Here is a 46,830-nt window from a genome sequence, read left to right as displayed (position 1 = left end):
GAGCGGGCGGGCGGCGAACGGCACCTTCACGACGCTGCGACCCGTCCCCGTGGCGAGGGCGGCGTAGACGACGCCCGTGCCGCCGTGGTCGGCGGCGAACCCGACGGCGACGTCGGCGGAGCGGTGGCGAGTGGGGCTGTGGGTCATGGCTCGTGCGTTCATCCTATATCGAACATATGTTCGAGTCAAGCGACTCTCGCGGCGAGCACCTCCCGGTAGATCTCGAGGACACGCCGCGTCTGCATCTCCACCGTAAATCGCGAGAATGCCAAATGTACGGCACTCTGATCGCGGCCCGCGCCGATTGCCGCCTCGAGCGCCCGGGCCAGCGCGGCCGGGTCGGCCGGCGCCAGCCGCCCGTGCTCGGCCAGCACCTCGCGCGCGACCTCGCCGTCGACGGCGACGATCGGGAGGCCGGCGGCCAGCGCCTCGGCCAGCACCAGTCCCTGCGTGTCGGTCGTCGAGGGGAAGACGAACGCGTCGGCCGCCGCGTACAGGTCGGGCAACGCCGCCGGCGGCAGCGCGCCCAGGAAGCGCACCCGCTCGGCGATCCCCAGCCGCGCCGCCCGCTCCGCCAGCGCGCCGCGCTGCGGCCCCTCGCCGACCAGCGCCAAACGCAGGTCCGGCGCGGCGGCCAGCGCGTCGAGCGCCAGCTCGAGGTTCTTCTCGGCGCCCAGCCGGCCGACGCTGAGCACGACCGGCTCGTCCGCGCGCGCGCCCAGCACGGCGCGCGCCTCGCCGCTGCGGCGCCCGGCGGCGAAACGCGCGACGTCGATGCCGCTGGGCACGACGTGCACCGGCGCGCGCACGCCGCTCGCGCGCAGCACGCGTTCGATCGCGCGCGTCGGCACCACCACCGCGTCGGCGGCGTTGGCGTAGCGACGCGTCAGCTCGACCAGCGCGCGCTGCGTGGCGTGCGGTTCGAACGGCGCGTAGTGCGCGTACGCGTCCAAGCGCGTGTGATAGGTGAAGACGAGCGGCAACCCGCGCCGGCGCGCGAACACGTTCGCCATCCAGCCGGTGACGAACGCGGAGTGCGCGTGCACCAGCTCGACGCCGCGCAAGCGCTCGCGGTCGGCCGCGTTCAAGTACGGCACGCACAACCGGTACGCGGTCGGCGTCGGCAGCGGCAGCGAGGGGATGCGTACGACGTCGTCGGGATCGTCGTGCCGGCGCGGAAAATTCGGCGCGATCGTGGTGACGTCGACGCCGTGTTCGCGCAAGCCGTCGCGCAGCGAATCGACGCTCGCGACGACGCCGTTGCGAATCGGATGATAGCACTCGGTGAAGAGCGCGACGTGCATCGTGGGTGCACATTCGCCGCGCGGCGCGCGCATCATCGCGCTGGGCGTGCGCACGCTTGCGGGCACGCGCGTAACGGAAGGACGACCCTCTTTCCTATGACCGTCGTATTTGACGCCGTCCTGGGGTTCGTGCTACCTTGTCGGCGTTCGCCGGGGCCCGACCGGGTCACGGCGGCATTCGTCCGAGCTCGTCCTGCACAGAAGGCCAGGAAAGCTCGGCGTCGTGCCTGAGTAGGGACGCCACCGATCCGTCGGGCTTCCTCTCGCCGACCACCAACTACGACGTCGAGTGCGTAGGCACGTACACGGACCGCTTCGGTCTGCGTCCGCTCCGACGCACCCCCGCACGAGAAAGGAGTCGGACGATCTCCAAAGATCTTCCCTCGCCGCTAACCGCGACGGGCCTGCTTTCGCTCGGTCTGCTCCTCCCCTTGGGTGCCGGAACGGCTCCCGCCCGCGTCGCCCACACGGTCGCCGCGTTCGTCGAACAGATCCCCGCCAAGCACGTCACGTTCGTCCGCGACGGTACCACCGAAGCCATCGAAACCCACGCCGCCACCGCCGGGGAACTCCTGGCCGAACGCGGTGTGAACCCCGCCCCCGACGACGTCGTCAGCGTTCCGCTCGACAGCGCGTTGGTGGACGGCGAGACGGTCGTCTTCCGAACGGCCGTGCCCGTCAGTCTCAATATCGACGGTTCGGTACAAAATCTTCACTCGGCGGCTGCAACCGTCGGTGACCTGCTGCTCAAGGTCAAGGTCCCCTACGACCGCCACGACGACGTCTCGCCGCCGGCCGGCACCGCGCTGGCCAACGACCTGACCATCGTCGTCCGTCACGTCGACCATTGGACCGAGATCGTACAGCGGCCCCTTCCGGCCACGGTCGTCAAGCGCTTCGCGCTCGATCTGCCGACCGGCAAGTCGCGGGTCGTCGACCCCGGCGCGCCGGGCCGCGTCGAGGTCACCTACCGGGTCGTGCGGACGGCCGACCGCCGCGGCGTGCGCCGCACCCAGCTGGCGACCCGCGTGCTGCGGCCCGCGCACGACCGTATCGTCGCCGAAGGGATCGCCGAGTACACGGTCCTCTCCGAGCTGGCCCGCCGCGAGCTGGTCGGCACCTTGAAGCTCGCGAACTCCGCGCTGCGGATGATCGCGACCGCCTACACCGCCCACTGCGGCGGCGGCTGCAGCGGCACGACGGCCGCGGGTTTCGCGGCCGGCCACGGCATCGTGGCGGTCGATCCGGCGGTCATCCCGCTGGGCACGCGGCTGTTCATCCCCGGCTACGGCAAGGCCATCGCCGGCGACACGGGCGGTGCCATTCGCGGCAACCGCATCGACTTGGGCTTCAACTCGCGTTCGCAGGCGAACGAGTTCGGCCGACGCCCCGTCGTCGTGTACGTCTACAAATAGAGCGCCCACCGACGCCGCGCGCGTTGCTCGACGCGCGCGGCCTGCGACCCAAGAAGCGGCTCGGCCAGCACTTCCTGATGGACGGGGGGACGAGCGCGCGCATCGCGCGCCTGACCGTCGACGCCCCGGGTGAGCGCGTCCTCGAGATCGGTGCCGGCACCGGCGCGCTGACCGCCGCGCTGGCCAAGCTCGGCGCCGAAGTGACGGCGTTCGACGTCGACCCGGACATGATCGCGGTGCTGCGCGCGCGCGAGGATCTGGCCGGCGTCGACCTGCGCCAAGGCGACGCGCTCACGTTCGACTACGCGACCTGGGCCGGCGATGCGCCCTGGCGGGTCGCGGGCAATCTCCCCTACAACGTCGGCACGCCGCTGCTCATCCAGCTGGCCGCGCTGGCGCACGCGCCCGAGCTGATCGTCGCGATGATCCAAAAGGACGTCGCCGACCGGCTGCTGGCGAAACCCGGCACCGCGCAATACGGCAGCTTGACCGTCGCGATCGCGCTGACGATGGACGTCGAGCGCGCGCTGACCGTCCCGCCCAGCGCGTTCTATCCGCGCCCCGGCGTCGACTCGACCGTCGTCGTGCTGCGCCGGCTGCCCGCGCCGCGGGTTCCGCTCGCCGACCGCGCGCGGTTCGAACAGGTCGTGCGCGGCGCGTTCGCGTACCGCCGCAAGACGCTCGCGAACTCGCTGGCGCTCGCGCTGGACCTGCCGCGCGAGCAGATCAGCGCCGCGATCGCATCGCTCGATCTCGCCCCTGACGTCCGTGGTGAAACGCTCGACCTCCGCACCTTCGCAGCTCTCGCCGATCGGCTGGCCACCTGACGGATTCGTCTGGTGGCGCTCGCTCTCGTGCGCCGTCTACGTCGCTCTGGGCCTGTTGGTCGCGGGCTTGCTGCAGCTGCTGTGGATCGCGATCACCGGCGTGCAGCCGAACCCCAAGCACCTGCAGCTGGATTGGAACGTCATCGTCCTGCAGCTGCTCACCTACGTTCCGATCGTGCCGATCCTGCTGGCCGCGCTGCCGTGGGCCGCGCGCGCGCCGCTGGCGGCGATCGGACTGCGGGCGCTCGGTGCCGGCGGGGTGTCGGCCGGCGTCGCGGGCGGGATCGCGATGTTCGCCGTCACGCTCGCGCTGGGCTCGCTGCAGAGCGTCGTCGTGCACGTGCAACCCGAGCAGATGGTGGTCGGCGCGCTGGCCGGCGCGCACGATCCGCTGCTGATCTTCGTCTTCGCGCTGCTGGCTTGCGTGCTGGCGCCGTTCGTCGAGGAGCTGGCGTTTCGCGGCCTGCTGCTCAACGCGCTGCGCCGCTACCTGCCGTTCTGGCCGGCCGCGACGCTGTGCGGGCTGGGTTTCGCCGCCGCGCACTTCACGCCCAGCGCACTGGTCCCCCTGTGGGGCGGCGGGATCGTGCTGGCCTACGTCTACGCGCGCACCGGCCTGCTCGGCGCGTCGATGATCTCGCACGGCGTCTTCAACCTGATCAACGTCGTGCTGATCGTCGTGTTCCACCAAACGTCGTGAGCGCGACCGGAACCCCGCCGCAGAGCGTGGTCCCGGACGGCCAGCGGCCGATCCCGACCGAGGCGAAGAACGCGCGCGCGTCGGTGTCGTACGCCGGGCAGTAGGCCGCCCGCGCGCCGGGGTCGTAGCGGTCGAGCCACAGGTGCGGATCCGTCGCCGCGACGGCGTACACGCCTTCGTCGGTGCGCGCGACGTGAACCGTTCGCTGCGTCCCGCGCAGCGCCGCCGCCGACGCGTACGCCGGCCGGTCGACGACGAACGGCCAGCGGCCCGGCTTGAGGACGGTGTCGTTGATGGTCAGCGCGCTGACGATCGCGCAGCCCAGCACCCACGGCGCGGCGCGCGGCGTGCGCCCGACGACGTAGGCGGTCGCGAGCGCGCAGGCGATCACGACCGACGCGGTCCAGTGGGTGCCGATGCGCGTGATCGTGTACGCCCACGGGCCGTTGAAGAGCAGCTCCGCCACCAGCGGCGCCCCCAGCAGCAGCCGCCAGCCCAGCCGCAGCGGCATGAACGCGAACGGGAAGAGCACGGCCGCGAAGAACGCCAGCTTGTCGAGCGGGCCGATGACGTGCAAGCCGTACCCCGGGATCGACGGGCTCGCGCCGTGCAGGTGCTCGGCGAGGACGAAGCCCAGCCCGTTCACGACGGCCAGCGCGACGATCGAGAGGCCGATGCGGCGGTCCCACCACAGCGCGCACGCCGCGCCGAACCACACCAAGAACAGCGCCTGATCTTCCTTGAGGCCCAGCAGCAGCTGCGCGCACAGCAGGCTGAGCGGAAGCGAACGCCGCGCGACGGCCAGCACGCCGCCGGCCGCGAACAGCGGGACGAACACGTTCTCGAGGAAGTTGCCGTACGCCAGTCCCTGCGCCGAGGGCGAGAGCAGGTAGGCGATTCCGACCGCGCTCGCCGCGCCGGCGCTCGCGCCGCAGCGCCGCGCGAAGGCCGCGATCGGCAGCGCGGCGGCGGCGACCGCCAGCACCTGCACGATCAACAGCGTCTGCGCGTAGGGAAACAGCGCGACCAGCGGCACCAGCGCCAGCAGCACCCACGAGTCGTGGACCTGCAAGTGGGCGCGGTTCTCGGCGGTGTTGAACGAGCCCAGCCCGTGCGCCTCGCCGCTGAGGAACTGCAAGAACGTGCCGGTGTCGGCGCCGTAGCGCAGCGCCCACAGCTTGTTGAGGTCGAGCAGCACGTACACCAGCGCGAACACGCAGGCGCCCACGACGACCGCGCGCGGCGGCTTCACCCCGCGCGCCGGGCCTGGGTGTCGGCGACGATGGCGCGCAAACGGGCGACGAAGCGTGCCGGCGCGTACGTCTCGGCGTGCGCGCGCAACACGGCCGGCGCGTAGCGGCCGGGCTCGAACGCGCGGAGCGCCGCCGCCAGCGCGGCCGGCTCGGCCGCCTCGAAGAACGCGCCCGTCTCGCCGGCACGAATCGTTTCGAGCGCGCCGCCGCCGGCGTACGCGATCGTCGGGCGGCCGGCCGCGGCCGCTTCCAGCGGCACCAAGCCGAAGTCTTCTTCGCCGGGCAGCAGCGCCGCGATCGCGTCGCCCACGATCGCGTTGCGGGTCGCGTCGTCGACGGCGCCGGTGAAAGTCGTCGCCGTGCCCCGCGCGAGCCGGCGCAGGCGCGCGGCGTCGGGACCCTCGCCGAGGACGCGCAGCGGCACGCCGGCCAGCGCGCAGGCGGCGATCGCGAGATCGATCCGCTTGTACGGCAGCAAGCGCGAGACGACGACGTAATAGTCGCCGCGCCCCGCGCCCAGCGTGAAGCGGTCGACGTCGACCGGGCACGGCAGCACGTCGGCCTCGCGGCCGTACCAGCGCCGCACCCGCTCGGCGACGTTGCGCGAGTTGGCCACCAGCCGCGTCGGCCGCTGCGCCGCCCGCACGTCCCAGGCCGCCAGCGATCGCACCAGCGGTCCCGCCAGCGCGCCCAACCCGAAGCCGCCGACGTAGCGTTGCGCGTCGAAGACGAAGCGCGAGACGGTGTTGACGTAGCAGACGTGCACGGCGCCCGGCGGCACCAGCACGCCCTTCGCCCATGCGGTCGTCGACGAGACGATCGTGTCGTAGCCGGTCAGATCGAACGCCTCGAACGCGCGCGGGTAGAACGGCGCGTAGAGCCGGAACGCGCGCCCGCGCAGCGGAAAGTGCTGCAAGAACGACGTGTGCACCCGCTCCGGCGCCACCAGATCGCCGACCGCCGCTTCGTCGTAGAGCGCTGCATAGACGGGCGCGTCGGGCCACGCCGCGGCGAAATGCGCGAAGACGCGCTCCGCGCCGCCGCGCTGGTTCAGATAGTCGTGGACGAGCGCCGTGCGCGCCGCCCCGCCGTTCGTGCGCACCACCGGTGCGCGGGGCCGATCAGCCGCCGTCGCCACGCGGTAGGACGAGTGCGACGTCGAACCGCTGGAACCATTTCTTGGCGACGCGCTCGACGTCGGCGGCGGTGACCTCGTCGATCGCGGCACCGACCTGCGCCGACGCGTCGGCGTTCAAACCGTGCGCGACCGCGTTGCCGATCGACCACGCACGCTCGTCGAGCGAGAGCGACTCGAGCGCCCACTCGCCGCGCGCGCGTTGGCGATAGCGCGCCAGCACGGCCGCCTCGAGCGGTTTCTCGGCGGCCGCCTTGACCAGCGCGTCGAGCGCGGCCAGGCCGACCTGCGGCTCGACCTCGCTGCCGTTGAGCCACAGCGCCAACTGCGCGGGATCGGCGTCGTAGCCGTAGATGCTGCCGATCGGGCGGAAGACGAACGGACGCACCGTCGCCTGATCTTGCTTGAACAGATCGGAGAGGATCGCGCGGATGACCAGCGCCGCCGGAAAGTCGCGGTCGCCGAGCGCCGGCGCCTCGAAGCCGATCACGACGTAGGGTGAGTAGACGTCGTCGCGGTGCGTCACCAGTCGTTTGGGTTGCGCGGTGAGCGGACGGATCGCGAGCGCGCCGTCCGGCGCGTTGCCCGGCGCGAGCGCGTCGACCAGCGCGCGGCTGCCGCTCTCGTCGGCCGGCCCGGTGCGGCCGACGGCCGTCACGAACGCGTCGCCGCGCACGTACCAGTGCGCGTAAAACGCCGCCGCGTCGGCGGTTCCCAGCGCGAGCAGGGTCTGCGGCGTGCCCAGCGCCGGTGCACCCGCGCCGTCGCGATAGTAGGACCCGCGCAGCATGTCCAAGCCGACCAGCCGCGGATCGCTCTGCGCGTCGGCGATGCGATCGCCGAGCTCGCGCCGCGCCGCGGCCAGCGTCGCCGGATCGAAGCTGGGCGCGTGCAGCGCGCGCGCGACCAGGTCGGCCAGCGGGCCGATCTGCTCCGGCCGCGCTTCGAGGTAGAAGCGCGCGTACTGCGCGGCGACGGCGAAGGTCACCGAGCCGCCGCGCGCCTCGACCGCGTCGGCCAACGGCACGCCGTCGACCGGCGTGCGCAGCACGCTCTGCGCGACCAGCGCGGCGAGCCCGTTCTGGCGGTCCTCCTGGCGGTCCAGGCCGGCGCGCACGAACAGCTCGAGCCCGGTCAGCGCGACCGTCGCATCGGGCTCCACGTAGGCGCGCGCGTCGCCCAGGTCGACGACGGTCGCGCCGCCCGGCGCGGGCAGCGCGGCCGTCGCCGTCACCGGCGCGACCAGGACGAGCGCCGCGGCCAGCACGGCGAAGGGACGGATCACGTGGGACTCGCTTTCGTCTGCGCCTTGATCAGCGTCACGGTGGCGGGCGCGCCGCCGAGATAGCGCGCCGCTACGCGCGCCACGCTCTGCGGCGTGAGGGCGTCCGCCAGCGCGAAGTAGCGTCCCGCCGTCCCGCCTTCGGCCGGTGCGTACGCGGCGTCGCCTTCGACCGCGTACCAGCCGTACGTGTCGGCGATCTCACCGGGCGTCTCCATGTCGCCCAGCAGCCGGTAGACGAAGCCGGCCTTGGCGGCCGCGAAGGCGGCCGGCGCGAGCGGCTTCACCGCGCGCGCGATCGTCTGCTCGACGATCGGCACGGCGGCCGGAACGTCGTCGCCGGAGAGGGTGACCAAAAAGACGCCGGCGCTGTGGTAGGTGACGAACTTGCCGCTGACGCTGACCTTGCGGTCGGCCACCGCCCGGGTCACCAGACCCGTGTGGGGCGCGAACAGCGCGTCGGCCAGGAAGTCGAGCGCGGTCGCGGACTCTTCGTCGGCGATCGGCGGACCAACCCAGCCTAGGCCCACGCCGGTCGCGTTGGCGACGATCGGCGCGGCCGACGGGCGCGGCGAGGGTTGGGCCGTCTGCGGTGCCGGTGGCTCGCTGCCGGCGGTGGAGACCTCGGGCCGGTTGGCGACGCCGCTGAGCACGCCGGCGTCGACGGCTCCGGTCAGGACCAGGATCGCGTTGGACGGGCGGAACGCGCGCTCGGCGAAGGTGCGCACCTGGGCCGCGTCGATCCCCTTGAAGGCGCCCGCGGCCGGGATCGTCCCGTCGTGGAGCGGCCCGGTGGCGAAGAGCGAGGCGCCCAAGGCGTTCTCGATCGCGTCGGAGGGGTCGAACGAGCGCACCAGCGCGTCCTGACCCGTCTCACGCAGCCCGACCTGGAAGCCGTCGTCGGTCACCACCGGGGCGAAGTAGGCGCCCGTCATGGCCCGCACGACCGCGCTGGCGCGCTCGGGCGGCACGACCGCCGTCACCGAGACGCTGTCGGGGTAGACCGCCACGCTCAGCACGCCGCCGAAGCCGTCGACCAGCTCGCCCAGCGAGGTGCCGGTCAGGCCGGCCGACGCCGCGACCGTGTCGGCCGCCAGCGCCGAGAAGCCGGGAATCGCCGGCTCGCCGAAGCCGCCGGCCGGAGCGCGGTACCACAGCGCGATGGCGGTCGCGCTCTGGGTTGCATCGGGGCGCAGCTCGTAGCTGACGCCGCCGGGCAGCGTGCCGGTGGGCATCGCGGCCGGAGCGGCCTGGGCGCGGGCGGCGCCGGGAAGCCCGGAGACGAGAAGGGCCGCGACGAGCGCGGCCCTGGGTGCGAATCCGGCGAGGGTCACGCCGGCTCCGGAGAGATCGAGGGCGGCATGCGCCGCGGCCGTTCGCCGCGGGGCTCCGACTCGGGCGGCTGCGAGGCCGCGACCGGCATGTCGTCGACGGGCGGCGGCGGCTCGACCCGCGTCGGCGGCCACGGCTTGTCGCCCAAGATCGCCAGCACTTCTTCGGTCTCGACCGTCTCGTGCTCGAGCAGCGAGTTCGCCATCCGTTCGACCTTGTCCCAATTCGTCTCCAAGATCGAGCGCGCGTCCTGGTAGCAGCGGTCGATGATCCCGCGCACCTCGGCGTCGATCTTGCCGGCGATCTCCTCGGAGTAGTTGCGGTCGTCGCCGAAGTCGCGGCCCAGGAAGACCTGGTGGTTGCCCTTGCCGTACTGAATCGGTCCGAGCGCGTCGGACATGCCGTACTGCGTCACCATCCGGCGCGCAAGCTCGGTCGCCTTCTCGAAGTCGTTCGACGCACCGGTGGTCACGTCGCCGAACTTGATCTCTTCCGCGATGCGGCCCGCCAGCGCTTTCTTGATGACGGCCAGGATCTCGTTCTTGGTCTGCGAGTGACGGTCTTCGTCGGGCAGCGACCACGTGATGCCCAGCGCCATGCCGCGCGGGATGATGGTGACCTTGTGAACCGGGTCGGAGTTGGGCGTCAGGCCGCCGACGATCGCGTGGCCCGACTCGTGAAAGGCCGTGTTCTCCTTCTCGCGCTGCGACATCACGACCGACTTGCGCTCGGGACCGACCATCACGCGGTCGATCGCCTCGTCGCAATCGTTCATCTCGATGATCGACTTGTTGCGCCGCGCGGCCAGCAACGCCGCTTCGTTGAGGAGATTCTCGAGGTCCGCGCCGGAGAAGCCGGGCGTGCGCCGCGCCAGCGTCTCGAGCGAGACTTCCTTGGAGAGCGGTTTGTTCTTCGAGTGCACCGCGAGGATCGCCTGACGGCCGCGCACGTCGGCGCGGTCGACGACGATCTGGCGGTCGAAGCGGCCGGGGCGCAGCAGCGCCGGGTCGAGCACGTCGGGGCGGTTCGTCGCGGCGATCAGGATGACGCCGGTGTTCTGATCGAAGCCGTCCATCTCGACCAGCAGCTGGTTGAGGGTCTGCTCGCGCTCGTCGTGACCGCCGCCCAGGCCCGCGCCGCGCTGGCGGCCGACCGCGTCGATCTCGTCGATGAAGATGATGCACGGCGCCGACTTCTTCGCCTGCTCGAACAGATCGCGCACGCGCGAGGCACCGACGCCGACGAACATCTCGACGAAGTCCGAGCCGGAGATCGAGAAGAACGGCACGCCCGCCTCGCCCGCGATGGCGCGCGCGAGCAGCGTCTTGCCGGAGCCCGGCGGCCCCAGCAGCAACACGCCCTTGGGGATGCGCGCGCCCAGCGCCTGGAACTTCTTCGGATACTTGAGGAACTCGACGACCTCGCCCAGCTCTTCTTTCGCCTCGTCGACGCCGGCCACGTCGGCGAACGTGACCTTGGGCCGGTTCTCGCTGAGCAGCTTGGCGCGCGAGCGCCCGAACGAGAGCGCCTGACTCCCCCCGCTCTGCGCCTGCCGCACGATGAACACCAGCAGCAGCGCCATCAGCAGCAGCGGCACGAAGTTGATGATGTAGCCCAGGAACGGCGTGGCCTGCGCGTTCACGACCGTGATGTCGACCTTGGCGGCCCGCAGCGCCGGCAGCAGACCCTGATCGTCCGGCGCGGTGGTGGTGAACTTCTCACCCGAGGCCAGGTCGCCGCTGATGTCCTTGCCCGAGATCGTGACCTTCTTGACCTGGTGGCTCTGGACGTCCGCGAAGAATTGAGAGTAGGAGAGCGGTTGGCTGGTCGGCGGGTTCAGCACCAAACGGTCCACGATGAAAATCACCAGGACGAAGATGATGAGGACCAGGACGATGCTCTTGAGGTGCTTGCCCATGCGTTGCGAGACCCTTTTACCGTTCGTTCCTTAGAACGTTACTCGGTACGACACGTCGGGAGAGAGAATGGTGGCCCCGCTCATGCCGGGAGGACCTCCGGCCGGAGCTTTGCGATGTAGGGCAGAGTCCGATACCGTTCCTGATAGTCCAATCCGTACCCTACGACGAACTCGTCGGGGCAGGTCAGGCCCACGTATTCGACCGGGACGTCGACCGCCCGGCGATACGGTTTGTCCAACAGGACGGCGGCCCGCAGCGAGGCCGGCTGGCGATTGCCCAGCATGGCGCGCAGGTAGTGCAGGGTGTGGCCGTTGTCGACGATGTCCTCGACGATCAGGACGTGCCGACCCTCGATCGCATGCGTCGTGTCCTGGACCAACCGGACCTCGCCGCTCGAACGGTGCGCGTTCCCGTACGAGGAGACGGCGATGAAGTCGAGCTGGACGTCGACCGGCCCGTCGGGAACGTCGGCGATCGCGCGCGCCAGATCCGCGGTCACGAAGACCGCGCCTTTGAGCACGCCCACCAGCACCAGCGAGCCGCCAGCATAGTCGCGCGCGACTTCGGCGGCGATGCGCCGGATCGCCGCCGCGATGTCGTCAGGCGTGATCAGGACCCGTTCGATGCCGGTCGGGAGCGTCTGCTGCATCCTCCGATGGTTCGCTGCGCGAGGATGCCGCCCCCGGCTCGCGCGGCTCACGCCCGGCCGCGGCGTCGATGTCGGCAAAGGTCGCATCGCGCAACGCGCCTCGCGCGCGCAGCCGCGCACGCACGGCCCGGCGCCGCGCCGCACGATCCGTCTCCTCGAGATCGTCGCGCACGATCGCCGCGCAGCGCGCGACGGCGCGGTCGAGCTGTGGAAACGCGGAGCGCAGCGCCTCGAGCTGCGCGCGCAGCGCGTTGCGCCGGTAGCGCAGCTCGGCGTTGGTCGGATCGAGGACGTAGGGCAACCCGCTGCGGCGCAGCTCCGTCCACAGCTCGGCGTGCGTCGCGCGCAGCACCGGCCGCACCAGATCGACGCCGGGCGCGAGCGGCCTGCGCGCCGGCATGCCGGCCAGCCCCGCGAGGCCGGTGCCGCGAAAGAGCGCCAGCAGCACCGTCTCGGTCTGGTCTTCGGCAGTGTGCGCCGTGGCCACGCTGGCGGCGCCGTGCGCCCGCGCGAGCGCGATCAGCGCCGCGTAGCGCGCGCCGCGCAGCGCGGCCTCGTCGGCTGCGTCCGGCCGCGGTCGCGCGATCGCGACCGGGAGGCCCAGCCGCGCGCCGACCGCCAGCACGACGCACTCGTCCTGCGCGGCGCTCGCGCGCACGCCGTGGTTGACGTGTCCCACTACGATCGCGACCCCGTCTTCGCGCCCGAGGCGGTCGAGCAGCGAAGCCAGCGCGACCGAGTCCGGTCCGCCGGAGCACGCCACCAGAACGCGTTCGCCGGGCTGCCATGCGGCAACCCGGCGAACGAGGGGATCGAGGGCGCGTTCCGGGCGTGCGCCGCGCATCGAGGAATGATGCGCGCCGCGGGGTCCGGTGCCCTACTCGTGCCGGTTCTTCCCGGTCAGCCCGATGCTGGCGGACGTGTTGCTGTACCAGAACGTCGAGCCCGCCAGCTCGTCACCGATGACGATGACCTCGCAGATTCCGGTCTGCGACGTCGACGTCGCGGTGACCGTGGCCGGCTCGCCGCTGGCCGTGGCCGATGCGGTAGCGACCGGGGTCGTGACGCAATCGGACTGCGGCGAGAGGTTCCCGATCGGCAGCGGGACGACCAGGAAGTTCGAGACGCCGGTCTCGCTGATGCCGAAGTTCGCGGACTGCGAGGGCGCATCGAAGAACAGCGCCTGCTGCATATAGTCGACTTGGCCCGACGCACAACCCGCGGTCGAATCGCAGGTGGTCGTGCCGGTGATGTTGACCGGTTGGGCCGTCGTCGGCGTCGGTCCGGTGTTTCCACTGGGCACGTACAGCAGCGCGAAGTCGAAACGCTGCGCCGCCGGGAAGAAGAACGGCGCCGAGCCGGCCGGGGTGAACGTCACCGTATCGCCCGACGCCGAGACGGGCCCGACATAGGCCTCGTTCCACGCCGAGGTCACCGGGTCGTAGAACGCGAGGTAGTACTGCGCGCCCGAGGTGACGACGTTGGCCGGCATGGTCACCGTGAACGCCGGCGGCTGGCTGGCGAAGATGATCTCATTCGCGGGGGTGATCTCGAAGTACGCGAGCACCTCGAACGAACCGCCGCCCTCGGTGTGGCGCACCGACACCGGGTTCTTGCGCAGCTTGGCCGACGGTGCGCCTTCACCCGGCGCCGCGGCCGTCGTCACCGTCGTGATGCTCCCCGACACGCTCGAGGTCGGCGTGCCGACGTCCATCGTCGCGCTGAAGCCGCCGGCGGCCGGGAACCCGATCGTCGAGCCACCGCTGTACGTCCCGCTCTGCGACTGGCTGAACGCCGTCAGCGTTGCGGTCACGTTCGACACGCTCACCGGGGGCGTCGAGCTGAACGTCGAGCTGATGGTGAAGCTCGGGTCCGACGAGGGCGCACCGCTGTAGTTCAGGTAGATGACGTCGTTGGCGCCCGAGGTGACGGTCACGGAGCTGGTGCCGACGCCGCTGGTCGCGGGCGCACTCAAGGTGAGACCGGTGGTCCCGCTGGTATCGTTGTCGGTGACGACGAGCGAACCGTTGGCGTAGGTGGCGCTGCCGGTGATCGCGTTGCCGTCGGCGTCTTCGGGGACGATCGAGAGCGGCGTGCTGCCGGGCGCGTCGACCGTCAGCGAAGCCGAGTTGCTGACGGCGACCTGCGTGACGATGCCGCTGAGCGACACGGTCGTGGGCGGCGTCGTGACGCCGACGGTGTTGGTGATCGTCTGCGTCCCGGTGGCGAGGTGGTTGCCGCCCGCGTTCGGCGCATCATAGAGGTCGAAGGTGTACGTGGTAGCGCCGGTCGGGGCCGCGATCGTGACGGTGCAGCTCTCGACGCCGGCGCTGACCGTGCACGGCTGACCGGCGCCCACCGTCAGGTTGGTGACCTGCGGGTTGGGGACCGTCGACGGGATCGTCGAGGTGATCGTCACCTTGATCGAGGCGCTGCTCGGCGAGACGTAGCTCGGCCCCTTCGCCGCGGACGACGTGCTCACGCCGTGCGGGATCACGAACCGGATCGTCGCCGTCGGCGCGCCGGTGGTCGGCGGCGTCGTGGGCGCGACGACGTGTGCGGGGCTCGACCCGCCTCCCCCGCCGCCGCATCCGGCGAGGAGCAACAGCGAGACCACGACGATGGCGCGCTTGATCATGGGTCGGGTTGCCTCCACAGACTGGGGACGGGACGTCGACATGTCAGTGCTTCCGCGCAGCCGCGCCGTGCCGCGACTTCGCGTTGACGCTGAAGCTCGTGTTCGTGACGGAGAACCAGATTTGGCTCACCGAGCTCGAGGAGTGCGGCGGAAAGACGCCGCCGTACCCGGACGGGAGATTCTCGGTGAGCGTCGCTTCGCAGTAACCGGTGTTCTGCGGCGACACGGACCAGCCGTTGGAGCCGACGGAGTTGACGGTAACGACCGGGGAGCCGGCCCCGCCGCAATAACCGGAATCGGTCGCGTTCTCGTCCAGCGTCAGCGTGATCGTCTCGTCGTACGGATTGTCGGTCCAGCCGGGCTCCGACACGCTGAACAGCTGCGAGCCGGCGGTCGTCGAGTCGAAGAACAGCGACCACTGGTCGTAGTCCGGATCCGTCGCCAAGCAGCTGACGCTCGCGTCGCAATACGTCGTCCCCGACGAGGTGATGTCGCTGATCGTCGTGTCGATGATGCCGTTACCACCGCCGTTCGCCGTGTCGAACGATGCGGCCGTCCCGTTCAGCGTCAGGCCGAGAGCGATCTGGTTCGTCGCCGATCCCGTCGCGAGTCCGGTGTAGCAGAGCGTGAACGAGTTCCCGCTCCCGCTGTCGCCGCTGAACGTCAGCGAGGTGCTCGGCGTGACGGTTCCGACGTTCGGAGGGCACCCGCCGGATCCGGCGAGCAACTCGGTCGCACCGGTCGCATCGCCGTCGCTGATCGTGAACGGATTGTAGAACGTGACCGCGTTGCCGGTGGTGAGCGAGTTGCCGTCGGCATCGAGCGCCGTGACGGACGAGACCTGCGAGCTCGGCGTGTCGGCGGCGAGGGTCGAGAACGTGCCGATCTCGACGTTGGCGACGACGGCCTCGAGGTTGACCGGCGGGAGTACGTTGCTCTGGCCTTGCACGATGGTCTCGCTCACGCCGCCGGCGGGCGTCTCGCTCAGCACCTTGGCGGGGCTCGAACCATCCAGGACCTCGAACCCGTAGACGACGGTGCCCGGCGGAGCCGGAACGGTGATGGCACAGGTCTCGATGTTGCTGCTCACGCTGCAGTTGCTGCCCACGGTCAGCGCGACCGTCGACGGGTTGGGCGTCACCCACGACGGCGGCGTGCCGTTGTTGACGCTCAGAACCTGCGTCGTCACCTCCGCCGACGACGCGGAGACGTATTGCGGCTTGCGCGCCTTCACGGAACTCTGGGTCGCGGGCAGCTTCCAGCTGAGCTTGACCGTGGCGGTCTGCTTCCACGCCGTCGGCGTGCTGGTCGGAGCGTTCGACGGCGCCGTGGTCGGCGTAGCGATCGCAGGCGTGGTCCCGCCGCCGCCTCCGCCGCCGCACCCGGCGAGGAACGCGATGGCCGCGACCACGAGGTACCGAGTGTTCTTCACGGACGGTGTTCTCCCGAGGACAGTGGGCAGGCCCGGCCCGACAAAGCCGGGCCGGGGTGGCGAGCTACCAGGACCTTCGTATGTGCTTCGGTCGCGGGCCTCGCGTGTACGTTCGGCATTTACAGAATCGTTACGAAGGTCGTGGTATTATCGGCGGCTGTGCCCGGTGATGACCACCGAGCCGGAGTTGACGGTGGCCGTCACGGTGCCGACATCGGCCGCGCCGGCGTCCTGGACGCTGGCGGTGCAGGTGCCGACGGCCTGCGGGGTCACGACGTCGCTCCAGCTGGTCCCTCCGCCGGTCGCGGCCGCGAACGTCACGATGGCCGTTCCACCGCTCATGCAGCTTCCGAACGTGATGCCGGTCGTCGAGGCGGGATCGGTGATCGTGACGGTCTGCTCGTAGGTCGCGCCCGTGCCGGCGAAGGTCACCGGGTTGGGTTCGATCAGCAGCGTGCCCGGCGGCGGCGGCGTTGGGGTCGGCGTCGGCACCGGCGTGGCCGTCGGGGTCGGCGACGCGGTGGGCGTCGGGCTCGGCGTCTGGCCCGGGGGCAGCGACGCCGTTGCGGTCGGCGTCGGGCTCGGGGTCTGACCCGGGGGCAGCGACGGCGTCGGGGTCGGGGTCGGCGTCACCGAGCCGCGCGGCGTCGGCGTACGATTTTCGGGCGGCGGCGTGTTGGGGCCGCCGGTTCCGCAACCGACGAGAAAGGCGATCGTGGCCACAGCATAACCGACGCGGCGGGTATTGAGCAGTCGAAACATCGTCTCTTTCCTCGGCTCCGAATAGAAAAACCGCCTCGGTTTCACCGGGCAACCGCGTCAGGATCGTACCACGCGATGAGCGAGCGCCCCTCTCGGTCAACGAGCGGTTGCGCGCGCAATCTCGCGCTGTACGTCGCGCGCCTGTTCCTCACGCCGACGATCCCACAACTTCTTGCCTTTTGCCAGTGCAAGCTCGATCTTCACCCGGCCGTTCTTGAAGTAGAGTCGCCACGGGATCAGCGTCAAGCCCTTCTCGGCGGCGCGCCCGGTGAGACGCTCGATCTGCTCGCGGTGGAGCAGCAGCTTGCGCGGCCGATTGGGCTCGTGGTTGAAGTATGAACCTTCCTTATACGGAGGAATGGTGAAATTGAGCAGCCACAACTCGCCGTCGCGCAGCCGCGCGTAGGCCTCGTTGATTGAAAGTTGTCCCTGACGGATCGATTTGATCTCGGTTCCGGTCAGCGCGATGCCCACCTCGAGCGACTCGAGCTTCTCGTACTCGTACCGCGCCCGCCGATTGTCGAGCGACGTCTCCCGCGAAGCCGGCGCGGCCGCCGCTTTGGCCGCCGTCCGCTCTTGCCGCTTTTTCATTTTGAAGGCGCTCCGCCCTGGGCTGCGCGCCCCCCACGCTTTGCGTGGGGCCCCCGGGGTTGACCTCGCAACGAGGTTGCGGTATGGGCTCGGTGGGTCGGCGCTCGGTCTGCCGACGGTGTCGCTGTCGGCGCTCGGTCTGCCGACGGTGTCGCTGTCGGCGCTCGGTCTGCCGACGGTGTCGCGGTCGGCGCTCGGTCTGCCGACGGTGTCGCGGTCGGCGCTCGGTCTGCGGGGGTTGTCGCTGTCGCTGTCGTCATACGGGCGTTGCGTCGGGGATGCCGTAGGATTCTTTGCCGAGCGGGCCGCGAGAGACGAAGCTGCCCTCGCCCGACGCGAGGACGGTGCCGTCGGGGCGTTCGACGCGGCCTTCCAGTGCGATGACGTTGCGGCGCTGCCACTTGACCAGGCCGCGGACCACGATCGGGACGCCGAGCGGGACCGGTTCGCGAAAGCGCAGCTGCATCGAGGCGGTGACGCTGCGCAAGCCGATCGCGCCGCAAGCGTGGGCCATCGCCTCGTCGAGCAGCGTCATGACGATACCGCCGTGCGCGACCCCCCGCCAGCCCTGAAAGCGCGGCGGGAGCACGATCTCGGCGCGCACCGCGCCCTCACCCTCGCGCGCGAAGCGCAGGTGCATGCCCTCCGCGTTGAAGGGGCCGCAGGCGAAGCAGCGGCCGTCGTCGATCGGGGAAGTGTCGCTCACGAGGTCTTCTTCGGCGCGGGGGACGCCGATGGCTTCGGGGGCGTGCCGTAGTCGCCGCGGTCGAGCTTGGCCAGCAGCGTGCCGGCGTAGGCCGCGTCCGCGCCGGCGGCGATCGACGCACGCAGCACCCGCCGGGCATCGGTCAGCCGGTGCTGGTCGAGATAGATGCGCGCCAGCAGGGTGTAGCCGTGCTGGCCGGACTCACCCACGTGGCCGACGTCGGCCTCGAGCCCGCGCGTGGCGTACGTCGCGGCGGCGTCGTCCTGGCCGAGCGCGTGCAATGCGGAGGCGAGGTGGAAGTACGCGTCGGCGTAGTCGGGAACCAAGTTGGGGAGATCGGCCAGCTCGCTCAGCGCGCGCTGCGGATCGCGCAGGTCGACTTGCTCGATGCGCGCCAGATACTCGCGCGCGAGCACGTCGTCGGGATCGCTCGCGAGCGCCGTCAGGAATTCGTTCTTGGCCCGGTTCGTGCTGCGCTCGCCCTCGCGCAGGATGCCCAGACCCGTGTGCGCGGCGGAGCTCGCCGGCGCCAGCTGCAACGCCGCTTCCAGCTCTTCGCGCGCGTCGCCGGCACGGTCTTCGCCGCGCTGCATCGCAAACAGGTAGGAGAAGCCCAACCGCACGTGCGCGAGCGGATCGCGCGGGTGTGCGACCAGCGCGTCCTCCTGCGCCGCGATCAGCGCGTCGAGGTCACCGGTCTGGGCCGCGGTCGCGTCGGCGAACGCCAGCGCGAGCGTGTTGTCGGGGATGACGGCCGACGCCGCGGCGAACGCGCGCCGCGCGGTCGCGAAGTCGCGCGTGTAGAACGCGCGCAGCCCGACGCTCAACGGCGCGGTAAAGGCGGCGTTCGCGTAGTCGTGGCGCGCCGGCGCGGCCGGCGCCGGGCTCGCGCCGCACAGCACGAGCACCGCCGCGGCGAGCGCCCGGGTCAACGGCCGACGACGAGCCGGCGGGCCAGCGCTTCGGGCAAGTGCGCCGACGCGATCTTCTCCTGCACCCGCGTGATCGGGTACTCGACCCGCACGATCTCCACCCGGCGCGCACCCGCGTCGTAGAACGCGAACGAGGCGCGCGGGTTCAGGTCGCGCGGCTGCCCGACGCTGCCGACGTTGACCAGGTAGCGCACGCCATCGCGCAGGTCGACCGCACCGCCCTGCTGCAAGTGCTGGTGCTCGATGCTGCCGTCGGGCAGCAGCCCGTAGACTTCGGCGATGTGCGTGTGACCGACGAAGATCAGCGGCGCGTCGGTGGCCGCGAACGCGCGCGCGGCGGCCTTCTTGTCCAAGATGTACTCGAAGTAGTTCAACGGCGCGCCGTGGACGAGCAAGAACTCCGGCATGCGGAACTCGTAGCCGAGCGAGTCGAGCCAAGCGCGGTTCTCCGGCGTGAGGACGCCCTGCGTCCACTTCATCGCCTCGCGCGCGGCCGGGTTGAAATACGCCAGGCCGAAGTCGTCGATCGCGGCGACGTCGTGATTGCCCAGCACGGTCGCGGTCGCGCGCGTGCGGATGCGCTCGACGCACTCGTTCGGTTCCGGCCCGTAGCCGACGATGTCGCCCAGGCAGAGGACCGCGTCGTCCTCGCGAATCTGGGCGAAGGCGGCGTCGAGTGCGTCGAGGTTCGAGTGGACGTCCGAGAGGACGGCGTACCTCACCTCACCGCCTTCTCCCGCACGCGGTCCAGCGCCTCGGCAAAACGCTCCGCCAGGGCCGTACGCTCGGGAGGCGTGCCCACCGTCACGCGAACGAAGCCGTCGATCGGCGGCGCCCACGGCTTGCGGACGAACACGCCCAGCTCGAGCAAGGTGTCGACCATCGCCTCGGCCTGCGCGCGCGTCCCGATCTCCAGGCACACGAAGTTCGTCCGCGAGGGAAGCGAGCGAATCCCGAGGTCGCCCGCCAGGGCGTGGTACTCGGCACGCCCGCGCTCGACCTCGGCCACGACGCCGCGCAAGAACGCCCCGTCCGCGAGGGCCGCCAGCGCGCCGATCTGCCCGGTGCGGTTGACGCCGAAATGCAGCCGCAGCTTCTGGAAGACGGCGATCGTCTCGACGGACGCGAGCGCGTAGCCGACGCGTGCGCCGGCCAAGCCGTATGCCTTCGAGAACGTCCGCGTGCGAATCGTGCGCGGATCGATCGCGTCGGCCGGCAGCTCGTCGCGCTCGACGAAATCGGCGTACGCCTCGTCGAGGAACAGCAGCACGTCGTCGGGGAGCGCTTCGCGCAGCTGCGCGAGCGTCGCGCGGTCGACGAACGAGCCCGACGGGTTGTCGGGGTTCGCGACGTACACCAGCTTCGCGTTCGAGCGCTGCACCGCGGCGACGATCGCGTCCGGCTGCAAGCCGCCGTCGGCGTCGGGCTCGGCGAACTCGGCGCGCGCACCGTAGCCGTTGAGATGGTAGAACAGCGTCGGGTAGGTGCCGCGCGTCGCGACGCAGGCATCACCCGGCGCGCAATACGCGCGCACGATCAGCCCCATCAGATCGTCGATGCCGCTGGCGACGACGATCTCGTCGGTCGTGCAGCGATGGCGCTGCGCGAGCGCCGCGCGCAACTCGAGCGACTCGGGGTCGCCGTACCACGAGGTGTGGGCAACCGCGTCGCGCATCGCCGCGATGGCCCGCGGCGACGGCCCGAAGGCGCTCTCGTTCGCGCCCAGCCGAAGCAGCTCGGTCCGCCCGACCCGCCGCGCCAGCTCTTCCGGCGCGACGAACGGGGTCATGGGCGGAATCGCCGCCACGTGGGCGGCGGGCTGCGGTAAGGCTGGGCGCGAGGTCACGTCCCTCCGACCCGGAGCTGGTCGACGACGTTGCGCACGCCGTCGGTCCCGCGCGCGGCGGCAACGACCCGGTCGCGCGTCTTGGCGTCGTTGACCGAACCCGTCAGCGTGGCCACGCCGTGATCGACGCGCACGCCGACCTTGACCAAGCCGGTCGCCGACTGGATCGCCAGCTCGACCCGCGCCGCCAGCGCGAAGTCGGCCACTTGTTCCTTCGGACGCGGCCCGTGCGGGTTGACACCCAGGTCGTCGACGACGCGCTTGACGCCGCGCACGCCGCGCGCATCGGCCACCGCGCGCGCGCGTTCGGCCGCGCTGAGCACGCTGCCGCGCAAGGTGACGACGCCGCTGTCGACCCCGACGCCCAGCGTCGTCGTCGAGTTGGGCTCGTCGGCGGTCAGCTTGGCCTTCACCGCCGCCAGGATCAGCCCGTCCTCGATGACCGTTTGCGCCGAGCGCGCCCCGAACGGCTGCGGCTCGTCGGCGCCGCCGCCGCCGTTGCAGCCGCTCAGCGCAAGGATCGCGAACGCGGCGAGCGCCGCCGGAGCGCGCTTCACGACGCCCCCAGGAAGCGCACGACCCGTACCGGCGCGCCGGCCTCGACGTGGCCGGGATGCGGTCCCACCACGACGTAGCCGCTGGCCCGTGCCAGCAGGCTGGTGTGCGAGGAGCGCAGCACGAGCGGACGGGCGCCGGCGGCGTCGACGACGGCCGGAACGTACCACGTCCAGCCCTCGCGGCCGGGGAACGGTGCCGCCGCCCGGGTGGCGATGGCGGCGCGCTCGCCGGCGCGTTCGCCGGTCAGGGCACGGAAGATCGGCGCCGCCACCGCGTCGAGAATCGTCAGCGCCGAGGTCGGGTTGCCGGGCAGCCCGATCACCGGACGCGCTCCGATCGCCGCCAGCACGGCCGGCTTGCCCGGCTTGACCCGCAGGCCGTGAACGATGACGCCGGGCGCGCCCAACTGGTCGATGGCGGCCGGGACGTGGTCGCGCACGCCGACCGACGAGCCGCCGGTGAGAACGACGGCGTCGGCGCGCTCGAGGCCGGCGACGATCTGGGCGACGGTCGCGGCGACCTCGTCGGCCGCCCGCGGAAGGTGGAGGACGTCGCAGCCGAGGGCCGCCAGGCCACCGGCGATCGCCCAGCGGTTGGAGTCGCGGACCTGCCCGGTCCCGGGTCGTATGCTCGCATCGACGAGTTCGTCCCCGGTCGAGACGATCGCCACGCGCGGGCGGCGGTAGACCGGAACGACGACCCGCCCCACGGTCGCCAGCACCGAGAGCTCGGCCGCTCCGATCCGCCGGCCGGCGGTCAGGATCAGGGCGCCGGGCGCCATGTCCTCGCCGCGCCGGGTCAGGTAGCCCCCGGCTTGGGGCGCCTCGGTCGGGATGATCTCCTCGTCGCGCTCCAGCGCGTCCTCGACCGGCACGATCGTGTCGGCGCCGAGCGGGACGACGCCGCCGGTCGGAATTCGCATCGCCTCGCCGGGATGGACCGGCCCCGGCGGGGCGTGCCCCATGCGGACCGTACCGGTGATGCGGCGCGCCGCCAACCCGTCGGCGGAGCGGACCGCGAAGCCGTCCATGGTCGAGCGGTCGTCGGCCGGGACGAACGTCTGGGCATGCACGTCTTCGGCCAGGATGCGGGCGAAGGCCGCTTCGAGCGGGACGTGCTCGACGCCGAGCGGGTGCGGCGCCGCCGCCGCCAGGTACGCGGCCACCGCCGCGCTGGGCTCCATCAGCCGATCGGTTTCGAACGTCTCACCGGTCCGCATCGCTCGCATCGTCACCCGCTTCGACACGGAGGGTGTCCGGCCCGTAGCGAACGGTGCGGGCCGTGCTGAACTTGGAATTGCTGCGGCGCGAGCCCGATCACGTCCGCGTCGCGGCGCGCCGGCGCGGACTCGGCGCCGAGTTCGTCGACCGCGTGCTCGAGCTGGACCGCGAACGGCGCGCCGCGCTGACCGCCGCCGAGACGCTCAAGGCCGAAAAGAACGCGTTGACCGCCTCGATCGCCAAAGCGGCCGACAAGAAAGGCGCCGCCGCCGAGCTGCGGCCGCGAATCGCCGAGCTCGACGCGCGCATCGCGGCCGCCGGCGCCAGCGTGCCGGCGCTCGAAGACCACATCGACGCGGAGCTGGCCGACGTTCCGAACCTGCTCGACGGTTCGGTCCCCGACGGCTCCGACGAGCACGCCAACGTCGTGGCGCGCAGCTGGGGCACGCCGCCCTCGTTCGACTTCGCGCCCAAGCCGCACTGGGAGCTGCTCGAAGCGGCCGGACTGCTCGACGTCGAGCGCGCGGCGAAGCTGTCGGGCTCGCGCTTCTCGGTGCTGCGCGGCGCGGGCGCGCGGCTCTCGCGCGCGATCGTGCAGTTCTTCCTCGACCGCGCGGCGCGCAACGAGTACACCGAGATCAACCCGCCGCTGCTGGTCTCGCGCGAGACGATGTGGTCGACCGGCCAGCTCTCGAAGTTCGCCGATCAGATGTACGCGGTCGACGGCGACGAAGGCAGCGAGCTCTACCTGATCCCGACCGCGGAGGTGCCGCTGACCGCGATGCACCGCGACGAGATCATCGAGGGGCCCGCGCTGCCGATACGCTACGCGGCCTATACGCCGTGCTTCCGCAAGGAAGCCGGCGCGGCCGGCCGCGACACGCGCGGCCTGGTGCGGCAGCATCAATTCGAAAAGGTCGAGCTGGTGTGGCTGACGACGCCCGACCGTTCGTTCGACGACCTCGAGACGTTGGCCGCGAACGCCGCCGGGCTGCTCGAAGAGCTCGGGCTCGCGCACCGCGTCATGCTGCTGTGCGCCGGCGACACCGGCTTCAACAGCGCGAAGACGTACGACGTCGAAGTCTGGCTGCCGGGCGCCGACGCGTACCGCGAGATCTCGTCGTGCTCGAACTGCACCGATTTCCAGGCGCGGCGCACCAACATCCGCTTCCGCCGCGAAGCCGGCGCGAAGCCGGAGCTGGTGCACACGCTCAACGGCTCGGGTCTTGCGGTCGGGCGCACGCTGCTGGCGCTGGTCGAGAACTACCAGCGCGCCGACGGCGGCATCACGATTCCGCCGGTACTGCAACCGTTCGCGGGCTTCGCTTCGATCGAACCCGACGGCAGGGCGCGCTGACGCGATGATCGACGGCGCCGTCGTCGAGCGCGCGGTGGCGGTGCTGCGCGCCGGCGGCGTCGTCGCGCTCCCGACCGAGACGGTCTACGGTCTGGCCGCCGACGTCGCGAACCCCGCGGCGATCGCCCGCGTCTATGCCGTCAAGGGGCGGCCGGCCGACCATCCGCTGATCGTCCACGCGCACGATCTGGCGGCGCTCGACGGGTACGTGGCCGAGACGACGCCGGCGCTGCGCGCGCTCGCGGCGCGCTTCTGGCCGGGACCGTTGACGGCCGTCGTACGGCGCGGACCGCGCACGCCGCTGACCGTCACCGGCGGCCAGGAGACGGTCGCGGTGCGCATCCCCGCGCATCCGGTCACGCGCGCGATCCTGCAGCGCTTCGGCGGCGCGGTCGGCGCGCCGTCCGCCAACCGCTTCGGTCACGTCTCGCCCACCACCGCCGCGCACGTGCGCGCCGACCTGGGCGACGCGGTCGATCTGATCGTCGACGGCGGCTCGGCCGCGGTCGGCGTCGAGTCGACCATCGTCGACCTCACGGCGGACGTACCGGCCGTGCTGCGCGCGGGCGCGATCACGCCCACGCAGCTGGGAAGCGCGCTCGGCAGGCCCGTCGTCACTCGCGTGGGCGGCTCGGTGCGCACGCCGGGAAACTTGCCCTCCCACTACGCCCCGCGCGCTCGACTCGTGCTGGTCGCGCCGGACGCGCGCGTGGCGGAAGCGGCGGCGCGCGCCGCCGCAGGCGAGCGCGTCGCCGTACTCGAGCTTCCCGGCGACGCGGCGGCGGCGGCCCGCACGCTCTACGCGACCCTGCGCGCGCTCGACGTGGACGGCTACGACACCATCGTCGCGACGCTTCCGCCCGACGTCGAGGAAAACGCCGCCGTGCGCGATCGGCTGGTGCGCGCGGCCGCCCCGCGCTGACCGAAAGCGAGGAGCATCCCAACGAATCTGTAAGATTTGATTCAGATTCTTATGGCTTCTTTGTCTGGAATGAGACACTTCCAGCCCAGCGAGCGGGTGCTCTTGGCGGCACTGCTGGGGCTCGGTCTGCTGGTCACGGCCGTCGAGCTCGCGCACACCCCGTTCGCGCATCCGCTCACCCAATTCGACGATTTGCGGGGGACGTGGTGCGCGGGTCACGCGCTCGCCAGCGGTGCCGACCCGTACCACGTCCAGCCGGATCTGAGCTGCCAGCACGGACTGGGGATGCACGTCGTCCGCGACTCGCCGAACATGGTGTTGCCGTTCGTGCTGCCGGGCTGGGACACGGTCGCGTTCAGCTTGCTGGCGCGACTGCCGTTCCCGGTCGCGATCGTCGTCCACGCTCTCCTTTCCCTGGCCGCGCTCGTCGCCGCGATCGTGCTGCTGGTGCGCGTGCTGCGCGTTCCGCTCGCGCTCGCCGCGGCCGGATTGACGTTCGCCGTCGCGTTCCAGTCCCTGACGCTCGGTCAAATCGGCGCCTACGAAGTGCTCGCCGTGGTCGCGACCGGCGCGGCACTGCATCTGCGCGCCGACCGCTGGGCCGGCGTGTTCGCGGCCGCGGCGCTGATCGAGCCGCACATCGGCGTGGCCGTCGGCCTCGCGACGCTGGCGTTCGTGCCGCGCGCTCGCCTCCCGTACCTCGCCGCCGTGGCCGGCCTGATCGCGATCGCGCTCTGGGCGATCGGCGTTCCGGCGGAGCTCGACTACGTGCTGCGCAACATTCCGCAACAAGCGCGCGGCGAAGCGGGCGGCCTGCAGCAATTCAGCGTGACTTTCTTGGCGCGCTGGTTCGGCGCGCCGACGTCGGTCGCGATCGCCCTGGGCTCGCTCTCGACGATCCTCATGCTCGGCGTCGGGCTCGTCTTGGCCGTTCGCCTCGCGCCGCGCGAGCGCTCCGCGCTGGCGCTGATCCCCGCTTCGTGCGTCGTGTTGGGCGGTACGTACGTCCACCTCACGCACATCGCGGCCGCGATCCCCGGTGCGTTGCTGCTGGTCGGGCTGGCCCGCACGCCGCGCGAGCGCGTCGCGGCCGGCCTGAGCGTGATCTTGCTCGCGGTGCCGTGGTACGACGTCGCGCTGGTGAAGCAGTTGCTGCCGCCGACGCTGACGACGATCGCCGTCCTGACCTGGGCGTTGACGACGTCGTGGCGCGCGACGGTCGCGGCGGTCGCGTTGTGTTGGCTGGCCCTGCTGCCGGTTCAGAACCGTCCCCCGGCCGCACCGGCGCCGATGCTCGTGACGCGGCAACCCGACGACGCGCCCGGGACGCAGCCGTGGCTCGACGGACACCGCGCGGTGCCAGTCACCGACCCGTGGTACGTGCTCGTCAAGATCCCGACGTGGGCCGGCCTGCTGCTGCTGGTCGGAGCCGCGTTCAGCGCGTCGACTTCGTCGGCCGGCCGAACTCGGCGCGCAGCTCGTCCTTCGCTTGTTCGAGGATCCGTTTCCGGCGCGCCGGCAGCTTCGCGCCCGCTCGGTTGATGAAGAACGTCAACATCGACATCGCCGACCGGTAGGGCGAAGACTTGCGCCGGTGCGAGCGTTCGGCGTCGCGTTTGAGCTCCCGCGCGATCGCTTTCGGATCGTCCTTGGCGAAGGTGCCGGTCTCGATGTCGAGCGCGTCGCTCGTCTCGGTCACGTACTGCGACCACCGTTTCGCTGCCATGAAGCGATCGTACCCACGCGGAAGAGTGGCGGGTGCGTCGTCCGCTCTCTCTCCTGCTCGCCGCCGCGCTGCTGACGCTCGGCCGCTCCGCCTCCGCGGCGTCGCCGCCCTCGCTCTCCGCGCTCGACGTCATCGCGCTCGAGATCGGTTATACGACCGTGATCGCACGGTACTACCGGCCGGTCGATCCGGTCGTGCTGCTGGGCGGCGCGCGCACCGGCATCGTCGCCTACCTGCGCGGACGCGGCGTCACCGACCCGCGCGTCCCGCTGGCACCCGCGCACGCCGACAAGTACGAGGCCGAGAACGCGATCGATCGCGACGTCGCGCTGACGCTGGTGCGCTACGCGCCGCGCGTCGTCACCGCCGACCTGGTACGCAACACCATCGCCGGCGAGCTGGGCGCGTTGCACGATCCCTATAGCGTCATCTTTCCGCCCCGCGCGTACAAACAATTCGTGGGCTTCCTCGACGGGCGCCCGTCGGGCGGGATCGGCGCCGAGCTCGACGTCGACCCCGACACGCATGCCGTGCGCGTCGTCGACGTGTTCCCCGGCTCGCCGGCGGCGCAGGCCGGCGTGCGGCCCGGCGACGTGCTGACCAGCATCGACGGTGCCCCGCCGCCGGCCGGCACGCCCGGGGCCGTCGCCCTCGCGCTGCGCGGGCCGGCCGGCACGCGCGTGCAGCTGGGCGTCGCACGCGCCGGCGCTCCGCCGCTTTCGCTGACGCTGACGCGCCGCGCGATCGTCGCGCCGGACGTGACCGGCCGCCGCCTGCCCGACGGGATCGGGTACGTGCGGCTGCGCTCGTTCGGCGCGCAGTCGCCGCAACAGCTGAGCGCGGTCCTGACCGCGCTGCACGGCGCACGCGCGTACGTGCTCGACCTGCGCGGTGACGGCGGCGGCTATCGCGACGCCGCGGTCGCGATCGCCGGCCGCTTCGTGCACGGCGTGGTGGTGACGACCCAAGAGCGCGGTGCGCCGGCGCAGACGTTCCGCGCGCCCGACGACCCGCCGCTGGGAGCGCCGCTGGCGGTGCTGGTCGACGGCGACACCGCCTCGGCGGCCGAGATCCTCGCCGGCGCGATCCAGGACGCGCACGCCGGCACGCTGATCGGAACGACGACCTTCGGCAAGGGTCTGGTGCAGGAGACGTTTCCGTTGCCCGACGGCGGCGCCATCAAGCTGACGACGGCGCGCTATCGCACCCCGTCCGGCCGCGACATCGAAGGCGTCGGCATCACGCCGGACGTCGTCGTCACCGAGCCCGCCGACGCGCGGCTGGCGCTGCCGGGCGGCGATCCGCAGTTGGACCGCGCCATCGCGCTGCTAGGCGGGTAGCGTCGCGGTCTTGCGGGCCAGCCGCAGCACCGACTCGTCAACGCCGTAGCGCGCCAACGCGTCGAGCGGGACCCAAGCGAGGTCTTTCGACTCGGCGCTGACGATCAGCGGCGCGGCCGGATCGGCCTCGAAGGCGAAGCGGACATCGAAGTGCTCGTGCGCGGGCTCCGCGCCGCGCGCGGGGATCGCGTGCACGTCGACGTCGTAGATGCCCGCGAGCGCGAAACGCAGGTCCGCGAGCCCCGATTCTTCGGTCGCTTCACGCCGGGCGGCGCGGCGCAGATCGCTCTCGCCGTCGACGTGGCCGCCCAGCTGCAGCCACTTGCCGAGCTTGCGGTGATGGGTGAGCAGCGTGCGCGTGCGGCGCGGATCGACGATCCACGCCGACGCGGTCACGTGACCGACCAGCAGGCTGCGGGCGAACGCGGCGTCGCCGTGCGAGGCGACGAAGGCGACCAGACGATCGCGCATCGCCGCTTCGCGCGGATCGACGGGCAGGTACGCGCGCAGCTCGGCGAGGAGCCCCTCGCGATCAGTGGTGATGGCCGTCCGAATGCGGCGTTTCGTGGTACTCGTGACCGGCCGGCGCGCGCAGCGTGCCGTGCGGCACGTAACCGCCGCGGCTTGGCGGCGCGACGTAGGTGCGGCCACGCCACGCGCCGCCGTAGTAGCCGCGGGGGCCGCCGTAGGCGCCGCGCCACGCGCCGCCGTGCCACCACGTCGTGCCGCCGCCGAAGAAGAATCCGAGCGAGAAGGTCGGGCCGTAGTACCACCACGGGTGACCGAGATAGTACCAATCGCCGCCGTACGAGGTGTACGGCGTGTCGATCTCGTTGGCCGCGAAGAAGGGGCCCGCGTTGTAGCCGCTGATCGCGACCACCATCCCCGGCGCCAGCGTCAGGCCGGTGGGGTTGATGATCGTCCCCTGATGGAGCTGGACGTTGTCGACGAAGCCGCGGTCGTCGCGGACCTGGAGCGAGTACTGGCCGTCGAACGCGATGATCCGGCCGTGGATCTGCTCGTCCTGGGTGGCATAGCTGGGCGCGGCCGGCTGCGCGTACGAGGGCGGCTGATCTTGGGCGAAGCCGGCCAGCGGTACGAGCGAGACCGCCACCGCGGCGGCTGCTACGAGAAACGGAAAGCGCATGATTACCTCTTCGTACCCTCGTTCGTTAGGGAGCTCCTGGGAAGCTTTCATTCTCACCGGCGTTTCATCGAGGACTGCGGCGGCGCCGGGGGCGCCGTCCGGCCCGGACCACTTAACAGGAACTTTTCCCTGAGCGTGTGACCGAGGCCGCCTGTACCGGCGGTTCCGGCGCGCCGATACTTGAAACAACCGGTGATTCGGGAGACACTGTGAACGGCAGCACCGACGAGACCGCCAATCCGACCATCCGCATCATGTTCGAAGCCAGCCCGATCGGGATGTGCAACGTGCTGATCGACGGAACGATTCTGCGTGCCAACGCGGCCTATCGAACGTTGGCGGGCGGCGGGGCGACGCTGTTCGACGCCATCGATCCCACCCTGCACGACGCGCTGCGCGCCGGCATGACCGAGGTGGTCGGCGGCTCCAAGCCGAGCTTCAGCATCGTCACGCCGCTGGCCGCCGATCCGAACCGCTGGGGCGAGATGTCGATGGTGCGCATGCGCGGCGGTTCCGGCGACCTGATGGTGCACGCGCTCGACGTCACCTCGCGCCAGCAGCACGAGAGCAAGCTGCGCGAGCGCGCCGACAGCGACGCGCTGACCGGCCTCTCCAACCGCAGCGCGTTCGCCTCGATCCTGGGCGACCGGCTGCGCACGCAGGCGCGCGGCGTCGTCTACATGCTCGACATCGACGGCTTCAAGACGGTCAACGACACCCACGGCCACGCCAAGGGCGACGAACTGTTGATCGCGGTTGCCAAGTGCATCCGCAGCTCGGTGCGCGCGACCGACATCGTGGCGCGCTTCGGCGGCGACGAGTTCGCGCTCTGGCTCGACGGCAACGTCCCCGACCCGGTCAAGATCGGCAACGCGCTGATCGAACGCATCGCCACCCACGCCGCGAGCGTCGTCCCGACGCCGCGCGTCACCGCCAGCATCGGGGTGTACCGCAGCGTCGACGGTATGACTCCCGAACAGATGCTCGACTATGCCGACCAGGCGATGTACGTCGCCAAACGCGCCGGCAAAGGTCGCACGGTCGAGTACCGCCCGACCCGCTAACGCCCCTCGTGCACCCTGCGCGGCGCACGAGGAGAGAGTGGGATTCGAACCCACGAGCCCCGCGAAGGGCCTGCGGTTTTCAAGACCGCCGCGTTCAACCGCTCCGCCATCTCTCCGTACGGCCAGATGATTTGGTTCGTTCCGGGAGACGGGCTGGTCCTGGTATCGCCGCTCGCGCCGCGAAAAGGTCGCCGGCTTCCCCGCAGCGACTACGCTCGCATGATCGCTCGGGCGCTGCTCGCCGCCGTGCTGCTCGCCGTGCTGACCGCGTGCACGCGCGGCGGAAGCGCGGCGTTGCCCGACGACACGCTGCGGATGGTCGCGGGGGCCGACTTTCCCGGCCTCGATCCGCTGGTCGAAGACAACGGCACGCTGGCCGGGTTCGCGCCGCTCTGGCACGGCTATCTGCTGCGCGCCGACGGGCGGGCGCGGCTGGTTCCCGATCTCGCCGTGACCGTTCCGACGCTCGCGAACGGCGGCATCTCGCGCGACGGCAGGACCGTCACCTATCATCTCCGCCGCGGGGTGCGCTGGCAGGACGGGGCGCCGTTCGACGCGCGTGACGTCGTGTTCTCGTTCGCCGCCGCGATGAACCCGCACAACAGCGTCCCCGACCGTACCGGCTTCGACCACGTCGCGTCGGTCCGCGCACCGGATCCCTATACCGTGCGCGTGCGTTTGACGGCGCCGTTCTCGCCGTTCGTACCGTCGTGCTTCACGCTGGCGGCGAACGATCCGTATCCGATCCTGCCCGCGCACCTGCTGGCGGGCAAGCCGAGCATCGACCGCGACCCCTACAACGCCGCGCCGGTCGGCTTGGGCCCGTACCGGGTCGTGCGTTGGGAGCGCGGCGCGCACGTGCTGCTCGACGCCGACCCGCACTATTTCCGCGGCGCGCCGGCGATCTCGCACATCGACGTCAACATCATCGCCGACGTCAACACCGTCGAGACGCTCTGGAACGCCGGCAGCCTCGACCTGCTGCTGGCGCGCGTGCAAGCAGGACGCAGCTATCTCGACGCGATCCGCGCGCGCCGCGACGCGCACGTCGTGCTGCAGCCGCACAACGAGTTCGACTACCTTCAGTTCAACGCCACGCGCGCACCGCTGGACGATCGACGCGTACGGCTGGCGGTGATCCAGGCGATCGACCGGACGCGGATCATGCGCGAGCTCGACGGGCCGCTCTGGGAGCCGGGCGACTCCGACCGATTGCCGGGAACGTTCGCGTACGACCCGTCCTTGCACCAGCCGCGCTACGATCCGGCCGCCGCCGCGCGGACGCTCGATGCCGCCGGCTGGCGACTCGGGGTCGACGGCGTGCGACACAAGAACGGCCGGGCGCTGACGCTCGAATACGTCGCGATCGTGGAGTCGCCCACGACGGGCCGCGTCGGCGTGCTCGCCGCGCAAGACCTCGCGCACGTGGGCATCCGCACGACGATCAAAGCGTACAGCTACAACCAGATCTGGGGCCCGCAGGCCGAGCACGGCATCTTTCGCAACGGCCGTTTCGATCTCGCCTATTCGGGCTGGGATCCCAACGGCGTCGACGACCACTCGTACCTCTTCCGCTGCGACACCCGGCCGCCGAACGGCGACAACTTCTTCGGCGTCTGCGACCCCGTCATCGAGCGTGCGGCACGCGCGGAGCTGGGCTCCGCGTCGCCCGCCGTGCAGGCCGCCGGCGATCGCGCGATCACGCGCGAGCTGGTCGCGCGCTCCGCGCTGCTCTTCTTGGGCTTCAATCGCGAAGGGGTCGCGTATCGCGACGGGCTGACCGGCGTCGTGCCCTCGATCACCGGGATGCACTTCTGGAACGCCTGGGCCTGGCGGCTGCACGGCTGACGGCCCCTCGCCCGCGAGCCGAACACCGTCGCGGCGGGAAACAGCGGGGCATGAGACTGCCTGCCTTTGCCTCCTTGCTCGCGTTCGCGCTGGCGGCGCTGCCCGTCCTCGCGGCGGCGCAGGCCGCGAACCCGGAGGGCGAACCGAAGCAGCCGCTCTCGAACCGGCCCTCGGCGACGCTCGTCCCCGAACGCGGCGCCGGCACGGCGACGCCGGCCGAGGCGTTCGTCGTGCCCAAGGGCAGCGCCGTCACGATCCGCATCGTCTCGCAGGACGTGCGCTCGCAGAAGCTGCTCGCGAGCCTGGCGACGAGTCCGTGCGGACAGCCCGCGCGCGACGCGCTGCCGCTGGCGCCCGTCGTGCACGGCAACTCCGACACCACGCTGCGCGGAGCCGCGGCGCAACGGTTCGCACACGGCACCCAGACGGTGCGCGTGAGCGACGAGCACGGCAAGCCGCTGCTGTGCGGCGCTCTGAACGTCCCGCGGGGCGCCATCCGGTAGGCTCGCGGCGCCCCTTGCGGAAGAAAGCGCGGTGCCATCCGCGACCCTGACCTACGGCTCGTACCTGCGCGTGCCCGAGTTGCTCGGACTGCAGCAGCGCCTGAGCGATCCGCCGCATCACGACGAGCTGCTGTTCATCGTGATCCACCAGGTCTACGAGCTCTGGTTCAAGCAGCTGCTGCACGAGCTCGACGCCGTCGTCGGCTTTCTGCAGCGCGACGATCTGTTGCGCACGGCCAAGTCGTTCCGGCGGATCCACGCCATCCAGCGGGTGCTCGAGCAGCAGGTCGACGTGCTCGAGACGATGACGCCGCAAGAGTTCAACGCGTTTCGCGAGGGCCTCAATCCGGCCAGCGGCTTTCAATCGGCACAGTTTCGCCAAATCGAGTTCCTGTGCGGGCTCCACGGCAACGCCGCCGCGCTGCGTCACCTCGAGCTGACGCCCGGCGAGCGCGCCGAGCTCGACCGCCGGCTCGCCGAGCCGACGCTGCCCGATGCGCTGCACGGCCTCTTGGCGCGACACGGCTTCGCGGTCGATTCGCACGACGCACTGCTGCAGAGCCTGCGCACGATCTACGAACACGAGGAGCAGCACTATGCGCTCTACTTGCTGTTGGAAGACCTCATCGAGTTCGACGAGCGCTTCTTGCTCTGGCGCGGACGCCACGTGCGGATGGTGGAGCGCATGATCGGCATGAAGCCCGGCACCGGCGGCTCGCTGGGTGCGGCGTACCTGCAGACGACGCTCTCGCAGCGCTTCTTCCCCGCGCTGTGGGAAGTGCGCACGCTGCTGGGGACGCCGTCGTGATCGCCTCGACGAGTGCCCGCGCGCGCGACCGCTTCGCCGGCCTGCAGACGAGCACATGGCTGGTCTCGCACTCGATGGGCGCGCCGCCGCTTGCCGCGCGCGACGCGCTGGTCCGCTACCACGAGCAGTGGGCCGATGGCGGACCCGAAGGCGCGTGGCCGCACTGGCTCGACGAGGCGCGCACGATCGCCGACGGCATCGGCGCGATCGTCGGCGCGCCGTCCGGTTCGGTCGCGCTCGCGCCGAACGTCAGCATCCTGCAGTCGGCCTTGGCGTCGTCGCTCGGCCTGCGCGGAAGCGAACGCAACGAGATCGTCTACGAGGCGCTGCAGTTCCCCTCGCTGGCGTACGTGTGGACGGCGTGGGAGCGCGCCGGCGCGAAGACGGTCCGCGTCCCCACCGACGACGGGCGCACGATCCCAACCGAGCGCATCTGCGCCGCGATCACAGAGCGCACCGCGGTGGTCGTCCTCTCGCACGCCTACTACCAGAGCGGCGTCGTCATCGACGTGCCGACGATCGTCGCGCGCGCACGCGAGGTCGGTGCGCTGGTCGTCCTCGACGCGTACCAGACGACCGGCGTCTACCCGTACGACGTCGTGTCGCTCGACCTCGACGTCGTCGTCGGCGGCTCGCACAAGTGGCTGTGCGGCGGTCCGGGCTGCGGCTGGATCTACGTGCGCCCGGCACTGGCCGACCAGTTTCGGCCGCTGGTGACGGGCTGGTTCGCGCATCGCGATCCGTTCGCATTCGCGCCGCCGCCCATCGACTACGCCGCCGATCAGCTGCGTTGGGCGACCGGCACGCCGACGATTCCCGGCTACGTGGTGGCCAAGCCCGGCCACGAGCTGATCCGCGAGATCGGCGTGCCGGCGATCCGCGAGCACAACGTGCGGCTGACGACGCACCTCACGCACGCCGCGCTCGAGCGCGGCTGGCGCGTCAACACGCCGCACGAGGCCGCCAAGCGCACCGGCTGGGTCGGCATCGACGTTCCCGAGGCGGATCGCATCCTGCACGAGCTGATCGCGCGCCGCATCTACGTCGACTACCGGCCCGGCTGCGGTCTGCGCGTCAGCGCGCACTTCTACACGACCGACGAAGAGATCGAAACCTTCCTGTCCGCGATGGACGAGCTAACGAGCTAGGAGAGCAGCGTTTCCATCTCGGCATGAACCTGGCCGTTCGAACCCAAGATCGAACCTTCGTCGAGATCGAGTGGGCCGCCGTCGATGGCGCTGACGCGACCGCCGGCTTCTTCGATGATCAGCCAGCCGGCGGCGATGTCCCACGGCCGTAGTCCGAACTCCCAGAACGCTTCGTAGATCCCCGCGGCCACGTATGCGAGGTCGAGCGCGGCGGTACCGTCGCGGCGCACCGCTTGCGCGTGCTCCGAGAGCGCCGCGAACTGAGACGCATTGCGTGCGTACTCACCGGGGCGGAATCCGGTGCAGACCATCGCATCGGTGACGCGCGTCACCGCGGAGACGTGGATCGATGCACCGTTGCGCGTCGCGCCGCCGCCTCGGCGTGCGGCGAACAGCTCGTCGAGTATCGGCGCGTAGACGGCGCCCGCCTCGAGCACGCCGTCGCGCTCGTACGCGATCGAAACGCAGAACAACGGGTAGCGGTGCGCGTAGTTCGTGGTCCCGTCGAGCGGGTCGACGATGAACCGCTCGCCGCCGCGGCCCGGCCGCACGCCTCCTTCTTCGCCGAGGATCGCGGCAGCCGGGAAGGCGGCGCCGATGCGCTCGACGATCAGCGCTTCGCTGGCCCGATCGGCATCGGTGACGAGATCGTGGCGCCCCTTCTCGACGATCTCGCGCCGGTCGTGGAAGCGCTCGCGCAGGAGCGCGCCGGCGGCGCGGGCGACGTCGGTAACGAAGGCGAGCGGGTCCACGCGCGGTCTCCTCGGAAAGGGTGGGCAATGATGAGGAGTGCAGCTTCCGGCCGACGCGACCGCATCCTCGCCGCGATCGAAGTCCCGGCGCTCGGCGTTTGGCTCGGCGCACTGGTGGGGTTTGCCTTCATCTCGGCGCCGCTGGCCTTCCGGATCGTCGGTCCACTCGACCTGAGCCGGTTCGCGGCGCTGACGGCCGCGACGATCGGGCAGCTCACGATTTGGGGCTACGTGCTGGGTGGCATCGCGATCCTGGCGGCGCTCGCCCGCGCGGTCGACGCCGGCGATCGCACCTGGGACGCCGTTCGGATCGTGCTCATCGCGGCCGCGCTCGGGCTCGCTGCATACGAGCAACAGGCGATCGTGCCGCACATGCAGGCGATCACCGATCTGCGCTCCGACGACTATCGCGCGCTGCACGGGCGCTCGACCGCCGTCTACGGCGCCGTCGCGCTGCTGGTGCTGATGAGCTTGCTCCTCGCGACCACCCGCCGCGAGGAATGACCGGCTAGATCGTAACCTGGAGGTTGTACTCGATGACCGCCGAGTACGTGCCGGGCGCCACCGCGGTCGGCACCGTCAGCCGCAGATCGATACAGCCCGTGTAGGTGACGTTCGCCGCCTTCGACCAGACCGTCTGGCCCGGCGAGCCCTCGTTGTAGAAGCCCGTGAACGTCGCGGGAGTCGGTTCGGGAACCGGTTCCGGACTCGCCTCGGCGGCCCACGCGAGATAGCTCGTCGTCGGATAGTTCTCGATCGGATAGCCGATGGCGCTCGAGGTCGAGGTGCCGTACCCCCAGTCCGTCAAGCCGTAGGCCGTCGTGTAGTAGGTCTTGATCGTAAGCGCACAGGCGTAGTAGTTGGTTCCGTAGACCGCGGTCAGGATCGTGCCAGCCGACCCCGGCGTTACCTGCAAGTATTGCGCGTTCGGATCCGCTTTGGTGACGAACTGCACCGGCACCGGCGAGGGCTGCGCTTGCACCTGTGCGATCTGGATCCCCGGAGCGACGTCCCAGCTCGGGCCACCCCATGCGACTTGGCGCGGTCCGGCGAACGGATCGACGAGCAGCGTCCGCGTCGAGGCGTCCGTGCGAGGCGCGGCGGCGATCGCCGCCGCCGCCTTTACCTGCGGCGCGGGCAACGCGCCCACGCTCGGCGCCGGGCTCGGCGTTATGACGAATTCGAACTCGACGATCTTGGAGGTCTTGGTCGCCTGCACGGCGTCGGCCTGAGAGAACGCGGCCAGCGCGGCGAGCACGACGAGCGCGAGCAGCGCGAGGTTGCGTGTGTGTCTCAATTTCCGATCACCGTGTAGACGATGTAGACGTTGAACTGACTGATCGCCATCGACCCGTTGGGCCGCAGCTCGTAGTCGAAGCCTTGCGAGAGCGACCCTGACGCGCCGCTCGTCCAGACCACCGATGCGCTCGAGGGCGCCCCGCCGTACGTGATTCCGTTCACGCCGTTGACGCCGATCGGCGTACCGGCCGTCTTGTTGAACGACGTGGCGGAGCTGAACGCCGTGTTGCCGCTCGACGACGGCAGCCAGAACAGCGTTTGGAACAGCGGCGAAGTCGACGCGGACGGCGTAAACAGGTCCGTGGCGCCTTCCGCATAGACGATGAAGCCGGACGGATCGTTGGTGTTCACGTTGACTTGCGCTGCGTACTTGTAGAGGTAGTTGTAGCCGACCACGACGTTGCCGAAGTCGACTTGGCCGCCGTCGAGGACCGCGGTCGAGCCGTTTGCCGGCGTCGTTCCGCTGCCCAACCCGTTGGTCGAGATACCGGCGACGCCGAAGCCGGACGCGTAGTTCGGGGTGACCGAGGCGTGGACGTACGGCAACACCTTGTAGTCCAGCTGCGCGGAGCCGACGGTTGCGGCGCGAGCGAGGAGTGGTGTTCCGGCGAGGGCGAGGGCGGCGGCCGCGGCGGCCAATCGACGAATCAACGTATTCTCTCCGTCAGTTGGCGATGAGGGTGTAGGTGAGGGTGATCGTATTGGTCTGCGTCGCCGACAACACCGTCGCCCCGACGTTGAGCTGGAAGCTCATGATGTTGTCGACCGGCGTGTGCAGCGCGGCGCCCGTGAAGGTCGAGAGCTGCTGCGTACCAGTCGTGGGAACCACCACACCCGGGGAAGTATCGGCTGCCGCGTTCGGCGTGAACGTACCGGTGCCCGGATGCGACGAAGCCGTCTTGTCGATCCAGGTGTTGAGCGCGGGGCCGCCGCCCGAGGAGATCTGCGGATTCTGGTCGGCCGCGACGTAGAGCGTCCAGCCGGCGGTCGAGTCGGAGTAGACCGAGGCCGCCAGCGTGTCGGTCGCGTCGAAGGTTCCGGTGATCGAGTTCAGGTTGATGATCGGAACCGTGCCGCTGGTGAACGTGCAGTTCGGGCAACTGACGGTTGGCGCGTCGCTGGGTCCGAACAGCGCGGGGTTGTAGGTGAAGGTCGGCGACACTCCCGTCGGCACCTGGATCGACAGCTCGGCCTCATCGATGACGCGCACGGTGTTGGACAGCGAGTAGGCCGCCAGCGTGTTCGCGTTGGTGTTCGGATTGGCCGGCGTTCCGTTGTCGGCGACCGATGCCGGCCACAGGAACGTCGAGCCGATGTCGTACGGCGAGAGCGCGTAGAAGAACACGTCGAGCGACTGGCCGACCGCGATCGTGCAGCCGTGCAGGGTGATGATGCCCGGCGTCCCCGGAGAGCCGCGCACCGGCTCGGTCAGCGTCTTGTAACCGTTGGCGCTGCACTGCGCGCCCGCCGCGCCCGCGCCGTAGGTGTAGATCGACGACGCGATCACCGACCAGTCTTGCGTGTCGAAGATCTGCCCCGAGGTGTTCGACGAGGGGATCTGGATGCTGACGTCCGTGATCGGGGTCGAGCCGTTGTTGTAGAGCTGGAAGACGTATCCGTTACCGTCGTTGTAGTTCGCCCAGGCGCCGATCGTCGGCTGGCTGTTGGCCGGCACGGCGGTGATCGGCGCGACCGGCGGATAGACCGGCGTCGCGGTGTAGCCACCGGCGTAGGTGATGCTCGTCTGAGCCGTCGTGTTGGCAACGGCCAACGTCGGCTCTTCGTTGATGGGCGTCGTCACCGAGCCGACGACCGCGCCGCCGTTCGCGCCGACGGCGATCCACGGCACGGAAGCCGTGGCGACGCCGGGTGCCGTTGCGTAGGTGAAGGTCACGTCCAGCGTGTCGCCCGGCGGCAGCGAGTTCGCGTCCTGCGTCGCGGTGCAGGCGGTGTAGGTTTGGTTCGCCACGCTCGGGATCGTGTTCGACGTGCACAGGTCGATCAGGTACGTGCCGGTCGTCGAGGTCGCGTTGGCATGCCAGGTCACCCCGGTCTGGTTCGGCGAGGTGACCGACACCGAGGACGGATAGACGCCGCCCATGCTCGGCACTTCGATCAGCAGCTGGCTGACGTAGTCCGGGTTCGGGTCCAGACCGGTCGACGTGTTGGTGAACGCGAAGGTGAACGAGGAGCCGGCCGAGGCGGCGACGACCGCCGGCGTGATCGACGCGGTCATGAAGGCCGGGTTCAGCGAGAAGACGCCGATCTCGTCGGAGAGGACGTTGGTCGTCCCCGCGATCGCGTTGGTCAGCGTGCTGGTCGGGCCGACGGTGAACGAGGTGCCCGTCCAGTTGGCCGTCACCGGCACGACCTGGAAGGGGAACGACGCCAACGAGATCGGCAGCGTGAACTGGAAGACCGCCGTCTGGCCGACCGCGATCGACTTGCTGCCCGAATCGAAGGCGAACGCGTTCGACCCGAGGTTGGCGTTCGCGGTGGCGCCGTTGCCGCCGTCTTCGGTGTACACGGTCCAGCTGGCGACTTGCGAGTTGCCGTTGTTGACCACGGAGGTCAACTTCGGCGTGCTCGTGCTCGGATAGTAGGTCGCCGGCATGACGAACTCGAGCGCGTTGATCGCCGCCGAACCGCCGGTGTTGTTGACGGTGACGGTGATGGGATACGTCCCGGTCGAGAGCGCGTTGTCGGTACCGGACACGTACATCGCTTGCGTGTACCGCGGAGTGCCGAGCTGCGTACCGGAGAAGTCGCCGATGGTCGTCCAGCTGTACGACGGCTGGTTCGCGGCGACGCTGAAGCCCAGGACCTCGAGGCCGTTGGTCGCGGTGTTCGCCATCGTCGCGCTGGTGATGCTCTCGGCGATGCCGTGCAGCGGCGTGATCGTCGTGCGCAGGATGCAAGCGGCGGTACAGTTGCCGGTCGCGACGCCCACGGTGAGCGGGAACGGCAGCGTCGAGCCGGGCGCGAGCGACTCGCCCGCGACGGCGGGGACGGCTTTGACGCCCGGCGCGCCGGTGATGGCGTCGGTATAGGTGGTGAGGTTCCAGGTCTGGCCCTGCGAGTCAGTGGCGGTCGTCACCCCGGTTTGCAGACCCATCGTGACCTTCGCGGTGCTGTCGCGCTCGATCGTCACCTGCTTGATGCCGTCGGCGTTCCAGGTCCCGAACAGCGTGCCGCCCGTGTTGGTGAGGGTGGCGGTGACGTTCGTCGCCAGCCCCCCGGCGTTCGCGTTGACGAACGAGCCGGCCGGGCTCGTCCACTCGAAGGAACCGGAGTACGAGACGATCTGGAACGACTTGGAGCCCACCACGGTGCCGGCCGTCGAATCGTAGAGCTGCGCGGTGTAGACGTTGGGCGCGAACGGCGTCTGCGAAGCACCGAACGAGGTCAGCGTCGCGGTGTTCAGCGGGAAGGCGACGTTGTTCTCCGTGAACGTCGTGCCGGTCGCCGTGAAGCTCAGCGGCGGATTGAAGAACTGCGGGCCGGCCGGCGTGCTCTCCGGGAACGTCGTCGTGCCGGTGTCGCTCGTGGTCGAGGCGAGCACGACGCCGTTGCCGTTACTCAGCGTGAGCGAGTACACGTGACCGCTGGTCGTGCCGCTGCCGGAGATGTTCAGGCCGGTGACCGACTGATCGGTGGTGACGTTACCGATGCCGGCTTGGACGTTGAACAGCCCGTCGGTGGCGAAGATGTTGTTGAGGTTGGTCCCGGTGCCGCTGGTCGAGCTGTAGGGAACCAGCGTGTTCCAGGTCAGCGTCGACGGATTGACCGACACTTGCTGCTGCGAGATCATGTCGTTCGTCGTCGCGTCGTAGAGCTCGACCGAGTACGTGCCGGCGGCGTTCGTGCCGCTCGCCGGCGTCGTCCACTGCCCGCTGAACGACTGATTCGTCGGCAAGACGCCGGCCGCGCCGTTCGTGAAGCACACCGCGTTGTTGTAGTTCTGCGTGCCGGACGGGATCGTGTACACGCACGGCAAGCCGTTGCCGGACGTATTGATGAAGCCGAAGTCGTAGAAATGCGCCGGGTTGAGTCCCGTCGCTTGAACGTACGCCGTCGAGCCGGAGGCGAAGTCGTTCGCCACCGTCGTCATCCCGGCATTCGAGTAGGTCGAGAAGTTCAGCGTGCCGATGACGACCGTGTAGGCGACGGCCTCGAAGTTTCCGGTCGCAGTGTTCTTGACCGCGATCGCCCAGATCCCCGAATAGGCCGAAGCAGCCGCATTGGTGTCGGGGCCGTTGAGGATGGTCGCGTTGGTGGCGGCCAGCGGCGTCGTGAGCGTGATTGCGGCCCAATACGGATACATCTCGCCGCCGGCGGTGTGCTCGCAGCGGCCGGTCGCGTCGGTCGTGAACGTGTTCGAGTTCGCGTTGCCGGCCCAGTACTCGTCGATGCCGACGGTGTACGCGAAACCGTCGGGCGAGAACACGATGTACTCGTAGGTCGTGTTCGCCTTGAGGTTCTCGCACTCCCAATAGACGTCCGCACCGTACGCGACGGTCTGGTCGTCCAGGTACGCCTGCGTGGTGGCGGTACCGGTGAGCACGATCGAAGCGCCCGTCGCGGACGCGCTGTGCCGGATCCCCTGCTTGGCGCGCAACATCGGGCCGAGCTTGGGCATTCCGGCCGGCTGCTGGCCCGCGTAGCGCGGTCCCAGCCGGTGCAGCATCTGCTTGCGCTGGAATTGCGGAAGACGCTGGAGCCAGCCGAGCGGATCGAAAACGGTCTGTCCGGAGACGCTCGTGTGGCCCTTGCGGCGCATGTCGCCGAGCGGCAAGGGCGGCGCGGTCGGGCCGCCCGAAGGCGCCGCGGCCGGCGTCGCTATGGCACGCATCCCACCGCCGCCGCGCAGGGTCGACTGCGTGGACTGTGCGAGGGCGACGATCCCACCGGCACCGAGGACGGTGACGGCGACGAAGGCGACGAGCGCCAACGTCCGCGACAATGCTTTCATATGCTCCGGAATCCGTTCCGCGTGTGTCCCGTGCGCTTAGCGCACGGTGACGTTCGTCTGTCCAGCGACCAGGTTCGGCCCGCCGTAGTCCACCAGGGCGACGACGGAGTACGAGCCAGGCGGGAGCTTCTTCCCGAGGATGTCGACGACGCGCGTTCCGCCGCGCTCGACGAGCAAGCCGGACGGCAACGTGAGTCGGTCGACGATCGCGCTTCCTTGTTTGATCTCGACGCGGCCACTCAGATACACGTGAGCATTTCCGGTGTTGTGGAAGTTGACCAGGTAGTGCGCGCCGTCTGCGGCGGACTGCATGCGCACGTCGTCGATCTCCCCGCCGATGTGCGTCGTATCCGGAATGATCACGTAGATCTTCGAGGCGATTCGCTCCGCGATCGACAGCCCGCCGCCGTGGCGAGTGGGCCGCGTCGTGAAGAAGACCAGATTGCTGTACTCACCGTTCGCGCCAGCCGGCACGTCGACCGAGAATCGCACTTGCGTGAACGAACCCGGATCGACGTCGAACTCGCGCGGATTGATGGTGATGTCCTTGGAGAGCGAGAACTGCCCTTTGCCGGGGGCGGCGAAGGCGTACTGCCCATCGCGCCCGACGGTGTAGTCCACGAGCGAAGCGACGATATGAATCTGCGCCTGACTCGTGTTGCGGACCGTGATCGGGAACGTCTCCTGCTTGCCGGGCTCCGTCTGGAGCTCGTACTTGGCCGGAGAGACGTCAACCGAGAGGTCCGCCGCCGAGGGGGCTGCGGCCGCCAGTCCGAGGACGACGGTCGCACCGATAACTTGGAGCAAACGCGAGGGGATGCGCATCACTCTAGATTCTCGGTCGCCACCCGCGACGGCTTCAGTCTCTTGCTCCGGACGTCAGTTCGGAACGACGGCGAGCGTGACCACGTTCGTCTGCGTCGTGGTCGACGACGCGGCCGCCGAGCTGACGTTGAACGAGATGTCCTGGCCGCCGTAGAGCCACGAGCCGTTGGCCGTTGCCGCTGAGAAGAACACCGAGCCGACGGCGCCCGCCGTGGTGGCGGTCGGGGTCGCGGTCTGATCCCAGGTGCCGGTGCCCGGCGTGCTGGCGCCGCCGAAGCCGGTGCCGGCCGTCGACCCACCCTCACCGACCAGGGCCACGCCGGCAACCGAGTTGACGGTGGGGCAAGACGCCACGTACGTCACGGCCGCGGTCGCGCCCGAGACGGTCGGGGAGGCGGCCATCGTCGCGTTGAGCGGGTACGAGCAGATCGCCGTACCGGTCGCGACGGAGTCGGTGTACTCGTACACCTTGAACCCGCTGGTGTCGTTCGAGCTCACGCCGAGGAGCAGCGCGTTCTTGTAGTAGCAGCTCGTGTAGCCGCTGGTGGGCGGGGTGATCGCCCCGAAGGTCAGGGTCGCGCCGGTCTCGGCCGCACCGGCCGTGCAGTTGCCCGCCGGTTGCGAGTAGATCGTGGAAGCTCCGGCGGCCTGACCCCAAGGGGCAGCCGTCGTGTAGTTCGTCGCGATGGCGACCGAGGCGGTCGCGTTGACGGTGTACTTGATCTGCGCGGAACCGTAGACCGTGGTAGCTGCCATGCTAGGAGCCGCCGTGACGGTCGCGATCCCCAGCATGACCAGAGCAGCAAGTGCTCTTTTCACGTTCGAATCCTTTCGAGGTGGAGGGACGCTAGATTGGGGGGCGATCTCCGCCCCTCACCTCGGTCTTCGACCGTCAGGGGGCCGGTCGTTAGCCCCACGGTGCGGTAGAGGGCCTTTTTAACGGAGACTTATCGGGTAATTTTGCCCTCGCTTGGTTCGGATAGTGGCCGAGTAGGGCAGCCCCTTCTCCCAGAGCGGCATGCTGAAGACGAACAGCCGCCCGTTCGGTTTGGGGAGCGGCAGCTTGAAGCCGTCCTGGAACTCGATGACGTCGCCGGCCGCGACCGGGGCGTAGGTCTTGATCGAGACCTTGATCTGGTGGCCCGGCAGCGGTTTGGCCGGGAAGACGCGGATCGTGAAGAGCGACAGGCCCGGGTCCACCTGGACCAGCACGGTGTTCTCCCGGACGTCCTTCCGCTGCGCCGCGACCGTCAACGAGTAGTCGCCGCGGGTGAGCGTCGGCGCGATCACGTCGCCGACCCACGCGCCGGACTTCTTGTCCAGGTGCAACGGGAAGTTACCGAAGACGTCGCTCTGGACCGTGAGCGTGACGTCCTTGGCGTTGGTGTGGGCGACGACGTGCACCAGGGCGCCGGGCGGGACCACGGCCGGTTCCGTCTCGACCTGGATCGCCTGCTCCTTGCCTTGGTTGAAGGTGAAGACGACGTTCTTCGCCACCCCGCCCAAGCGGAACACGACGCCGGAGACGTTCGCGCCGCCGGCCAGATCGATCGGGCCGTCCGGGCCCGAGACCACCCCGAGGCCGTCTGGGATCGTATCCTGGTCGATGCTCAGCGTGTAGCTGCCCGGCGGGAGGTTGTCGAGCAGGAACGACCCGTCGTCGTTGGTGATGCCGGCGTGCTCGCCGGGCTCCGCCACGACGTACACGTTGTTCGCCCCGACTTGATTGCCGAACCCACCCTCGCCCGCCGTATAGACGAAGCCGGCGATCGACCCGAGCGCCGATCCGGCGAAGTCGAGCGGTACCTGCGACCCGGCGGCGACCGTGATCGTCTTCTTGGTATCGTCGACGAAGGCGATCGTCGAGGGGACGGTCGCGGTCACGACCTCGATCGTGTGCGCGCCCGGATTCAGCCGGCCGACCTGATAGAACCCTTGGGGCGTGGTGACCGTCGCCTGGACGCCGTCGACCGCGATCCCGACCTTGGGGATCGGGATCTTGGTGCCGTTCGGCCCCCGCGCGTAGACCTGTCCGGAGACCGCGCCGAAGTTGCCCACGTTGAAGGCCAGGGTCGTGGTCTGGCCGCCCAGGACGTTGACGGTCTGGAACTCGCGGTCGAGCACCAACCCCGGCGATATGGTCGCCGGGTCGATCCGCACCACGTGCGTCCCTTGCGGGACGAAACGGAACTCGAAGTTGCCGGCGGAGTCGGTTCGCTCGGTAATGCCGTCGTCAAGTACGACCATGGCGTTGTTGAGCCCGCGCGGCGCGGCGACGTTGTACGAGAACGGGCTCGCCGAGCTCGACATCGTGACCGTCCCGCGGATGACCGCCGGCAGATGCGGGTTGGCCTTCCCCTGTACCGACTGCGGCTGGTTGAAGCCGAATGGGCCGACCAGCGAGAGGCTGAAGCCGGTCCCCGAACCGCCGCCCGGCCCGGTCTGGTGGAAGACGTCGGCGCTGGCCTGAATGCTGACGACCGAGGAGAGTCGCCGCACGACGCTGACCGCCGTCTCGACGATGCGGGCTGGGATCAGGTTGTTGCGCTCGTCCTCGAAGCCTTCGCTGACCTGGATGTCGGCCTTCTTGCCGAACGGCCGGGCGTAGTCGACCGTCTGGTCGACCGAGGTGCCGTTGCTCAGGCCGCCGCCGTTCTCCAGGCTGCGGGTGAACTGGTAAGAGGCCGCGCCGCCGAGGATGTTGCGGCTGATCCCGAGCGCGTACTGGCTGGTCGCTGCGTTGCCGTCGGTGGCGCTGGTCGACGCCTTTTGGACGGTGGCGTAGATCGAGATCTTCTTGATCTGCTCGGTTGCGGTCAGGCCGGCGCTGCGATTGAGGGTGATCGAGCCCGGCTCGCGCTCGTCCTGAAAGCTGCCGACGTACTCGAGCCCGAAGTGGCCCCACGATTTGCCGCCGGTCAGCGTCACGTCGTCGTCGTGTGAAAGGGTGTCGACGTTGCGGTCGTCGAGGTGGGTGTAGTCGAGGCTGAAGTTGCCGAAGCCGCCCTGTCGCCGCAGCGCCAGGTCGACCGACATCCCGCCATCGAGCACCCCGGTCAGCGTGTTGAAGCCGGCTGGGTCGTACCGGATGCCGAAGGTTTCGCTCGCGCCCTTCCCTTGTATGTCGGCCTGAAAGCCGCCCGCCACCCGAATGCCGTTCGGCTGGTCGAGGACGTCGTCGGTCTGGCCGATGGCCAGCTCGGTTTGGGTCGAGAGGACGGGGCCGTATTTTTGGAACGAGAAGTCGCCGATCGATTCCCGTCCGCCTTGCTGTCCCGTTCCATAGTAACCCGAGAGAGCGAAGTAGCCGCCCAGCGCGTTCCAGTCGCGGCGCAGGCCGTAGATCCGGTAGGTCTCCTCCTCGGAGTCGGTCGCGATCGCGCTCATGTAGGTCAGGTCGCCGTTGCGCAGCGGCAGCGTCAGCGAGATGCCCCGCGCGAAGCCGCCGATCTCGAGCTGGGTGTCGGCCGGACCCGCCAGCTGGCCGTAGCTCAGGGTGTAGGTCGGGGTGCGGTACGCGACGATGAACGAGCCGGAGTTGAAGGCGCCGCCCCCGACGCCCAGCGAGTCGCTGATCTCGAGCGACGTCTGCGCGGTGCGCCGGTCCGCCGTGAGGGTGAGGGCCGTCGAGTAGCTGTCGTAGCCCAGGTCCAACCCGTCGCGCGTCTGCTTGTTGACCCCCAGCTGGTAGGTGCCGGAGCCCGAGAACACGATCGGCCCCTCGCCCAGGAACGAGTGACGCACCGGATGCGGCGCGACCGAAGGGGACGGTGAGGGCGAGGGAGCGGGCGTGGGGCTCGGGCCGGGCGAGGGCTCGACCACGGCCAGCAGGCTCGCGGGGAGGTGCAGGTTGACGGCCAGGAACGGCGCCGCGAGCAGCGCCCCCTCCGACGCGAAGCAGACGGCCGAGGCAACCAGGCATGCGACACCCGTCCCGGCCAGCAGGCGCCGCAGACGGAGATGCACACCCGATTCATCGGCTCCCGGCCGCCCGGCCACCACCGAATCTGTGGATGGAGGGGTAAAGTTGGGGCTCGGCAGGTGCCGATAGGGTGGGAAGGGGTACCTGTACCCCAGCCCACGGACGGGCAGCTTCCACGGAGGGAAGAGCCACCATCACCATGGACGTCTTGGGGTTCGCGAACTACGCACTCAACGCGAACGCCCAAACGCAGTCGGACCTGTCGACGCAAGTACAGCGTCTCTCTTCCGGCCTGCGTATCAATACGGCCGCAGACGATCCGAGCGGACTCGCGATCGCGACTTCGCTTGCGACCAAGGTGATGGGTCTCGATCAAGGCGTTCAGGAAGTGCAGGACGCCAACAACGCGCTCACCATCGCCGACGGCGCGATGGCGACGATCTCTGACATTCTCCAGCGCATGCGGTCTTTGGTGGTGCAGGCCAACAGCGATCTGGAGAGCACGCAGGATCAAGCGGACATTCAGGTTGAGCTGACCCAGCTCACGCTCGAGATCAACAAGATCTCCGAGAACACGACGTATAACGGCCGTAATCTACTCGACGGGAGTGCGTCGAGTGATTTCCCGTTGCCCAACCAGCTGCTGTTCTCGTCGAATCCGACGCTGGCGTCGGGACAGACGCTCTACGACCCGAC

General features: G+C 70.2%; 42 protein-coding genes and 1 tRNA gene (1 of these 43 only partly in view). 14 read left to right on the top strand and 29 right to left on the bottom strand.

Going from position 1 to position 46,830, the window contains the following annotated elements; translation table 11 throughout:
• Positions 1–185 precede the first annotated feature (185 nt).
• Entirely contained in the window at positions 186–1,304 is a 1,119-nt protein-coding gene (locus VMD91_03170; protein ID HTW83054.1) for a glycosyltransferase, read from the bottom strand.
• A gap of 431 nt (positions 1,305–1,735) precedes the next feature.
• Here VMD91_03170 and VMD91_03165 point away from each other — a divergent pair, with 431 nt between their 5' ends.
• Genes VMD91_03165 through VMD91_03155 form a run of 3 tightly spaced genes read left to right on the top strand, consistent with a single transcriptional unit; the run spans position 1,736 to position 4,246 of the window.
• The gene (locus tag VMD91_03165; protein HTW83053.1) at positions 1,736–2,719 is read left to right on the top strand and encodes a ubiquitin-like domain-containing protein; all 984 of its coding nucleotides are present in this window, start codon (positions 1,736–1,738) and stop codon (positions 2,717–2,719) included.
• Positions 2,720–2,742: 23 nt separating this feature from the next.
• A complete protein-coding gene (gene rsmA / locus VMD91_03160; GenBank protein ID HTW83052.1) occupies positions 2,743–3,546 on the top strand; it encodes a 16S rRNA (adenine(1518)-N(6)/adenine(1519)-N(6))-dimethyltransferase RsmA in 804 nt (267 codons plus the stop codon).
• Positions 3,491–4,246: a CPBP family intramembrane glutamic endopeptidase gene (locus tag VMD91_03155; protein ID HTW83051.1), complete on the top strand. Its 756-nt coding sequence runs from the start codon at positions 3,491–3,493 to the stop codon at positions 4,244–4,246. The genes rsmA and VMD91_03155 overlap by 56 nt, the downstream gene beginning before the upstream one ends.
• Here VMD91_03155 and VMD91_03150 read toward each other — a convergent pair.
• From VMD91_03150 to VMD91_03070, 17 genes are all read right to left on the bottom strand, one after another.
• Entirely contained in the window at positions 4,206–5,498 is a 1,293-nt protein-coding gene (locus tag VMD91_03150; protein HTW83050.1) for a DUF2079 domain-containing protein, read from the bottom strand. The genes VMD91_03155 and VMD91_03150 overlap by 41 nt on opposite strands.
• Complete coding sequence (locus VMD91_03145; protein HTW83049.1) at positions 5,495–6,604, bottom strand: glycosyltransferase; 1,110 nt, start codon at positions 6,602–6,604, stop codon at positions 5,495–5,497. The genes VMD91_03150 and VMD91_03145 overlap by 4 nt, the downstream gene beginning before the upstream one ends.
• Before the next feature lie 16 nt (positions 6,605–6,620).
• On the bottom strand, positions 6,621–7,919 hold the full coding sequence (locus VMD91_03140; protein HTW83048.1) for an insulinase family protein: 1,299 nt from the start codon (positions 7,917–7,919) through the stop codon (positions 6,621–6,623).
• Positions 7,916–9,250, bottom strand: a complete 1,335-nt coding sequence (locus VMD91_03135) for an insulinase family protein (GenBank protein HTW83047.1) — start codon at positions 9,248–9,250, stop codon at positions 7,916–7,918. The genes VMD91_03140 and VMD91_03135 overlap by 4 nt, the downstream gene beginning before the upstream one ends.
• Entirely contained in the window at positions 9,247–11,166 is a 1,920-nt protein-coding gene (gene ftsH / locus VMD91_03130; protein HTW83046.1) for an ATP-dependent zinc metalloprotease FtsH, read from the bottom strand. Before ftsH ends, VMD91_03135 begins: the two co-directional genes overlap by 4 nt.
• A gap of 80 nt (positions 11,167–11,246) precedes the next feature.
• Positions 11,247–11,816, bottom strand: coding sequence for a hypoxanthine phosphoribosyltransferase (gene hpt / locus VMD91_03125; protein HTW83045.1), 570 nt, complete (start codon positions 11,814–11,816; stop codon positions 11,247–11,249).
• On the bottom strand, positions 11,767–12,579 hold the full coding sequence (gene tilS, locus VMD91_03120) for a tRNA lysidine(34) synthetase TilS (GenBank protein ID HTW83044.1): 813 nt from the start codon (positions 12,577–12,579) through the stop codon (positions 11,767–11,769). The genes hpt and tilS overlap by 50 nt, the downstream gene beginning before the upstream one ends.
• A gap of 114 nt (positions 12,580–12,693) precedes the next feature.
• The gene (locus tag VMD91_03115; protein ID HTW83043.1) at positions 12,694–14,454 is read right to left on the bottom strand and encodes a hypothetical protein; all 1,761 of its coding nucleotides are present in this window, start codon (positions 14,452–14,454) and stop codon (positions 12,694–12,696) included.
• A 43-nt stretch (positions 14,455–14,497) separates the two neighbouring features.
• A complete protein-coding gene (locus tag VMD91_03110) occupies positions 14,498–15,886 on the bottom strand; it encodes a hypothetical protein (protein ID HTW83042.1) in 1,389 nt (462 codons plus the stop codon).
• Between the two features lie 147 nt (positions 15,887–16,033).
• The gene (locus VMD91_03105; protein HTW83041.1) at positions 16,034–16,609 is read right to left on the bottom strand and encodes a hypothetical protein; all 576 of its coding nucleotides are present in this window, start codon (positions 16,607–16,609) and stop codon (positions 16,034–16,036) included.
• A gap of 135 nt (positions 16,610–16,744) precedes the next feature.
• The gene (smpB, locus tag VMD91_03100; protein HTW83040.1) at positions 16,745–17,239 is read right to left on the bottom strand and encodes an SsrA-binding protein SmpB; all 495 of its coding nucleotides are present in this window, start codon (positions 17,237–17,239) and stop codon (positions 16,745–16,747) included.
• A gap of 256 nt (positions 17,240–17,495) precedes the next feature.
• Positions 17,496–17,945, bottom strand: a complete 450-nt coding sequence (locus VMD91_03095; GenBank protein HTW83039.1) for a PaaI family thioesterase — start codon at positions 17,943–17,945, stop codon at positions 17,496–17,498.
• Complete coding sequence (locus VMD91_03090; protein HTW83038.1) at positions 17,942–18,877, bottom strand: hypothetical protein; 936 nt, start codon at positions 18,875–18,877, stop codon at positions 17,942–17,944. The genes VMD91_03095 and VMD91_03090 overlap by 4 nt, the downstream gene beginning before the upstream one ends.
• Positions 18,874–19,599, bottom strand: coding sequence for a metallophosphoesterase family protein (locus tag VMD91_03085; protein ID HTW83037.1), 726 nt, complete (start codon positions 19,597–19,599; stop codon positions 18,874–18,876). The genes VMD91_03090 and VMD91_03085 overlap by 4 nt, the downstream gene beginning before the upstream one ends.
• Positions 19,596–20,666, bottom strand: a complete 1,071-nt coding sequence (locus VMD91_03080) for an aminotransferase class I/II-fold pyridoxal phosphate-dependent enzyme (protein ID HTW83036.1) — start codon at positions 20,664–20,666, stop codon at positions 19,596–19,598. The genes VMD91_03085 and VMD91_03080 overlap by 4 nt, the downstream gene beginning before the upstream one ends.
• Positions 20,667–20,719: 53 nt before the next feature.
• The gene (locus VMD91_03075; GenBank protein HTW83035.1) at positions 20,720–21,280 is read right to left on the bottom strand and encodes a BON domain-containing protein; all 561 of its coding nucleotides are present in this window, start codon (positions 21,278–21,280) and stop codon (positions 20,720–20,722) included.
• Positions 21,277–22,509, bottom strand: a complete 1,233-nt coding sequence (locus VMD91_03070) for a molybdopterin molybdotransferase MoeA (protein ID HTW83034.1) — start codon at positions 22,507–22,509, stop codon at positions 21,277–21,279. The genes VMD91_03075 and VMD91_03070 overlap by 4 nt, the downstream gene beginning before the upstream one ends.
• 44 nt (positions 22,510–22,553) lie before the next feature.
• On the opposite strand from VMD91_03070, the gene serS reads away from it, so the two are divergent.
• The 3 genes from serS (at position 22,554) to VMD91_03055 (ending at position 26,322) form a co-directional block, all read left to right on the top strand.
• On the top strand, positions 22,554–23,858 hold the full coding sequence (gene serS, locus VMD91_03065; GenBank protein HTW83033.1) for a serine--tRNA ligase: 1,305 nt from the start codon (positions 22,554–22,556) through the stop codon (positions 23,856–23,858).
• A gap of 4 nt (positions 23,859–23,862) precedes the next feature.
• Positions 23,863–24,780: an L-threonylcarbamoyladenylate synthase gene (locus VMD91_03060; protein ID HTW83032.1), complete on the top strand. Its 918-nt coding sequence runs from the start codon at positions 23,863–23,865 to the stop codon at positions 24,778–24,780.
• A gap of 69 nt (positions 24,781–24,849) precedes the next feature.
• On the top strand, positions 24,850–26,322 hold the full coding sequence (locus VMD91_03055) for a glycosyltransferase family 87 protein (GenBank protein ID HTW83031.1): 1,473 nt from the start codon (positions 24,850–24,852) through the stop codon (positions 26,320–26,322).
• Here VMD91_03055 and VMD91_03050 read toward each other — a convergent pair.
• Positions 26,216–26,506 (bottom strand): DUF3175 domain-containing protein, encoded by a 291-nt coding sequence (locus VMD91_03050; protein HTW83030.1) that lies wholly within the window; start codon positions 26,504–26,506, stop codon positions 26,216–26,218. The genes VMD91_03055 and VMD91_03050 overlap by 107 nt on opposite strands.
• A 32-nt stretch (positions 26,507–26,538) precedes the next feature.
• Between VMD91_03050 and VMD91_03045 the strand changes: the two genes are divergently transcribed.
• Entirely contained in the window at positions 26,539–27,846 is a 1,308-nt protein-coding gene (locus VMD91_03045; protein ID HTW83029.1) for a S41 family peptidase, read from the top strand.
• Here the strand turns inward: VMD91_03045 and VMD91_03040 are convergent.
• Positions 27,835–28,317 (bottom strand): NUDIX hydrolase, encoded by a 483-nt coding sequence (locus VMD91_03040; protein HTW83028.1) that lies wholly within the window; start codon positions 28,315–28,317, stop codon positions 27,835–27,837. The two genes, VMD91_03045 and VMD91_03040, sit on opposite strands and share 12 nt — an antisense overlap.
• 61 nt (positions 28,318–28,378) lie before the next feature.
• Complete coding sequence (locus tag VMD91_03035; GenBank protein HTW83027.1) at positions 28,379–28,993, bottom strand: hypothetical protein; 615 nt, start codon at positions 28,991–28,993, stop codon at positions 28,379–28,381.
• Positions 28,994–29,202: 209 nt separating this feature from the next.
• On the opposite strand from VMD91_03035, the gene VMD91_03030 reads away from it, so the two are divergent.
• Entirely contained in the window at positions 29,203–30,057 is an 855-nt protein-coding gene (locus tag VMD91_03030) for a diguanylate cyclase (protein ID HTW83026.1), read from the top strand.
• 29 nt (positions 30,058–30,086) lie between these two features.
• Here the strand turns inward: VMD91_03030 and VMD91_03025 are convergent.
• Positions 30,087–30,173: transfer RNA gene (locus VMD91_03025), tRNA-Ser, on the bottom strand.
• Between the two features lie 103 nt (positions 30,174–30,276).
• Here VMD91_03025 and VMD91_03020 point away from each other — a divergent pair.
• Genes VMD91_03020 through VMD91_03005 form a run of 4 tightly spaced genes read left to right on the top strand, consistent with a single transcriptional unit; the run spans position 30,277 to position 34,364 of the window.
• Positions 30,277–31,905 (top strand): peptide ABC transporter substrate-binding protein, encoded by a 1,629-nt coding sequence (locus VMD91_03020; protein HTW83025.1) that lies wholly within the window; start codon positions 30,277–30,279, stop codon positions 31,903–31,905.
• A 50-nt stretch (positions 31,906–31,955) separates the two neighbouring features.
• A complete protein-coding gene (locus VMD91_03015; protein ID HTW83024.1) occupies positions 31,956–32,408 on the top strand; it encodes a hypothetical protein in 453 nt (150 codons plus the stop codon).
• Between the two features lie 31 nt (positions 32,409–32,439).
• Positions 32,440–33,216, top strand: coding sequence for a tryptophan 2,3-dioxygenase family protein (locus VMD91_03010; protein HTW83023.1), 777 nt, complete (start codon positions 32,440–32,442; stop codon positions 33,214–33,216).
• The gene (locus VMD91_03005; GenBank protein ID HTW83022.1) at positions 33,213–34,364 is read left to right on the top strand and encodes an aminotransferase class V-fold PLP-dependent enzyme; all 1,152 of its coding nucleotides are present in this window, start codon (positions 33,213–33,215) and stop codon (positions 34,362–34,364) included. The genes VMD91_03010 and VMD91_03005 overlap by 4 nt, the downstream gene beginning before the upstream one ends.
• On the opposite strand, the gene VMD91_03000 is transcribed toward VMD91_03005, so the two are convergent.
• Entirely contained in the window at positions 34,361–35,116 is a 756-nt protein-coding gene (locus VMD91_03000) for an inositol monophosphatase family protein (GenBank protein ID HTW83021.1), read from the bottom strand. The two genes, VMD91_03005 and VMD91_03000, sit on opposite strands and share 4 nt — an antisense overlap.
• A gap of 27 nt (positions 35,117–35,143) precedes the next feature.
• Here VMD91_03000 and VMD91_02995 point away from each other — a divergent pair, with 27 nt between their 5' ends.
• On the top strand, positions 35,144–35,620 hold the full coding sequence (locus tag VMD91_02995; GenBank protein HTW83020.1) for a DUF4149 domain-containing protein: 477 nt from the start codon (positions 35,144–35,146) through the stop codon (positions 35,618–35,620).
• Between the two features lie 4 nt (positions 35,621–35,624).
• Here VMD91_02995 and VMD91_02990 read toward each other — a convergent pair whose 3' ends face one another.
• The 6 genes from VMD91_02990 to VMD91_02965 form a co-directional block, all read right to left on the bottom strand.
• Positions 35,625–36,413, bottom strand: coding sequence for a hypothetical protein (locus VMD91_02990; GenBank protein ID HTW83019.1), 789 nt, complete (start codon positions 36,411–36,413; stop codon positions 35,625–35,627).
• Positions 36,410–37,066, bottom strand: coding sequence for a hypothetical protein (locus VMD91_02985; GenBank protein HTW83018.1), 657 nt, complete (start codon positions 37,064–37,066; stop codon positions 36,410–36,412). The genes VMD91_02990 and VMD91_02985 overlap by 4 nt, the downstream gene beginning before the upstream one ends.
• 13 nt (positions 37,067–37,079) lie before the next feature.
• Positions 37,080–41,378, bottom strand: a complete 4,299-nt coding sequence (locus VMD91_02980; GenBank protein ID HTW83017.1) for a hypothetical protein — start codon at positions 41,376–41,378, stop codon at positions 37,080–37,082.
• A 45-nt stretch (positions 41,379–41,423) separates the two neighbouring features.
• A complete protein-coding gene (locus VMD91_02975) occupies positions 41,424–42,212 on the bottom strand; it encodes a hypothetical protein (protein HTW83016.1) in 789 nt (262 codons plus the stop codon).
• Positions 42,213–42,266: 54 nt separating this feature from the next.
• A complete protein-coding gene (locus tag VMD91_02970; protein ID HTW83015.1) occupies positions 42,267–42,968 on the bottom strand; it encodes a hypothetical protein in 702 nt (233 codons plus the stop codon).
• A 180-nt stretch (positions 42,969–43,148) separates the two neighbouring features.
• On the bottom strand, positions 43,149–46,178 hold the full coding sequence (locus VMD91_02965) for a carboxypeptidase-like regulatory domain-containing protein (GenBank protein HTW83014.1): 3,030 nt from the start codon (positions 46,176–46,178) through the stop codon (positions 43,149–43,151).
• A 155-nt stretch (positions 46,179–46,333) separates the two neighbouring features.
• Between VMD91_02965 and VMD91_02960 the strand changes: the two genes are divergently transcribed.
• Positions 46,334–46,830 carry the start of a flagellin gene (locus VMD91_02960; protein HTW83013.1) on the top strand. 745 nt of this gene lie beyond the right edge of the window, so 497 of the gene's 1,242 nt are visible here — the first part of the coding sequence; its start codon is at positions 46,334–46,336; its stop codon lies beyond the right edge, outside the window.

Origin of the sequence: Candidatus Sulfotelmatobacter sp. (genome assembly GCA_035504415.1) — a bacterium.
In the GTDB taxonomy this organism is placed as follows: Bacteria; Vulcanimicrobiota; Vulcanimicrobiia; order Vulcanimicrobiales; family Vulcanimicrobiaceae; genus Vulcanimicrobium.
Note: the sequence above shows the minus strand (reverse complement) of the source record. Positions and strands in the feature narration are given on the sequence as shown.

Excerpts from the sequence above, each read along its gene's own strand:
- VMD91_03080 (HTW83036.1), bottom strand. The coding sequence starts at position 20,666 with ATGACCCCGTTCGTCGCGCCGGAAGAGCTGGCGCGGCGGGTCGGGCGG.
- VMD91_03020 (HTW83025.1), top strand. The coding sequence starts at position 30,277 with ATGATCGCTCGGGCGCTGCTCGCCGCCGTGCTGCTCGCCGTGCTGACC.
- VMD91_03060 (HTW83032.1), top strand. The coding sequence starts at position 23,863 with ATGATCGACGGCGCCGTCGTCGAGCGCGCGGTGGCGGTGCTGCGCGCC.
- VMD91_03035 (HTW83027.1), bottom strand. The coding sequence starts at position 28,993 with ATGCGCTTTCCGTTTCTCGTAGCAGCCGCCGCGGTGGCGGTCTCGCTC.
- smpB (HTW83040.1), bottom strand. The coding sequence starts at position 17,239 with ATGAAAAAGCGGCAAGAGCGGACGGCGGCCAAAGCGGCGGCCGCGCCG.
- hpt (HTW83045.1), bottom strand. The coding sequence starts at position 11,816 with ATGCAGCAGACGCTCCCGACCGGCATCGAACGGGTCCTGATCACGCCT.
- VMD91_03050 (HTW83030.1), bottom strand. The coding sequence starts at position 26,506 with ATGGCAGCGAAACGGTGGTCGCAGTACGTGACCGAGACGAGCGACGCG.
- VMD91_03055 (HTW83031.1), top strand. The coding sequence starts at position 24,850 with ATGAGACACTTCCAGCCCAGCGAGCGGGTGCTCTTGGCGGCACTGCTG.
- VMD91_03115 (HTW83043.1), bottom strand. The coding sequence starts at position 14,454 with ATGATCAAGCGCGCCATCGTCGTGGTCTCGCTGTTGCTCCTCGCCGGA.
- VMD91_02975 (HTW83016.1), bottom strand. The coding sequence starts at position 42,212 with ATGCGCATCCCCTCGCGTTTGCTCCAAGTTATCGGTGCGACCGTCGTC.
- VMD91_02970 (HTW83015.1), bottom strand. The coding sequence starts at position 42,968 with ATGGCAGCTACCACGGTCTACGGTTCCGCGCAGATCAAGTACACCGTC.
- VMD91_02995 (HTW83020.1), top strand. The coding sequence starts at position 35,144 with ATGATGAGGAGTGCAGCTTCCGGCCGACGCGACCGCATCCTCGCCGCG.
- ftsH (HTW83046.1), bottom strand. The coding sequence starts at position 11,166 with ATGGGCAAGCACCTCAAGAGCATCGTCCTGGTCCTCATCATCTTCGTC.
- VMD91_03015 (HTW83024.1), top strand. The coding sequence starts at position 31,956 with ATGAGACTGCCTGCCTTTGCCTCCTTGCTCGCGTTCGCGCTGGCGGCG.
- VMD91_03040 (HTW83028.1), bottom strand. The coding sequence starts at position 28,317 with ATGCGCGATCGTCTGGTCGCCTTCGTCGCCTCGCACGGCGACGCCGCG.
- VMD91_03070 (HTW83034.1), bottom strand. The coding sequence starts at position 22,509 with ATGCGAGCGATGCGGACCGGTGAGACGTTCGAAACCGATCGGCTGATG.
- VMD91_03170 (HTW83054.1), bottom strand. The coding sequence starts at position 1,304 with ATGCACGTCGCGCTCTTCACCGAGTGCTATCATCCGATTCGCAACGGC.